The sequence below is a fragment of the Bacillus sp. 22446 genome (assembly GCF_052044955.1).
Taxonomy (GTDB): domain Bacteria; phylum Bacillota; class Bacilli; order Bacillales; family Bacillaceae; genus Bacillus; species Bacillus altitudinis.
The window spans coordinates 57,672-115,342 of the sequence record NZ_JBQEOD010000010.1 but is presented as its reverse complement, the minus strand read 5'-3'; the positions used below and the strand labels follow the sequence as shown (position 1 = coordinate 115,342).

Annotated in this window: 56 protein-coding genes, 2 riboswitches and 1 other annotated feature (2 of these 59 cut by a window edge); of the genes, 40 read left to right on the top strand and 16 right to left on the bottom strand. The window is 40.5% G+C overall.

All coding sequences use genetic code 11. The features are described 5' to 3' along the window. On the top strand, window positions 1-259 hold the final stretch of the coding sequence (gene guaA, locus ACTJJD_RS16635; protein ID WP_025206841.1) for a glutamine-hydrolyzing GMP synthase. It extends 1,283 nt beyond the left edge of the window; the window shows 259 of its 1,542 coding nt (coding positions 1,284-1,542); its start codon lies off the left edge, out of view; the stop codon is at window positions 257-259. Between the two features lie 73 nt (window positions 260-332). On the opposite strand, the gene ACTJJD_RS16630 is transcribed toward guaA, so the two are convergent. The 8 genes from ACTJJD_RS16630 to ACTJJD_RS16595 all read right to left on the bottom strand — a co-directional run bounded on the left by ACTJJD_RS16630 (window position 333) and on the right by ACTJJD_RS16595 (window position 9,545). Continuing rightward, window positions 333-818 carry a YbaK/EbsC family protein gene (locus ACTJJD_RS16630; protein ID WP_048002794.1) on the bottom strand — a complete coding sequence of 162 codons (486 nt, stop codon included), beginning with the start codon at window positions 816-818 and terminating at the stop codon, window positions 333-335. A gap of 15 nt (window positions 819-833) precedes the next feature. Next, window positions 834-1,916: a helix-turn-helix domain-containing protein gene (locus ACTJJD_RS16625; RefSeq protein ID WP_440608662.1), complete on the bottom strand. Its 1,083-nt coding sequence runs from the start codon at window positions 1,914-1,916 to the stop codon at window positions 834-836. After that, window positions 1,917-3,578: a 2-isopropylmalate synthase gene (locus ACTJJD_RS16620; RefSeq protein WP_440608661.1), complete on the bottom strand. Its 1,662-nt coding sequence runs from the start codon at window positions 3,576-3,578 to the stop codon at window positions 1,917-1,919. It lies immediately after the preceding gene. Window positions 3,579-3,634: 56 nt separating this feature from the next. After that, window positions 3,635-3,899, bottom strand: a binding site (T-box leader). A 385-nt stretch (window positions 3,900-4,284) separates the two neighbouring features. Then, window positions 4,285-5,361: a hypothetical protein gene (locus ACTJJD_RS16615; protein WP_144684798.1), complete on the bottom strand. Its 1,077-nt coding sequence runs from the start codon at window positions 5,359-5,361 to the stop codon at window positions 4,285-4,287. A gap of 224 nt (window positions 5,362-5,585) precedes the next feature. Beyond that, window positions 5,586-6,695 (bottom strand): SEC-C domain-containing protein, encoded by a 1,110-nt coding sequence (locus ACTJJD_RS16610; RefSeq protein WP_144684800.1) that lies wholly within the window; start codon window positions 6,693-6,695, stop codon window positions 5,586-5,588. Between the two features lie 239 nt (window positions 6,696-6,934). After that, window positions 6,935-8,338 (bottom strand): reverse transcriptase domain-containing protein, encoded by a 1,404-nt coding sequence (locus ACTJJD_RS16605; RefSeq protein WP_144684802.1) that lies wholly within the window; start codon window positions 8,336-8,338, stop codon window positions 6,935-6,937. 450 nt (window positions 8,339-8,788) lie between these two features. After that, window positions 8,789-9,355 carry a GNAT family N-acetyltransferase gene (locus ACTJJD_RS16600; protein WP_144684804.1) on the bottom strand — a complete coding sequence of 189 codons (567 nt, stop codon included), beginning with the start codon at window positions 9,353-9,355 and terminating at the stop codon, window positions 8,789-8,791. Window positions 9,356-9,359: 4 nt separating this feature from the next. Further along, window positions 9,360-9,545, bottom strand: coding sequence for a hypothetical protein (locus ACTJJD_RS16595; protein ID WP_003214201.1), 186 nt, complete (start codon window positions 9,543-9,545; stop codon window positions 9,360-9,362). A 179-nt stretch (window positions 9,546-9,724) separates the two neighbouring features. On the opposite strand from ACTJJD_RS16595, the gene ACTJJD_RS16590 reads away from it, so the two are divergent. Continuing rightward, window positions 9,725-10,270 (top strand): sigma-70 family RNA polymerase sigma factor, encoded by a 546-nt coding sequence (locus ACTJJD_RS16590; protein WP_148780521.1) that lies wholly within the window; start codon window positions 9,725-9,727, stop codon window positions 10,268-10,270. Further along, a complete protein-coding gene (locus tag ACTJJD_RS16585; RefSeq protein ID WP_202734674.1) occupies window positions 10,239-11,687 on the top strand; it encodes a DUF4179 domain-containing protein in 1,449 nt (482 codons plus the stop codon). The genes ACTJJD_RS16590 and ACTJJD_RS16585 overlap by 32 nt, the downstream gene beginning before the upstream one ends. Before the next feature lie 18 nt (window positions 11,688-11,705). Here the strand turns inward: ACTJJD_RS16585 and ACTJJD_RS16580 are convergent, their stop codons facing one another. Beyond that, complete coding sequence (locus ACTJJD_RS16580; RefSeq protein ID WP_440608660.1) at window positions 11,706-12,893, bottom strand: MFS transporter; 1,188 nt, start codon at window positions 12,891-12,893, stop codon at window positions 11,706-11,708. A 100-nt stretch (window positions 12,894-12,993) separates the two neighbouring features. On the opposite strand from ACTJJD_RS16580, the gene ACTJJD_RS16575 reads away from it, so the two are divergent. From ACTJJD_RS16575 to ablB, 25 genes are all read left to right on the top strand, one after another. After that, on the top strand, window positions 12,994-13,872 hold the full coding sequence (locus ACTJJD_RS16575) for a LysR family transcriptional regulator (RefSeq protein ID WP_079919694.1): 879 nt from the start codon (window positions 12,994-12,996) through the stop codon (window positions 13,870-13,872). 685 nt (window positions 13,873-14,557) lie between these two features. Continuing rightward, window positions 14,558-15,418 carry a hypothetical protein gene (locus ACTJJD_RS16570; protein ID WP_139761156.1) on the top strand — a complete coding sequence of 287 codons (861 nt, stop codon included), beginning with the start codon at window positions 14,558-14,560 and terminating at the stop codon, window positions 15,416-15,418. 70 nt (window positions 15,419-15,488) lie between these two features. After that, the gene (locus ACTJJD_RS16565) at window positions 15,489-16,241 is read left to right on the top strand and encodes a S8/S53 family peptidase (RefSeq protein WP_079919698.1); all 753 of its coding nucleotides are present in this window, start codon (window positions 15,489-15,491) and stop codon (window positions 16,239-16,241) included. Window positions 16,242-16,248: 7 nt separating this feature from the next. Beyond that, on the top strand, window positions 16,249-17,052 hold the full coding sequence (locus tag ACTJJD_RS16560) for a hypothetical protein (RefSeq protein ID WP_079919699.1): 804 nt from the start codon (window positions 16,249-16,251) through the stop codon (window positions 17,050-17,052). Between the two features lie 20 nt (window positions 17,053-17,072). Beyond that, on the top strand, window positions 17,073-17,624 hold the full coding sequence (locus ACTJJD_RS16555) for a hypothetical protein (RefSeq protein WP_079919701.1): 552 nt from the start codon (window positions 17,073-17,075) through the stop codon (window positions 17,622-17,624). Window positions 17,625-17,756: 132 nt separating this feature from the next. Continuing rightward, window positions 17,757-17,858: riboswitch (purine riboswitch) on the top strand. A 145-nt stretch (window positions 17,859-18,003) separates the two neighbouring features. Next, window positions 18,004-19,329 carry an NCS2 family permease gene (locus ACTJJD_RS16550; protein ID WP_035703624.1) on the top strand — a complete coding sequence of 442 codons (1,326 nt, stop codon included), beginning with the start codon at window positions 18,004-18,006 and terminating at the stop codon, window positions 19,327-19,329. Window positions 19,330-19,535: 206 nt separating this feature from the next. Then, window positions 19,536-19,697 carry a hypothetical protein gene (locus ACTJJD_RS16545; RefSeq protein WP_008344307.1) on the top strand — a complete coding sequence of 54 codons (162 nt, stop codon included), beginning with the start codon at window positions 19,536-19,538 and terminating at the stop codon, window positions 19,695-19,697. Between the two features lie 18 nt (window positions 19,698-19,715). Further along, window positions 19,716-19,898 carry a YezD family protein gene (locus ACTJJD_RS16540; RefSeq protein WP_008344304.1) on the top strand — a complete coding sequence of 61 codons (183 nt, stop codon included), beginning with the start codon at window positions 19,716-19,718 and terminating at the stop codon, window positions 19,896-19,898. Between the two features lie 217 nt (window positions 19,899-20,115). Beyond that, window positions 20,116-20,913 carry a hypothetical protein gene (locus ACTJJD_RS16535; protein WP_440608659.1) on the top strand — a complete coding sequence of 266 codons (798 nt, stop codon included), beginning with the start codon at window positions 20,116-20,118 and terminating at the stop codon, window positions 20,911-20,913. A gap of 305 nt (window positions 20,914-21,218) precedes the next feature. After that, entirely contained in the window at window positions 21,219-21,773 is a 555-nt protein-coding gene (locus ACTJJD_RS16530; protein ID WP_008344300.1) for a DUF2179 domain-containing protein, read from the top strand. After that, on the top strand, window positions 21,770-21,970 hold the full coding sequence (locus ACTJJD_RS16525) for an NETI motif-containing protein (protein ID WP_008344299.1): 201 nt from the start codon (window positions 21,770-21,772) through the stop codon (window positions 21,968-21,970). Before ACTJJD_RS16530 ends, ACTJJD_RS16525 begins: the two co-directional genes overlap by 4 nt. A gap of 79 nt (window positions 21,971-22,049) precedes the next feature. Next, window positions 22,050-22,151, top strand: a riboswitch (purine riboswitch). Window positions 22,152-22,320: 169 nt separating this feature from the next. Next, window positions 22,321-22,809, top strand: a complete 489-nt coding sequence (purE, locus tag ACTJJD_RS16520; RefSeq protein WP_017359824.1) for a 5-(carboxyamino)imidazole ribonucleotide mutase — start codon at window positions 22,321-22,323, stop codon at window positions 22,807-22,809. Continuing rightward, a complete protein-coding gene (purK, locus tag ACTJJD_RS16515) occupies window positions 22,802-23,944 on the top strand; it encodes a 5-(carboxyamino)imidazole ribonucleotide synthase (protein WP_035391450.1) in 1,143 nt (380 codons plus the stop codon). Before purE ends, purK begins: the two co-directional genes overlap by 8 nt. After that, window positions 23,941-25,236: an adenylosuccinate lyase gene (purB, locus tag ACTJJD_RS16510; RefSeq protein WP_035703533.1), complete on the top strand. Its 1,296-nt coding sequence runs from the start codon at window positions 23,941-23,943 to the stop codon at window positions 25,234-25,236. The genes purK and purB overlap by 4 nt, the downstream gene beginning before the upstream one ends. 72 nt (window positions 25,237-25,308) lie before the next feature. Beyond that, window positions 25,309-26,031 (top strand): phosphoribosylaminoimidazolesuccinocarboxamide synthase, encoded by a 723-nt coding sequence (gene purC, locus ACTJJD_RS16505; protein ID WP_007496901.1) that lies wholly within the window; start codon window positions 25,309-25,311, stop codon window positions 26,029-26,031. Continuing rightward, window positions 26,024-26,278: a phosphoribosylformylglycinamidine synthase subunit PurS gene (gene purS / locus ACTJJD_RS16500; RefSeq protein WP_003214349.1), complete on the top strand. Its 255-nt coding sequence runs from the start codon at window positions 26,024-26,026 to the stop codon at window positions 26,276-26,278. Before purC ends, purS begins: the two co-directional genes overlap by 8 nt. Then, complete coding sequence (gene purQ / locus ACTJJD_RS16495; protein WP_017359821.1) at window positions 26,275-26,958, top strand: phosphoribosylformylglycinamidine synthase subunit PurQ; 684 nt, start codon at window positions 26,275-26,277, stop codon at window positions 26,956-26,958. Before purS ends, purQ begins: the two co-directional genes overlap by 4 nt. Next, window positions 26,942-29,173 carry a phosphoribosylformylglycinamidine synthase subunit PurL gene (gene purL, locus ACTJJD_RS16490; RefSeq protein WP_440608658.1) on the top strand — a complete coding sequence of 744 codons (2,232 nt, stop codon included), beginning with the start codon at window positions 26,942-26,944 and terminating at the stop codon, window positions 29,171-29,173. The genes purQ and purL overlap by 17 nt, the downstream gene beginning before the upstream one ends. Further along, window positions 29,149-30,579, top strand: a complete 1,431-nt coding sequence (purF, locus tag ACTJJD_RS16485; RefSeq protein WP_138278177.1) for an amidophosphoribosyltransferase — start codon at window positions 29,149-29,151, stop codon at window positions 30,577-30,579. Before purL ends, purF begins: the two co-directional genes overlap by 25 nt. A gap of 96 nt (window positions 30,580-30,675) precedes the next feature. Continuing rightward, the gene (gene purM / locus ACTJJD_RS16480) at window positions 30,676-31,716 is read left to right on the top strand and encodes a phosphoribosylformylglycinamidine cyclo-ligase (protein ID WP_017366751.1); all 1,041 of its coding nucleotides are present in this window, start codon (window positions 30,676-30,678) and stop codon (window positions 31,714-31,716) included. Further along, on the top strand, window positions 31,713-32,282 hold the full coding sequence (gene purN / locus ACTJJD_RS16475; RefSeq protein ID WP_251211088.1) for a phosphoribosylglycinamide formyltransferase: 570 nt from the start codon (window positions 31,713-31,715) through the stop codon (window positions 32,280-32,282). Before purM ends, purN begins: the two co-directional genes overlap by 4 nt. A gap of 15 nt (window positions 32,283-32,297) precedes the next feature. Continuing rightward, on the top strand, window positions 32,298-33,836 hold the full coding sequence (gene purH / locus ACTJJD_RS16470) for a bifunctional phosphoribosylaminoimidazolecarboxamide formyltransferase/IMP cyclohydrolase (RefSeq protein ID WP_008344287.1): 1,539 nt from the start codon (window positions 32,298-32,300) through the stop codon (window positions 33,834-33,836). A 12-nt stretch (window positions 33,837-33,848) separates the two neighbouring features. Then, window positions 33,849-35,123: a phosphoribosylamine--glycine ligase gene (gene purD, locus ACTJJD_RS16465; protein ID WP_019743755.1), complete on the top strand. Its 1,275-nt coding sequence runs from the start codon at window positions 33,849-33,851 to the stop codon at window positions 35,121-35,123. 121 nt (window positions 35,124-35,244) lie between these two features. Then, window positions 35,245-35,439: a hypothetical protein gene (locus ACTJJD_RS16460; RefSeq protein WP_046526925.1), complete on the top strand. Its 195-nt coding sequence runs from the start codon at window positions 35,245-35,247 to the stop codon at window positions 35,437-35,439. A 15-nt stretch (window positions 35,440-35,454) separates the two neighbouring features. Further along, entirely contained in the window at window positions 35,455-36,300 is an 846-nt protein-coding gene (gene ablB, locus ACTJJD_RS16455) for a putative beta-lysine N-acetyltransferase (protein WP_440608657.1), read from the top strand. Here the strand turns inward: ablB and ACTJJD_RS16450 are convergent. After that, window positions 36,295-37,953, bottom strand: a complete 1,659-nt coding sequence (locus ACTJJD_RS16450) for a PucR family transcriptional regulator (RefSeq protein ID WP_046526923.1) — start codon at window positions 37,951-37,953, stop codon at window positions 36,295-36,297. The two genes, ablB and ACTJJD_RS16450, sit on opposite strands and share 6 nt — an antisense overlap. 191 nt (window positions 37,954-38,144) lie before the next feature. Between ACTJJD_RS16450 and ACTJJD_RS16445 the strand changes: the two genes are divergently transcribed. The 4 genes from ACTJJD_RS16445 to ACTJJD_RS16430 are packed head-to-tail and all read left to right on the top strand — an operon-like array spanning window position 38,145 to window position 42,129. Further along, a complete protein-coding gene (locus ACTJJD_RS16445; protein ID WP_243824958.1) occupies window positions 38,145-39,509 on the top strand; it encodes an aspartate aminotransferase family protein in 1,365 nt (454 codons plus the stop codon). 12 nt (window positions 39,510-39,521) lie between these two features. Beyond that, on the top strand, window positions 39,522-40,208 hold the full coding sequence (locus ACTJJD_RS16440) for a CoA transferase subunit A (RefSeq protein ID WP_440608656.1): 687 nt from the start codon (window positions 39,522-39,524) through the stop codon (window positions 40,206-40,208). Further along, on the top strand, window positions 40,184-40,849 hold the full coding sequence (locus ACTJJD_RS16435) for a 3-oxoacid CoA-transferase subunit B (RefSeq protein WP_440608655.1): 666 nt from the start codon (window positions 40,184-40,186) through the stop codon (window positions 40,847-40,849). The genes ACTJJD_RS16440 and ACTJJD_RS16435 overlap by 25 nt, the downstream gene beginning before the upstream one ends. A 14-nt stretch (window positions 40,850-40,863) precedes the next feature. Then, on the top strand, window positions 40,864-42,129 hold the full coding sequence (locus ACTJJD_RS16430; RefSeq protein ID WP_440608654.1) for a peptidase: 1,266 nt from the start codon (window positions 40,864-40,866) through the stop codon (window positions 42,127-42,129). 25 nt (window positions 42,130-42,154) lie between these two features. Here ACTJJD_RS16430 and ACTJJD_RS16425 read toward each other — a convergent pair whose 3' ends face one another. Continuing rightward, window positions 42,155-42,376, bottom strand: coding sequence for a YgaP family membrane protein (locus tag ACTJJD_RS16425; RefSeq protein WP_008344274.1), 222 nt, complete (start codon window positions 42,374-42,376; stop codon window positions 42,155-42,157). A 125-nt stretch (window positions 42,377-42,501) separates the two neighbouring features. Here ACTJJD_RS16425 and ACTJJD_RS16420 point away from each other — a divergent pair, with 125 nt between their 5' ends. Further along, complete coding sequence (locus tag ACTJJD_RS16420; protein ID WP_007496880.1) at window positions 42,502-44,244, top strand: adenine deaminase C-terminal domain-containing protein; 1,743 nt, start codon at window positions 42,502-42,504, stop codon at window positions 44,242-44,244. Window positions 44,245-44,775: 531 nt separating this feature from the next. Continuing rightward, window positions 44,776-45,090 carry a YerC/YecD family TrpR-related protein gene (locus ACTJJD_RS16415; RefSeq protein WP_007496879.1) on the top strand — a complete coding sequence of 105 codons (315 nt, stop codon included), beginning with the start codon at window positions 44,776-44,778 and terminating at the stop codon, window positions 45,088-45,090. A gap of 79 nt (window positions 45,091-45,169) precedes the next feature. Here ACTJJD_RS16415 and ACTJJD_RS16410 read toward each other — a convergent pair whose 3' ends face one another. Continuing rightward, complete coding sequence (locus tag ACTJJD_RS16410) at window positions 45,170-45,685, bottom strand: DUF3916 domain-containing protein (protein WP_242731691.1); 516 nt, start codon at window positions 45,683-45,685, stop codon at window positions 45,170-45,172. Between the two features lie 93 nt (window positions 45,686-45,778). Further along, window positions 45,779-47,359, bottom strand: a complete 1,581-nt coding sequence (locus ACTJJD_RS16405) for an FMN-binding glutamate synthase family protein (RefSeq protein WP_035391436.1) — start codon at window positions 47,357-47,359, stop codon at window positions 45,779-45,781. A gap of 139 nt (window positions 47,360-47,498) precedes the next feature. Here ACTJJD_RS16405 and ACTJJD_RS16400 point away from each other — a divergent pair, with 139 nt between their 5' ends. Beyond that, complete coding sequence (locus ACTJJD_RS16400; RefSeq protein WP_017366762.1) at window positions 47,499-47,729, top strand: hypothetical protein; 231 nt, start codon at window positions 47,499-47,501, stop codon at window positions 47,727-47,729. Between the two features lies 1 nt (window position 47,730). On the opposite strand, the gene ACTJJD_RS16395 is transcribed toward ACTJJD_RS16400, so the two are convergent. Beyond that, on the bottom strand, window positions 47,731-48,123 hold the full coding sequence (locus ACTJJD_RS16395) for a DUF2283 domain-containing protein (protein WP_035703557.1): 393 nt from the start codon (window positions 48,121-48,123) through the stop codon (window positions 47,731-47,733). A gap of 282 nt (window positions 48,124-48,405) precedes the next feature. Between ACTJJD_RS16395 and ACTJJD_RS16390 the strand changes: the two genes are divergently transcribed. From ACTJJD_RS16390 to ACTJJD_RS16370, 5 genes are all read left to right on the top strand, one after another. Then, a complete protein-coding gene (locus tag ACTJJD_RS16390; protein WP_008344257.1) occupies window positions 48,406-49,098 on the top strand; it encodes a heptaprenylglyceryl phosphate synthase in 693 nt (230 codons plus the stop codon). A gap of 57 nt (window positions 49,099-49,155) precedes the next feature. Then, on the top strand, window positions 49,156-51,378 hold the full coding sequence (gene pcrA, locus ACTJJD_RS16385) for a DNA helicase PcrA (RefSeq protein ID WP_224559850.1): 2,223 nt from the start codon (window positions 49,156-49,158) through the stop codon (window positions 51,376-51,378). A gap of 44 nt (window positions 51,379-51,422) precedes the next feature. Further along, entirely contained in the window at window positions 51,423-53,429 is a 2,007-nt protein-coding gene (gene ligA / locus ACTJJD_RS16380) for an NAD-dependent DNA ligase LigA (protein WP_242731693.1), read from the top strand. Window positions 53,430-53,444: 15 nt separating this feature from the next. Next, window positions 53,445-54,632, top strand: a complete 1,188-nt coding sequence (locus ACTJJD_RS16375) for a CamS family sex pheromone protein (RefSeq protein ID WP_008344253.1) — start codon at window positions 53,445-53,447, stop codon at window positions 54,630-54,632. Between the two features lie 360 nt (window positions 54,633-54,992). After that, window positions 54,993-56,000 (top strand): phosphotransferase enzyme family protein, encoded by a 1,008-nt coding sequence (locus ACTJJD_RS16370; protein ID WP_046527516.1) that lies wholly within the window; start codon window positions 54,993-54,995, stop codon window positions 55,998-56,000. A 44-nt stretch (window positions 56,001-56,044) separates the two neighbouring features. Here ACTJJD_RS16370 and ACTJJD_RS16365 read toward each other — a convergent pair whose 3' ends face one another. Then, on the bottom strand, window positions 56,045-56,737 hold the full coding sequence (locus ACTJJD_RS16365; RefSeq protein WP_008344247.1) for an MgtC/SapB family protein: 693 nt from the start codon (window positions 56,735-56,737) through the stop codon (window positions 56,045-56,047). A 168-nt stretch (window positions 56,738-56,905) separates the two neighbouring features. Continuing rightward, window positions 56,906-57,671: the 3' portion of a sodium/proline symporter PutP gene (putP, locus tag ACTJJD_RS16360; RefSeq protein ID WP_039168534.1), read on the bottom strand. It continues 716 nt past the right edge of the window; only the last 766 of its 1,482 coding nucleotides appear in the window; its start codon lies beyond the right edge, outside the window; it ends in the stop codon at window positions 56,906-56,908.

The window sequence follows — 57,671 nt, the reverse complement described above, 5'->3', positions numbered from 1 at the left end:
TGAGCGCGACATCTGGCAATACTTCACGGTTCTCCCAGACATCCGCAGCGTAGGTGTCATGGGTGACGCAAGAACATACGACTACACAATCGGTATCCGTGCTGTTACATCTATTGATGGTATGACGAGTGACTGGGCAAGAATCCCTTGGGACGTGCTAGAAAAGATCTCAACTCGTATCGTCAATGAAGTGAAGCATATTAACCGCGTGGTGTATGATATTACGAGTAAGCCGCCTGCTACGATTGAGTGGGAATAGTTATAATAGAGCTAGAAACCTTGTGTATCAAGGGTTTCTAGCTCTTTTTTATTTTTAATTCTTTCCTTTCGTTTTAATGTGTGAATTCATCATTCCATCCCTTACACACATCAATCCATTGTGTATAACCGGAGTGTTTTTCTAATTGTTTGATTGTTAGTTCAATAGCACTGTTACTGCTGCCGCAGGCTGGATAGACTGTCTCAAAACGTTTGAGTGACATATCTAAATAAACAGAAACGTCATTCTTTATAGCAAAAGGACATACTCCGCCAATTTCATGACCGACCAAGTCAACGACCTCATGAGGAGGCAGCATTTTCGCTTTTGTTTTAAAATATTCTTTGAATTTTTTGTTATCAACTTTTGCATCACCAGAGGTCACAACTAAAATAGCTTGTCCATTTACTAGAAAGGAGAGTGTTTTTGCGATTCTTTCAGGTTCGCAGCCCAATGCAGAAGCAGCCAAGTCTACGGTTGCACTAGATACTGAAAATTCCTGAATTCGAGTATCCATCTCATATTGTTTAAAATAATCTTTTACTTTCTTGATTGACATGATGATGTCTCCTTTTTATTCGTATTGATTTGAAGTTTGCTCGACTTTATTATTTAAACGATATTGATGTGGTGTTAGATGATACTTTTTCTTAAATAAACGAATGAAATGCTCTACATTTTGATAACCAACGGCTCCCGAAATATGATCCACTTGTAAATTACTACCGTTTAGCATTTCGCAGGCTTTTTCTAATCTTATTTCTTGTCGAATTTCACGAAATGATTTGCCGAGTTTACGAGCTATATATTTAGACAGGTAAGATTGTGAAAGGTTAAATTCCTCTGCCATCTTCTGGAGTGTTATATGCTCACAACATTGCTGAATATATTGAAGCATTTGAATCATACGTATATCACTATATGGTTTGACCTGAATGACGTTCATATGACTTGGTTTGAATCTTAATAAGAGACATAATAATATCTCAAACAAATTATTCATAATCAACTGGTAACTAGGAAATCGATTGTGATTTTCTGTAAATAGATGCAGAGAGCAGTCTAGCAAATTTTTATCCATGTGACTATGGAAAATAAGAATATGTTTATTTTCTTTTATATACAATGCATTCAAAAAGAACTCTGAAATGACATGATTTCCTTTTAACATTTTAAAAAACACTTTTTGAAAAGTACTTTTGCGGATCATGATTTGGATTGCGATTGTATTCTCCATTACAATTGGCTTGTGTATTGTGTCAGGTGGAATAAAGGCAATATCTCCTGATTTTAAAGCGATTTTTTTATCTTCCACTTCTACATACATCTCATTTTCTAGAACATAAATCATCTCAAAGAAATCATGGATAGCCGACAATTGAGGCATAAAACGGCTATACTTTCTCACTTCGATATCTTTCTCCTGACCTAACCACATGGTATCCTCTTTTTCAAATTCGTTCTGCCCTTTTAGCAAAAATTCTTCTATATATATTTGCTTTTGCATGAAATTGTTTTGATCATAATCCTTCAAAAATAATTGCAATGATTGATTGTCATGCTTTTTCTGTTGGTATTGTTGATAAAAGATTTCTTGTTCGTTATATTCTCTTAAAAATTGCATCGCTTCATGTTTTTCAAGTGTATCTGTTTCCATCTACATCCAAACCTCTAGTTTATTTACTGCAACCACCAGGGCCTTTACTGTTGCTTCTATAATATCTTTATCGATTCCAGCACCCCAATGCATTTTTCCTTGATATGAAATACCAATCTGTGCACAGGCTTTTGCTTGAGAATCGTTGCCCAAAGAATTCTGTTTATAGACTTCCAAATCATACTCGAGATGAAAATGTGCTTTTAACGCATTACTGATTGCATCTAAACTTCCAGTGCCAGTTCCTTGTATGTCAATTTGTTGATGATCTCTCAGCAAAGTTAAGGTGACTTCTTGCTTCTCTCCTTTATGAAATTGATAATCGATCAGCTGGAAATGAGGGTGAAAATCAACATACTGCTCTTTAAAAACATGATATATTTCTTCGACAGACAATTCCCTATTTGTCTGATCAGATACTTTCTTCGCTGCATATCCCATGGCTTCATTCATTTGATAAGGAAGTTGAATGCCATAATTTGTTTCTAGGACATAGCCTATGCCGCCTTTGCCAGACTGGCTATTGATTCGAATCACATCCGTTTGATAATTCCTCCCTAGGTCAACTGGATCTACTGGGATATACGGAACGTCCCATTTATCAACATGATGTTCCTTTCTATATTTCATCCCTTTAGATATCGCATCTTGATGTGACCCAGAGAATGCGGTGAAAACCATCTCCCCAGAATATGGCTGTCTCTCATGAACAGTAATGTTGGCTAGTTTTTCATATTTTTTACGAATCGCTTCTAGGTTATTGAAATTCAATTGTGGATCATAACCTTGTGAGTACATATTCATCGCCAAGGTAATCAAGTCTACGTTCCCTGTACGTTCACCGATACCAAATAATGTACCTTCGACTCTTTCGGCGCCAGCTAGCACACCAAATTCTGCATCACTCACCCCAGACCCGCGGTCATTATGAGGGTGAACAGACAATGTCACACTGTCTCGGTAAGACAGATTTTTGTGTATATACTCAATCTGACTTGCAAAGATATGAGGCATTGAATATTCAACTGTTGTCGGAATATTGATGATCGCTTTGTGATGTGGTGTCGGTTTCCAAATATCTAAAACACTATTACAAATATCTAACGCGTAATCCACTTCTGTTCCTGGAAAGCTTTCAGGACTATATTGAAAATAAATATCACTTTCTGTTTTTTCGGCCAGTTCTTTTACTAAAATAGCGCCATCAATGGCAATTTGTTTAATTTCATCTTTTGTTTTCTTAAATACTTGTCTGCGCTGCGCTTCTGAAGTTGAATTATATAAATGAACAATCGCTTTCGGTACCCCCTTAATGGCTTCGAAGGTTCGGCGGATAATATGCTCTCTCGCTTGCGTGATCACCATAATCGTGACATCGTCTGGAATCATATGACGATCAATCAGTGTCCGTAATAGCTTAAACTCCGTATCATTAGCAGCTGGAAATGCGATTTCAATTTCTTTAAAACCGATCTCTACTAGTAACTGAAACATGTCCAATTTTTCTTCTAAGTTCATAGGAATAGGTAATGCTTGATTTCCATCCCGTAAGTCCACACTGCACCATATCGGAGCACGTTCTAATGTTTCTTTCTTCACCCAATCATAAGTAAGGTTCGGTGGCAAAAAGTATTTCTTTTCGTATTTTTTGTGGTTAAACATCATCGATTCCTCCTGTAATTGGAATATAAAAAAAGCCTATCATCTCCAAGATTGAACTTGGAGACGAAAGACTTCTTCTTACGCGGTACCACCCCTGTTTCATGATAACGTTACATTATCATGCCCTTATTCGAATACAGATTGTTATATCTTATATCCTTCCCATATAACGGTGGGGTGCCGACCTTAACTACATCAATCCTTTTCATTTCACTAAGGCTACTCTAAGGTGAGTTCCCTGCCTTTTTGTTATTGCTTCTCATCAACCAGCAACTTTCTGAAAACATTTCGGCAAGTACTATTCCTTATCATCGCATTCTCATTTTTCTGATTTTTTCTATTATACCAAGATGACAGAAAAGAGATAGTGGTAGGGATGTCTTTTTCAATTGATTTTTTTTGTCCTGTGGGTGCTTATCTTTATTTTCATTGAGCCTCTAACCAATCTATATTTGTCATTTTGTTATTATGAGGCATTAAAATAAACAATCTTGTATTTATTTTTATTCAACTCTAATAATCATGGAGTGGGAATAATTTTAATAAGGATAAAAACTCTTTTTCAATAAGAAAACCGAACTATTTAGGAACCACTTCAAAGTGTTCCCAATAGTTCGGATTCTTTTTTACATTTCTATGCTCATTTCAAATTTCTTTGATTTTATAATTTATAAATTAGTAAAGAATTATGATTTTGGATTAAAGGTTATTTAAAAATTTTCCTCTTGATCCATTTCAAAAATGATTCGTCATGAAGTTTATTTAAATTGTTCTTGAGGATATCATTTTCTTTTTTAAGATTTTCAATTTGTTGCTCTTTTTGTTTCAATTTTAATACCAAATCATTATTTCTTTGAGAAGCCAATAGTAATTCTTGATTAACTTCAACTTTTTCTTTGAGAGAGTATAAGTCTTTGTTTAGCTTATGAATAATTTTAGATAAATGTAACTTATATTCTTCAGATTTTTGTATTTCTTCAGATAATTCTCTTTTCTTTTTTTTGTATTTATCTAGTTCAATTTCAGCTTGGGATAACAATAGATAATTCTCCTTATTTTCATCTTCTACTTTAGAGTTTACAATAAAGTCTCCAAATAAAGTCCAACTGTTTTTGCTATAAATTTTAGTTAGTTTGTCAATTTCTCTTTGTCTAAGCATTTTATTCTTTAATATTTCGTGAGCCTTTGGAATCAATTTTTTAATAACATTAGGAACAGGTGCTTCGTAAGTTGAAATATTATTATCGCGTAATATGCGCCTTTTCTTTGGATCAACAGCGTGGGTTACTTTAACTTCAATTGCCAACTTTTTATTCCATAGATACTTATAAGAGTATGGATCCGTTTGTTTGATGTGCAATAAGATATCAATTAATATACCTTTTTTATCATTATATTTAATATAAGATTCTATTTCTGCTGATTCAATAGCTACTCTAATTTCCTTTTTTTCTTTGTCTTCAATTTTGAATTGATTAAGTTGTGAAAACATCATTTGAAAAAGGAAATGAGCAGTTGTCATTTTTTTTGAATAAAGAATCTGTTTCATGTCTTCTTTATGATAATATCGGTAAAATGCGTCTTTAATCTTTTTTTCTCCACTGAAAGTAGGGGAAACTGGTAATACTCCGCTTCGAATAGAGGGGTTCTTGAAATCAAAAAAGGCAGGGTTTTCTCGATTCATTTCAATTATACCTTGATTTCTCAGCCAAAGTGCTTCCAAGACATGTATTTGTCTATCCTGTACTGGGAAATAAGCAAACTTTTTTGTTTGTTCATTCATATGCAACCACCTAATAATCAATATTCTTATTTATTTTTTTTAAAAGTAAAGTAGCGCTCTTTTATTGTTACTCTTAGACAAGGCAAAAAGTCTATTCATACAGTCACCTTCTTCTCTTTAATATGAATTTAGCAAAAATCACTAAATGAAATTTACAAATGGACTTAATCAATTTTTAAATCCTGTTTTTCGTTTCGCCTACTAATGTTAGTGTTTTTTATAGTCTATAAATGATATTGAAATAAATTCAATTTAAACATACTCTTCATGCTTCTATATCTAATTTCAAGAGTTGGGCTCGCTACTCCTAAAAAAGCGCTTAATATTAGTTTTTTATCTACCTCAGCTAATTGATTATCAACTAAATCAGGTGAGAAATAGATATTTTCGCTATATTCAGCTAAGCAATGAGTTAGGTAAGAAAATAGAAGGTCATCATTTGTACAAGCATCTAAAGAACTAATGAGATTTTTATAACATTTGTCCTCTTTAAATCTTGAAACGATAATAATTGATTCATTATCTTTCGGAAGCACAGATATATAGATACTTGGAACAAATAGTTTTTCATCATAGTTATAAATATCGATAGTAGGGTTACCTTGAATATCTACATTTACTGCAACAGCTGTCGTAGCAGTGAATCCAATTTTAAAAGGGAGTATCTTAACGAAACTTTCTAATCTGTTAAATTGTCCTTTTTCATAAATTTCTCTAAATCTAGAATAATCAGTTTCCGTATCTCTTATTGATAACTCATTAACTCTATAATTAGCCGCAATTTGTTTATTTCTTGTTGCATGAGGACGTTGTTTAAAAAGATTAGAATAACTTTTCTTTAAACGATATTTTCTATGCGCCTCAAAACAATGTGCTCTAAATGCAAGCCAATAATTTTGTTCAGGAGTATTATTGTATGGCTTATCTTCGATGATATTGAAATATACTTCATCATGATGTTTGCAAAAGCCTTTAAATGTGCTTGCTTGATTTTTTCCGATTTTTTTGAATTGTAGTTTTGGGAGTAACGATTTTTCGTGAAAGACCATATCTAATGAATAGACATGATTCTCATGGGCAATTAAACTTAATACACCATTATTTTGTAGAGAATGTGCCTCGATAAAGCCATTCTCACATTTTTCATCGAAGCCGAAACAAACCTTAAAGTCAGTTTCCCTAAAAAGTTTGTGAGATTCAAAATACAATCTTTTAGCATTAAAGTGAGTGGCACCACTATAGACTTCCTTGCTTTTTTTATAGCAACAAAATTTATAATTAGCATTACTACCACAAGGGCAAGGTTTATATGGTTCAAAGACATAGGATATCATTCTGAAAGCTTCTTCCTTTTCTTTTTGTTGTGTGATCGCCTATTATAAGGTTTTTTTAATTCTCTTGATTAGATTCTATTGAATTTAATAATTAATTTCACCGTTTAATAAAAAATATAAGAAAATGCTACGGTTGTTTTTTGAACGTTGTATACGTGCCACGACGTGTGTGAGCTGCTTTTGGTTGATTTGACATGAAATAAAAGTTACTTTTTCTTTAGGTAATGAATCTATTAACATTAATCCATTAGAGTATTTAAAGACTTCTGGATTTTTTTGTTGATTTTCTTTTGGTGGTTTTTAATTTGTTCTTTCATTAAATTTGTAGTAAGTGGCGAAATCTCATTAAATATTTTATTACACTTATTTGCGTATGTGATAAATGTTCCGAATTCTCTTTTCCTATAGTTATATTTTATGTCAGTTCTTTCTCCTAACTGATGATAATGTTGATATATTTTTCTTTTATAAGTTAAGCGTATTCGTTCTTTAGTAAAGCCCTTTTTTCTTGAAACAATTTCTCCTTTCTTTATTAACTTATAAACAGTTCTATAGTATTTATAAATGCTTTTTTCTCTTATTCTAACTTCATTACCATCAAAAATGAATCCTAGATAATCAATTTTAGAAAGGCTTTGAGATTTAATATCGAAAATTTTTCTTCCGTCAAAAGTTAAGGTTTGCGTTTTTTGGGGATGAATTAATAATTTGTATTTTTTGATTTGATTCTCTATTTGATTTTTAATAGTGTGAAATTTTTTTTCGTTTATATTAGTTAAAACCAATATGAAATCATCAGAATATCTTCTATATAAACCTCCTATGCTATCTAATAAATTAGTAATATATTCATCGATCTTTATCATATATATATTAGAATAAATAGCACTCATAGCTGTTCCTTGAGGAATACCTTTTATATCCGTATTTACTTTTAGAATTTTGCTGTTATCATTTGTAATTGAGCTTCTCCCATTTTTGAATTTTCTAAACTCTTTAAATGAAGTGAAATAACAGGTTTGGTTCGTTCTAAATATTTCTTTATCTTCACCCAATCTTAAATTTATCTCTTTTTTATTAATGTATGAATATTTAGTGAGACTCTTGAAGATTTTATATTGATGTGTTGGCATTTTACTTCCGTAAATCAAGTTAATCATTTCTTTAAGTAATTTATGATCTAAAGTGTCGAAAAAATTTTGGTAATCTCCTATGTATATATAGCAATCTGGATTCTTCGCAATGAAGTTAATTACTTCAGCTGCGAAATGTATATTGTTTTGTCTTTTTTTGTTGTTTCTATAGGCAGTAACAGATTCATCAATTTGTTTATCTTTAGCATACCTATTATATAAGTCATTTAACTCTAGACTGTAATGTTTGTATATAAAGTTATCAATATGAGCAGCATACATAATCGGTCTTTTTTTTTCTTTAATAGGTACTAATTGACCGTTTCTCTTCATAGCAGTTTCATCTTTAATATCGTTAAACTTCTCAAAGGTTAACTCACTAAAAATTAAAGGTAGAAAACTATGTGATGAGTTTTGTTTAAAACCCAGGACGTAGTTTTCTACCTTTTTATTAAAAGATGCAATTTTATCAAAATGCAAGTAAGGTTTAGATGGATATTTATGTACCATTTAAAACTCACATCCCTTTTTTATTGTTGGAGCAAGTACAGACCTAGTCCCGCTACTATATTTCTTCTGACTTGCACTCTGCCTAAAGCGCCGCGATCCTTAGGCTCTACTATACCACGCGGCATATTATATGGTATGGCGGGGTGAGTTTAATACTCACAAATACAAATAATGTATAATATAACAAGAAGACAAGTTCTGATGGTGAGGTGTTCTATGATGATAGATATAACTTTGGTAAGCTACTTATCTAGTATGCTGATCTTAAGATTAGCATACGGTATACAAGTTTCAGCTTTCACAGTAATATCTCTTGACATTGTTATACAACATACCTAGTACTCTAATAAATGATAATAGTACTAGCGATTTAATATTAACATAAATTACTTCGGAAGGAAAACAATAACTTTTTTGGTCCATTAACTTGTAATTAAAAAAAGTAATAGTCTATTTTTTCTCGTAATCCCTCTTCAAAATCGCATACATAAACACATCATCAAACCCGTTCTGACCAAGATCATACTCCCTCAATAAACCCTCTCGCACAAAATCAAAGTTCTCCAATAATTGAACAGAGGACGTATTTGCTGGATCAATGATCGCTTCAATTCGATTCACGTTCATTTCCTGAAATCCATATCGTAACACCGCAGCAATCGCTTCACTCATAATGCCTTTTCTCCAATGGTGGTGATGTAATTCATAGCCAATTTCCGTGCGGCAGTGCTGTTTTTCCAAGTTAAGAAATCCACAGCTGCCGATGATCGCAGGATCATCTTTTAAAGAAATGCCCCACCGGATGCCTGTTTGTTCTTTGAAGATGTTGTCATACCACTTGATTTCTCCTTTTGTGTCTTCGATGGATTCATGAGCATCAATTCCCATGTAGCGGCACACAATTTCATTGGATAAATAGATGTGCATATCCTCAGCGTCTTCGATCGTCGCTTGTTTTAAGATTAGTCTTTCGGTATGTATGGTTGGAAATGTTTGTGGAAAGTTGATTTTTTTCATTTGATTATCCTCCATGCGATGTCTTTTGTTCTGTACATGCCTGACAATAAAAAACCCCTTCATTCCTTAGCCAAGCCTTCACTTCTGTCATTCCTCGTCTTTTTGGATAGACCAGCTTGACGTACACTTCTTCGTTTCCTTCTATTTTTTTCTGACAGCTAGCACACGTGGGTTCTTCGAATCGAAACAATTGACATACTCCTTTTTGAAGATATTTCTTCCATTATATCAAATATTCAACTTGTTCTTTCGACTCTATTCTTCACTTTCTCTATTTTTATCCGACATATGCTAAGTAAAAGAAATTTCCATTTGTTGAAACCGTTTGAGAGAAAGCTTGCTCTAACAGGTGTAGGAGGTGTGGATGAGATGAAGCAAGTGCGTCTAATTAAAAAAGCACAAAAAGGGAATGTCCCGGCATTTGAGACATTAATGCTGATGTATCAGGAGCGTTTATATAAAACGGCTTTTCTCTACACAAGAAATAAAGAGGATTCGTTAGATGCTGTTCAAGAGACGGTCATTAAAGCGTTTAAGCATCTATCTGGATTAAAAGAACCGGCTTATTTTTCTAGCTGGCTGACGAGAATTTTGATTCATACAATTTTTGCGATGAAGAAAAAGCAGCAAGATGTTGTTCCGTTTGAACAGCATCATGAGAGCGTTGAGCGCCATGATTTTTTGGAAGACAAGCTCGATTTAAAAAATGCACTTGATGTGTTAGATGAGCAATATCAGCTCGTGATTCAGCTATTTTATTTTCAAGATTATTCGATTTCAATGATTTCTGAACAGATGGGTGTGCCCGAAGGAACTGTCAAAACTCATTTGTATCGAGCAAGAAAGTTATTAAAGCAAACATTGGAGAAGGAGGAGAGTGTCGATGGAACGAAAAGAAATGAAGAAGCTTTATGATGAGATTGATGTACCAAAGGTTGAAGTGACCTCTGCGGTTCGCCAAGCAATAGGAGATGTGAAAGCGGAACAGAAAAGACGTTGGTTCACATGGAATTGGAGAACGCCAATCTATTCAGTTATCGCCCTTGTTGTCCTTTACTTTTCATCAGGCTTCATTTTTCCTTCTCTTAATACAGCGATGGCTCGAGTACCGTTTGTTGGACAGTTATATATGATGTTTCACGATAAAGTAGGAATGTCTCTTTTTCAGAGTGAGTTGGTGAAGCATGTCAATGAGGGGGCTGAATCAAGAGGGGTTACTGTGAAAGTGAACAGTGTGTACTATGATGCCGGGCGGCTTGTTTATACGTTTACTGTGGAGAATTTGAATACAAAGGAAGATTCTGTACCATTCATAGTCAACAACTTCGATCGTATAAATGACACTTTCCAACCGAGTTACGACAATCAGGGATTGAAAAAAATGAAAGATGGCCGCTATGTTGGGCAGACGGAAGTCTATACAAATGGACAAACGATCAAACAAGGTCAGCAAGTACCGCTTGTTATTTCGAAGATTGGGGATATTGTAGGGAATTGGCGCTTCAAGTTACCTGTGGTCAAGCAAAAAACCACTTTATTAGCGGGACAAAAAGACGTGTCTATTTTAAATGGACGTTATCAAATAAGAAATGTAAAGGTAGAAAACGGAGTGAATGGCTCTGCAATTCAATATGCCATTGATTACAATGGTTTTGCCAAAGATGATAAAGTCAGTATAGATGGAATGAAGGATAATTTAGGGAATGAGTATCAGCTTGAGATTGGAACCGTTTTAAGAAAAAAACAAATGTCTTCTGACAAAACTAGAAAAGATCATTTAACGATTTTGAATCAGCCGATCAATCCAAAGGCGACTGAATTGACATTTGACACATATGTGAATATCGAACGGGAAGAAAGCAAAATCATTCCTCTTCAGACAAAGCTGCCTGTTCAGTTTAAAACAAAACACCATGGCATCGGAATCAAAATCAATAAGATAGAGCAAAAAGACCGTTCTGTGATTGTTGATTATCAATTTACTGGAATAGATCAAAAAGAATTAGATCAGGATGTGATGGAGAATATAGGTGAATTCATTGGATTAGGTGATGTTGAAAAGATGAAATCATGGCAGGATCCACAAGCAGACTATGAAAGCGGGTATTACTTGAAAGGGAACCATGCGAAGATAACGAATTTAAAGACAGCTTCCATGCAATCCACCTTTGAATTTGATGATAAGGAGTTAGATACTTTATCATTAAACCATTTTTCATTTAAAGAATATGGGCTTTATCTTGATTTATCAGAACTGAATATGTTGGCACCACAAAAAGAAATAACGGTAACCATTCCAGTCAAAAAAGAAACATCAAAAGCTAGTCGATAAATAAGCAAGCGAACATGATTACACATGTCCGCTTTTTATCTGTTGATGCGCCAGTCGATTGCGATGGAACGAGTACCGAATCAACATCAATGCAACAAAACTGGCTAGCCCGCCGATCCAACTTAAATTCGTTACATTTGTATATTGAATAATCAGACCACCCATTGACGAGCCGAGCATCATGCCGATATTCATAATCGCTGTATTAAAGCTCAGCACGGTTTCCGATGTTTCGGGTTTTAGGGAGATGAGATAAAATTGCTTCGCTGGTGTTGTTGTCCATGTGGCGGTGCCCCAAATGGCGAGCGTGATGAAGACGCCAACTACAGAAAATTGTGTGAAGGATAATGCAAAGAGCATGAGCATCTGAACCGTGATGCTGATTGAAATGGTTCGGTTTGGTCCCCATTGATCGACAGCGTATCCACCAAAGCGCGAGCCAATAAAAGCGGAGATGCCTAAGACAAGCAAGGCAATGCTTGTCAGTTCAAGCGTAAATCCGGATGTCTGTCGCAATAATGGCGAAATGTAAGCAAATACCATCGTGTACCCTAAAATCCAAAAGGCTGTCGTGGCTAAGCCGCTTAACACCCTACGGTCTTGAAGAATTTGAATTTGCTGTTTGAATGGTACATGGGAATGTCCCTCCATAGGCGGTAATAATCGATACAGAAGAAACAAGAGACAAGCGGTTCCTATTGCAATGATGAGAAAAATGGCATGCCAATCTACATATCCTGCTAAAAATGTTCCAATCGGTACACCGAGTACTAGTGAAACTGTAAATCCAGTGATTACTGTTGCCATCGCACTCCCCTTTTTTTCTGGCGGGGCGAGCTGCGCTGCGTAATTTGTTGCGAGCACAATATATAAGCCGCCACTCATGGCCATGATGACCCGCGAGAGCATGAGCAGCATAAAGTGATGGCTAAAAAAGGCGAGCACATTCCCTGCTATAAACATGGAAATCGCCGATAAAAGAACCTTTTTTCGATTCAATTTCGATGTGGCCATGACTAAAAAGAGGGCACCCACGGCATAAAAAAGAGAATAGATGGTGATGAGCTGTCCCGCAACCGGGATGGAGATGCGCAGATCGTCAGAAATGATGTCCAGTATGCCTGATACGACGAATTCTGAAGTGCCTGTGACGAAAGAACCGACGGCTAAAAGAAATATGAGCAATGGATAAGATGTACTTTTCATTTTGAACCCTTCCTTTATGTTGAAACGTTGTATTCATTTTAAATTCCGTGCTAACATAAGTAAAATTGATGTTTTTCATGAAAGGGATGAGTGAATACTCATGAGCTTTGTTCGATTCGAGACGATGGCTAAGGTGGTTGAGCTAGGCAGTTTTACAGCTGCAGCTGAAGCATTAAATATGACACAGTCTGCCGTGAGTCATGCGGTGGCAAGTTTAGAGACGGAGTGGGGCGTGTCTTTATTCGTGCGTGACCGAAAAAAGGGCATTACGCTGACAGATACCGGTGAAACCCTTCTTCCGCATATAAGAGAAGTGCTAAATCGAGTAGAGAAAATTCAGCAGGAAATTGCGCTCACCAAAAATATTGAATCTGGCTTGATTCGGATTGGAACATTTGCCAGTGCATCCGCTTGTTTATTGCCAAAACTGCTTGTGAGCTATCAGAAAAAGCACCCAAAGATTGAATTTAAATTCTATGAGGGGACATATGAAGAAATATTGGAGTGGCTCGATTCTGGCATTATTGATGTTGGGTTTGTTGTAAAAGGTAAAGCGGATGAAGCGTTTGATCTATTGCCACTTATGAAAGATAAAATGGTGGTTGCCTATCACGAAAATCATCGTTTTAAGCAGCAGCCAATTGTAGACATAGAAGAATTAGCGGACGAACCGTTTATTATGCCAACTGGTATGTATCAGTCCCATGTAGAGGATATTTTTTCAGAGGCGCAAATCAAGCCGTCTATTTTATTTGAAGTGCATGATTGTACGACCATTGCCCGCATGGTTGGGGAAGGACTTGGTGTGACGATAGGTCCTGAGTTATTCCTAAAAACGCAGCAACTTGTGCAGATCAGTCATCTGAATGTATCGCATCATCGTGAGGTGGCGCTTGCCTGTCCATCGCTCGCGCAAGCTTCTCCTGCTGTGAAGGCATTTTTCGATGTAGCAGAAACGGTTTTTGCCAGAATTCAGTGATGGGTGTATAAAGAACTAGATGTGATTTTCCAAATTCGTGTAATAAGACGAATGAAGCGGACATTTCTTTGAAAAATGTTCGCTTTTTGTATTGTGTTTTAAAAATGAAGTTGGTATTTGAAAACATGACATAGAATTAAAAAGAAGAAGGAAACATTTTTCGAGGAACTTTTTCTAGAAGCATAGGGATTGAAAGAATTCAAAGAATTCAAATCGTAACACCTCAATAAACATGAGAAAATAAATAACGACCTAAACTCAACTAATGTGGAAATAGTGTAATTCAAATACATTGGGGGACAGTAGTGTATTATTCAAATTTATGGCTGATATGGATATCAGAAGTTTGTTTTTTAGAATAATTGAATATAATAAATGAATTCATTGTTTTTCCACATTGCAAGTTTTAACGATCGAGATAAAGCTGCGGGTTAGGAATTGGTTCATAATCAGTACATAAAAGTAATGGCTGATATGAAAAAGGTTTTTTATTACAATCAGCTTTTTTGTAATATTACAGATTCCAATTTATTTAAGTTTAAGACTTTTATAATCATTAAAGTATACGTGATAATATATATGGTAATCAAAGTGAGATAATACAGATTTTATTTAAAATTCACCCAAATAATGTTGTTTTTTCAAAAAAATGATGATATTGTAGATTTAAAAATGTGAGGTTAGTATGAGTAAAAAAATTCATTATGTAATTGAAATTTGTTTATTAGTAGTTATTCTAATTTTAGGAGGGATGATACTCAAAAATTATAAAAAAGAAAATCAAGTGGTTGCTAAAATAGGTGAGGAAGAATTAACTATGAAGGATGTTCAAAAAAAATTGCTAGGCAAACCCTATGATACAGCAGTTGATAATCTTATCAACTCTAGTTTAATTCATCAGCAGTTCATAAAAGAAAAAGGCGAAATAGCGGATAAAGATAGAATTCTTCAGTTTCCTTATATAAAATTAGCTGACTCTACAAAAAAAAACCTATCTGACAAAGATACAAAAGAATATGTAGATGAATATCTCAAGGTTAAATTCTTAGCTCAAAAATTTCAGTTAATAACAGAAGAAGAAATCGAGAATTTTTTGGAAGAGGAAAAACAATCATTTGGGACAAAAATCTCTAAAATAAAGGTTTTTGAAGGAGAACATAATCAACTTTCGGAGTTTGAAAGTGAATTAGAGAAAGGGAAACAAATAAACAAAGTAGCTAAAGATTTAGATATAAATGGAGAAAATGAAGAAGTTTTTTCTAGTTATAATGAATATGGAATAGATTTCACCGAAATGAAGCAAGGTGAATACAAACATAATATGAATGATTCGAATATTAGTCATGAATCATCGCATAACCACGGTAGCCACGGTAGTAAACATCAAATTATATATTTATATAAAACTCAAAGTGTAAATAAAAATCTATATAACGTGAAAAAAAACAAATCAATGATATTAAATGTTTACTTTAGTAAAAACTATAATAATGTTCGTGCTAAACTTTTAAATAATTTAATGAATAATTATGACATCAAAAAGTAAAATATTATTTTTTATATTTATATTATTTGTAGGTAGTTTCGTCTATTTAAGCTTTAATGAAAGAGATTTAGTGAAGTTAAAAAAAACTCAAAAAGTTGGTGGGATTGAAAGTCTTGAAATGCCTAGTTGTAAAAATGAGAAATATATCAAAGTTGCAATTCTAGATACACTTAATAGTAAAGAAGGAATTAATTATGCTGATGAAATAAATATAGATACATCTCTAAAAAGCAAGACTCATTCTGATGAGATATTGTCTATTGTAAGTTCTCTCACATCAAAAAATACTAAAATTGATTTGTTTGTTATATCAGATGAAAAAGGGAGAATTTCAAAAGATTTAGTTTTGGAAAATTTAAAAACAATTCTTGGTCAAGACTATGATATTGTGAATATGAGTTTTTATTTAAAATCTGGAGATTTAAAAATTGATAAATTATTAGAACAGCTGTATAACAAAAATGTCGCACTTGTAAGCTCTTCTGGAAATCAAGGTCTAAAAAAAAATAACTACCCCTCATCTAATACAAAAGTTTTAAGTGTTGGAGGTATAAAAGATACAGGAGAAAAGTGGATTAATTCAAATTATGGTTATATAGATTTTGTTATGCCTGTTCAAATTAAAAGTTATATAGACGGAGAGCAAATAGAGGGAACTTCTGTTTCAGCTGCCATTTTAACAGCATTTATAGCTAATACGAAGAATTGTTTTTTTATTAAAAATAATACTGAATTATATAAAAAATTGGTAGTTCTAGCAGGAAAAACAGAAAGAGATTCACAGATTGGTTATGGTCAACCGAATTATAAAAATATGAGGTGAAGTATGTATGTCTAAACTTAAGTTTTTAATATTAATTATATTTTTATCAGGATTGTTTTTACCGCTAAATGTAAACGCAGAAGAAGTAAATGGAGTAGAATTAAAAGTAAAAAAAGTTGTTAAGCAAATTCTTCCTATTGAAGAAAGTATGCCAGAGTCTGTTATTAAAACTTATACTGATGGAGGATGGAGCTTAAATGAAGATTTAAAACAATTAGAAAGAGTAGTGACTTATCAAGGTGAGGAAATTGAAGTTGATGGTGAAAAAGCAAAAACTGATTCTAATGGAGAAGCTGTTTTTGAACTAGATGATTCAGAAGATGTTGATGTGTCTGTTAAAAATATCCTTACAAGTGATGTAAAGACCAAGTCAATTGAAATTAATAAACAAAAAAACGAAACAGTTATTTATGAAAATGTTGACTTAACTGGTATCATAAAGAATATGGGAGGCGAAGAAGAGTCAATAGAAGAGCAGGTAGAAGGAGACGGTGAAGTACAAATTGGTGGACTGAAAAACGGACAAAAACCTAAGCATGGAGCATATGTACATTGTAATAGGTTTAATGGATTTACAGGAGATGGTAGATATTACAGTAAAACGAAGCATCCTGTTAAAGCAAACATCAATTTTTTTCAAAGTGATTGTGATGTAGCATTAGCTAGAAGTTTTAAATGTTTAAAAGATTATACCAATAGCCCTTACTGCTCGACTAAGAATAAAAGTACAGCTGGGAAATGTTCTCCTAATATCGCTAAGCATTCAAGACTCTATCATAAACATACAGGTTGGTTCTCACCTAGTAAATAAAAAGGAGGAAGATCAGAATTTTGGGAGTTTTTATTATTACAGGTGTAGTATTAATATTTTTAATTTCTTTTATGTTTTTTAAGAATTTTCTAAGTTTGAAATCAATTTCAATAATAAGTGTTTTGTTTTTAACAATAATAATTGTTCTTTATGTATTATTTTTTGTGAATTTTCATTCAGTATCTCTTAAAGACGAATCATTAGGTGGTTTTAAAATTGGTCAAGAGATTGATAACCACATGCTTAAGAAAAGTGATCAATTTTCGTCTGATAATGAAGTCGTATATTCAAAAAAGGGAGATGGGGATTTTTTAGTAACATCTAATAAAGATGATCAAATAATCTCCATTACTAACCAATCACAAGACCAAAAAATTAAAACCTCAAAAGGTATTAAGATTTTTGATACGTTTCAGGATGTAATAAAAACGTATGGGGAAGAATACAAAAATCTTTGGTTTGTAGAAGGGTATGAGACAGGAATTCAATATCAAGATAAAGATGAACAACTTCTCCTAGAATTTTTCTTTAATGAAGATAAATTATACCGTATTGAATTAATTAAAAAATAATGCGCTAAATTTTTGAGATTTTATACCTTTATTTTCCAAATTCGTGTAATAAGACGAATGAAGCGGACATTTCTTTGAAAAATGTTCGCTTTTTGTATTGTGTTTTAAAAATGAAGTTGGTACAATAGACACAGAAATCAAATAGATAGAAGTCGTATAATGGCGGGGATATGGCCCGCAAGTTTCTACCAAGCTACCGTAAATGGCTTGACTACGTCAATTCACACTCGTTTGATATAAATCATGCATTGTTCTTGTTTGATGTCACGGTCTGAATTCACATTGTAGTCAAGCGTCCCAAAAACTGTTGGGGCGTTTTTTATTTGACTTGTGAATGGGGCAGACTAAAGCAAAAGGACATGAAGGGAGTCAGTTGGCTTTGAAACAGTTTTTTCAGTTTGATGAGTTAGGTACGAATTATCGCAGAGAGATCATCGGCGGTTTAACGACATTTTTGTCGATGGCTTACATCTTGTTTGTCAATCCGATCACACTTGCTTTAGTAGCAGTACCGGATTTTCCAGATAAATTACGAATTGATCAGGGGGCTGTCTTTACAGCTACAGCGTTAGCTTCTGCGGCAGGTTGTTTCCTGATGGGATTGATCGCCAGGTACCCGATTGCAATTGCACCAGGTATGGGACTGAATGCGTTCTTCGCTTTCTCAGTTGTTCTTGGTATGGGAATCTCCTGGCAGGCAGCACTTTCCGGGGTGTTTGTTTCAGGATTGATTTTCGTTGCTCTTTCTTTAACAGGTTTTCGTGAAAAAATTATCAATGCTATTCCGAGTGAGCTGAAGCTGGCGGTTGGTGCAGGGATTGGTTTGTTTATTACATTTGTAGGGCTTCAAGGCTCTGGCATTATTGCCAATAACGATAATACGCTCGTTTCGATTGGAAACATTCATAGTGGTCCTGTATTGTTGACGGTATTTGGAATCGTTGTGACTGTCATTTTAATGGTTCTTCGTGTGAATGCAGGTGTCTTCATTGGGATGCTTGTGACAGCTATTGCTGGGATGATCCTTGGTCTTGTGCCAGTTCCATCTCAAATTGTAGATAGCATTCCAAGTTTGTCTCCAACTTTTGGTCAAGCCTTGATTCACTTGCCAGACATCTTCTCCATTCAAATGCTTGTGGTTATTTTAACGTTCCTATTCGTTGGATTCTTTGATACAGCTGGTACACTTGTGGCTGTGGCGACACAAGCTGGTTTAATGAAAAATAATGAGCTGCCGCGTGCAGGAAAAGCGCTTCTGGCGGATTCTTCTTCTATCGTCGTCGGTTCTGTTCTTGGTACATCAACGACGACGTCTTATGTTGAATCAAGTTCAGGTGTTGCTGCGGGTGCCCGCTCTGGTTTTGCAGCTGTCGTGACAGGTATTTTCTTCTTACTTGCGATGTTCTTCTCGCCGCTTTTATCTGTCGTGACACCGAATGTAACAGCACCTGCTTTAATCATTGTCGGTGCACTGATGGTAGCACCTCTTGCAAAGATCGCATGGGATCGTTTTGAAATTGCGGTACCGGCCTTCTTAACCATGATTATGATGCCACTCACATATAGTATTGCGACAGGGATTGCAATTGGTTTCATTTTCTACCCGATCACCATGATCTTTAAAGGAAAAGCAAAAGAAGTGCATCCAATTATGTACGGCCTGTTTGTCATCTTTATTCTATATTTTGCTTTCTTAAATCATTAATGGTTTGTCTGAAACAGCAGCTCATGGAGGCTGCTGTTTTTTGTAGGGAAATTTTAAAAACATAGTTGACTTATAGGAATTATGTGTTTATGATAAAAAGACATAATTCGCTGATTGGATCACCAAAGGCGCTTTGATTTCCTTTTTTCTATAGAAGGGTTCAGAGTGCCTTTTTTCTTGCATTCATCATAACGGGAGGGGATGACTTGTCACGCTGGCTTAGGCAGGTGATTGAGCGGAAAAAGCAGGTATTGATTGAGCAGCTCCTTTTATGGGGGCATGAAGAAAAACATGAAGCGCTCATGCATTATACGATTCATGAGCTGGAAAATGAGGTTCTCTATTTAAAAGAGCGCAAGCAAAATTAGTGGGATGGGGGATGAGCGATGGATGAACAAAAGCTGAATTTTATTTTATCTGCCTTAAAAGGGATTGAATACGGGTCGGTGGTGATCACCATTCATAATGGACAAATTACACAAGTCGATACGACAGAAAAGACTCGTTTCCCAGCACACCAGGAGAATCTTCGGATTCAGAAAGCAAAGCAGGGGCGCTATCGTTCATGAAAAGTGATGAAAGATGATGAAAAGCTGATCCACTCATCAGCTTTTTTGTTTTGTCTTATTTTCTCTCCATTTAAAACCTCTTCATTCTTTTATCCGTCTATTCGTATGAACGTCAAGGAATCTTGACTGAATAGAGAGACTCCGCTACTTTAATAGGAGTCATCTGGACAGGTCACCTGAGCCTGTGCGGATTGTCTGAGATAGGAGTTGATATGGGATGTTAGAGAAAGATCAAGAGCAAGTCACATCTGAAACAAAAAACGAAAACGAAGAGCCATCAATAGATCAAGAAACGAGGCAGTCCCGCCTCAGCCGCAGTGCTGCAAAACGAGGAAGAACGGCTAAGCCAGCTGATGAAGAGGGTTCAGCCATTCAGCGCATTGCAAGAGGTGTAGGAGGTGCGTTTAAGCGCTATGGCTCATATGGGCTCGCAATGTTAAAATCACCGAGTCGTGCGATCCATCAAGCGGACACTTTACGCATGAAGTACGCCTGGATTTCAATTGTGTTATTCAGTGTGTTTTTTGCTTTAGGCAACTACGTTCAATTAAAGGCGTCAAAGACCCGTTTATTAGGTTTTGGTATTCATTATTCTTTTGGTGACGCCTTTTTGAAGGTAGCGGTCTTTACACTCATTCTGTTGACACTGATGATGCTGACGGTTTGGGTGCTCGGTAAGTACATGCTGAAAGGGAACATATCGCTGAAAGAAGTGATCATGAAGTTCGGTGCCGTGCTTGTGCCGGTTTTGGTTTTATCTATCCTTTGGCTTGTATTTGCCATGCTGAATATTCCATTTGTAACGGTGATTTTATCCGTCATGATGTTTTTTGGTCTTCAGCTGATTGCCATTGTGCTATTCCGCTCCATTCAATCAGAGCAAGATGCTGTGCGGGGAGACTTGATGTATGCCGGCTGGGTCTTTTTGTTGATTGAGCTCGTCATCATTGCCCTTTTATGGGGCATTGTCGGAGAGTATTTGATCCCATCACTTGTTCCAGTTCGGTTTGGATAAAACACGTTTCAGCGTGTACTCGGTCTTTTTAAAATTCAAAGGTTTTCTATCACGCTGAAAAGAAGACAAAGGGTTAAAATAAAGTATATTTTAGCCCTTTATCAACCATCTAAAGCCTCCTTTTGAAAAAGGAGGTTTTTCATGTTGAGAAGAGGAAAAAACGGGTAAACTCTTGGTAACAAAGACCACCCCTTGTTGTCGAAAGATATATGTGTTTTTCTCGCGCAAATTTGATTGTATCAAGGTTTGTTCTCTAGTAGAATATGGGGTGCTTTATTTGATTTTTAGTGCAGGGGGTTCGAATCGTGCTTCAACAACTTTTATCCAATGCGTTCACCATGGTTTTGATTATTTTAGTGATTAACATTGTTTATGTCTCTTTTTCCACTATGCGTTTAATTTTAACAATGAAAGGCAGAAGGTATGCAGCCGCTTTTGCTGGTACTGTCGAGATGCTGATTTATGTCATTGGTTTGAGTATCGTGTTAGATAACTTAGATCAAGTACAAAATGTCATTGCGTATGCGCTAGGTTATGGAATTGGAATCATTGTCGGGATGAAAATTGAAGAGAAGCTGGCACTTGGCTACATTACTGTGAACGTGATTACAAAAGAAATCGATCTAGATCTCCCAAAACAATTGAGAGAAAAAGGATATGGCGTCACCAACTGGGTAGTAGGAGGTCTTGAAGGAGACCGGTCAGCGATGCAAATTTTAACACCGAGAAAATATGAACTGCAATTATATGAAACGATTAAAACGCTTGATTCAAAGGCGTTTATCATTTCGTATGAGCCCAAAACGATTCATGGCGGCTTCTGGGTGAAGGCTGTGAAGAAAAGGAGAATTAAAGAATGACCGCAAAACCAAAGAAAAAGAAATTCTACGTGGAAGACAACATGACGATTGATCAAGTGTTGTCCCAGATGGCGGAGGAAGGCTACTCACCTGTCCGACGAATGGAGGAACCGATCTTTCAGGAAAAGAAGGAAAATGGGTCGATTCAGATCATTCCGATTGGGAAAAAAATCGTATTTGAGGGAAAAATACTCTAAATCCGAACATTAAAACGACGACTTCATAGATTGTTCGATAAATCCGTTGACATCATGAACATCCGTTGTTAAGATAAACATGAAATCAAAACACGAGCCTCATATAATCTTGGGAATATGGCCCATAAGTTTCTACCCAGTTACCGTAAATGACTGGACTATGCAGGATAGTGAACAAAACTGACATGGCGTTTTAAAAGCGAACAGCGCTTACCATGGCCCGGTTTGTGTTGCTTCCTAACAATGCAATACAAACCGGGTCTTTTTGTTCGGCGTTTGACAAGCTACTTAGGTTTGGGAAGCGTGTCAAACGATACAAAATCGAATAATAGCTTAAAGGTGGGGACAAAATGAAGCCGCTTGTAGGTGTCATCATGGGAAGTACATCTGATTGGGAAACAATGAAACATGCGTGCGATATCTTAGAGGAATTGAACATTCCGTATGAAAAACAGGTTGTATCCGCACATCGGACACCTGATTTGATGTTTGAATATGCGACTGAAGCAAGAGGTAAAGGACTCAAGGTCATTATTGCCGGTGCTGGAGGCGCAGCACATTTACCGGGGATGGTCGCAGCAAAAACGACACTGCCGGTCATTGGTGTGCCCGTACAATCAAAAGCATTAAACGGACTGGATTCCTTATTATCCATCGTTCAAATGCCAGGCGGTGTACCTGTTGCTACAGTGGCAATCGGCAAAGCCGGTGCAACAAATGCAGGGCTTCTAGCCGCACAAATGATTTCAGCATTCGATGAAGCCGTTGCAGCACGCCTTGAAGAAAGAAGAGAGCAAACAAAACAAACTGTATTAGAAAGCAGTGATCAGCTTGGCTAAGCAGACCATTTTTCCAAACGCAACCATTGGTATCATCGGCGGCGGACAGCTTGGCAGATACATGGCCGTCAGTGCAAAGCAAATGGGCTACCGTGCAGCAGTTCTTGACCCAGTCACACTTTCTCCTTGCGGACAGGTTGCTGATACAGAAATTACAGCCGCATACAGTGACCTTGAAGCAATAAGGCAGCTGGCGGACATCAGTGATGTGGTCACATATGAATTTGAAAACATTGATTATGATGCACTCAATCAACTGAAGGAAGAGGCGTATTTACCGCAAGGAAGCGAACTCCTTCTTTTAACCCAAAACCGTGAAACGGAGAAAAAAGGGATTGTAGATGCAGGCTGTGAAGTCGCCCCTTATCGCATCGTTCATGATGAGAAGGAGCTGGAAGACGCAGTAAATGCGCTTGGTTTGCCAGCTGTGCTGAAAACATGCAGAGGCGGTTACGACGGTAAAGGACAGTACGTGATCAAAGAGAAGGATCAGCTTCATGAAGCGGCTGCACTTCTCACTCATGGGACATGTATTTTAGAAAGCTGGGTTCCTTTCCAAATGGAACTGTCTGTGATTGTGACGCGGTCTGTTCATGGGGAAATTGCGACATTCCCAGTCGCTGAGAACATTCATAAGCACAATATTTTATTCCAAAGCATCGTGCCTGCACGGGTAGATGGCAGCATTCAGGAGAAAGCAAAAGAACTGGCAACAACGCTTGCTGAAAAGCTAGGGCTGGTCGGTACGCTTGCTGTTGAACTGTTCCTGACAAATGAAGGGAAGCTGCTCGTCAATGAACTGGCACCGCGCCCGCATAACTCTGGACATTACACATTGGATTTATGTGAGACGAGTCAGTTTGAACAGCACATTCGCGCCATATGCGGTTTGCCGCTTGGCGGAACAGCTCTTTTATCAGAGGGCATGATGGTGAATTTGCTGGGCGATGAAGTGGACATCCCAAAAGAACATCCTGAGCTTTTAAAGGAAGCGAAGCTTTATCTATATGGCAAACATGAAGTAAAAGCCGGCCGCAAAATGGGTCATATGACATTTATGAAACAGCTTGATGATGAATGGATGGCAAACATCACAAAGATATGGACTGAAAGAGATGGAGGAAACGGGAAATGATCGAACGTTACGCACGACCAGAAATGTCAGCAATCTGGACAGAGGAAAACAAATTTAATGCATGGCTTGAAGTAGAAATTCTCGCTTGTGAAGCTTGGGCAGAACTTGGCATCATTCCGAAAGAAGACGTTGTGACTATGCGCAAGAATGCAAGCTTTGATATTGGACGTATTTTGGAGATTGAACAAGACACGCGCCACGACGTGGTTGCCTTTACGCGTGCTGTATCTGAATCTCTAGGAGAAGAAAGAAAGTGGGTTCATTACGGGTTAACATCTACAGACGTAGTGGATACGGCGCTTTCATATCTATTAAAACAGGCGAACGATATTTTGCTCAAGGACATTGAGAGATTTGTTGACATACTAAAAGAAAAAGCAAAAGAGCACAAATATACCGTCATGATGGGTCGTACGCACGGTGTACACGCTGAACCGACAACATTTGGCCTAAAGCTTGGTCTTTGGTACGAGGAAATGAAGCGTAACTTAGAACGTTTTAAACAAGCAAAAGCCGGCATCGAATACGGCAAAATCTCTGGTGCTGTTGGCACATATGCGAACATTGACCCGTTTGTTGAGCAATATGTATGTGAGAAACTTGGCATCAAAGCTGCACCAATTTCAACCCAAACCTTGCAGCGTGACCGTCATGCAGATTACATGGCAACCCTTGCTTTAGTTGCAACAAGCATTGAGAAATTTGCTGTTGAAATTCGTGGTCTTCAAAAGAGTGAAACGCGTGAAGTAGAAGAATTCTTTGCAAAAGGACAAAAGGGATCATCAGCGATGCCGCATAAACGAAACCCAATCGGTTCTGAAAATATGACGGGAATTGCCCGCGTCATCCGTGGTTATATGCTGACTGCTTATGAAAATGTACCGCTTTGGCATGAACGTGATATTTCTCATTCATCTGCTGAACGCATCATTTTACCAGATGCAACGATTGCACTGAACTATATGCTGAACCGTTTCTCTAATATTGTGAAGAACTTGACGGTGTTCCCTGAGAATATGAAACGCAACATGGACCGCACACTTGGCTTAATTTACTCACAGCGTGTTCTTCTTGCATTAATTGATACAGGTATGGCACGTGAAGAAGCATATGACACAGTTCAGCCAAAGGCGATGGAAGCTTGGGAAAAACAAGTACCATTCCGTTCATTAGTAGAAGCAGAAGAGAAAATCACTTCACGCTTAACACCTGAACAAATCGCTGACTGCTTCGATTACAACTATCACTTGAAAAATGTCGATATGATTTTCGAACGTCTAGGTCTTGCGTAAGAAATGGGCCGCCTGCTAGTCAGGCGCCTAATCCTGAAAATTGCCAACATTCAAATTAGGAGGCCAATCTGAATGACTGTGAAACAAGAACTTCTCTACGAAGGCAAAGCGAAAAGAATCTATCAGACCGATGACGAGCATATTTTATATGTTGAATATAAAGACTCAGCTACAGCATTTAACGGTGAAAAGAAAGCGGAAATTGAAGGCAAAGGCAGACTGAATAACGAAATTTCCAGCTTGATTTTTCAAATGCTACATGAGAAAGGAATCAACAATCACTTTGTGAAACGCCTATCTGAAACAGAACAGCTCATTCAAAAGGTAGACATCGTACCGCTTGAAGTCGTTGTGCGAAACGTGGTGGCAGGCAGTATGTCAAAACGTCTTGGGATTCCAGAGGGAACGAAACTGGACACACCTTTGATCGAGTTTTACTACAAAGATGATGCACTTGGCGATCCGCTCATTACAGAAGATCATATTCGCATTTTACATGCAGCGACACCTGAGCAGGTCGAGGAAATGAAACAGATCACAAGACAAGTGAATGAAGAATTGAAGCAAATCTTTTCAGATTGCCATGTGAATTTAATTGATTTCAAGCTTGAATTCGGAATAGATCACGAGAATCGTATTTTGCTAGCTGATGAGATTTCACCTGATACGTGCAGGCTTTGGGACAAAGACACAAACGAAAAGCTTGATAAAGACGTGTTCAGACGAAACCTGGGCGGCTTAACAAATGCATACGAAGAAATTTTCAAAAGACTTGGAGGCCATAAACATGTATAAAGTGAAAATTTTTGTCAGCTTAAAAGAGAGCGTTCTTGATCCACAAGGAAGTGCCGTGCAGCACGCTTTGCACAGTATGTCTTATCAGGAAGTAAAGGATGTCCGTATCGGGAAATATATGGAGCTAGTCATTGAGAAATCAGATCGTGACTTAGACACAGTGGTCAAAGAAATGTGTGAAAAATTGCTTGCCAACACGGTGATTGAAGATTACCGCTATGAGGTGGAGGAGGTTGTCGCACAGTGAAGTTTGCAGTGATCGTCTTGCCTGGCTCTAACTGTGATATCGATATGTACCATGCGATTCAAGATGAGTTAGGTGAACAAGTTGAATATGTATGGCACGACGAAACGAGTCTTGATGGTTTTGACGGTGTACTCGTACCAGGCGGTTTCTCTTATGGGGATTACTTAAGATGCGGTGCGATTGCTCGTTTTTCTAACATCATGCCGGCTGTGAAAAAAGCAGCTGCGGAAGGAAAACCTGTTCTTGGTGTTTGTAACGGGTTCCAAATTCTTCAAGAGCTTGGCATTCTGCCAGGCGCAATGAGACGAAATAAAGATCTAAAATTTATCTGTCGTCCAGTTGAACTCATTGTAGAGAACAACGAAACGCAATTTACAAGCGGTTATCAAAAAGGTGAATCGATTACGATTCCTGTAGCACACGGAGAAGGCAACTTCTACTGTGACGAAGACACGTTAGCGAAGCTGATTGAACAAGGCCAAATCGCTTTCACTTACGGTGACGATATTAACGGCAGTGTCAATCGAATTGCAGGTGTAACGAATGAACAGGGCAATGTACTCGGCATGATGCCGCACCCTGAGCGCGCGGTTGACTCATTACTAGGCAGCGCAGACGGACTTAAATTGTTTCAATCTATCGTGAAAAATTGGAGGGACACTCATGTCACTACTGCTTGAACCAAGTCACAAGCAAATTAAAGAAGAGAAATTGTATCAGCAAATGGGATTGAGTGATGAAGAATTCGCTTTAATCGAATCCATTATTGGCAGGCTGCCAAACTACACAGAAACGGGTATCTTTTCTGTCATGTGGTCAGAGCATTGCAGTTATAAAAACTCAAAGCCTGTTTTAAGCAAATTCCCGACAAAAGGAGAGCATGTTCTTCAAGGTCCTGGGGAAGGCGCTGGAATCGTTGATATTGGAGACAACCAAGCGGTTGTATTTAAAATCGAATCACATAACCATCCATCTGCAATTGAACCGTATCAAGGAGCGGCAACAGGTGTCGGCGGAATCATCCGTGATGTATTCTCCATGGGTGCTCGTCCAATTGCGGTATTAAACTCTCTTCGTTTTGGTGAACTGACTTCACCGCGCGTGAAGTACTTGTTTGAAGAAGTAGTGGCAGGGATTGCAGGCTATGGAAACTGTATCGGTATTCCAACAGTCGGCGGAGAAGTTCATTTTGATCAAAGTTATGAAGGCAATCCGCTCGTTAACGCGATGTGTGTAGGGTTAATCAACCATGAAGACATCAAGAAAGGGCAGGCAAAAGGTGTTGGCAATACGGTCATGTACGTTGGTGCTAAAACGGGACGTGACGGGATTCACGGTGCAACATTTGCGTCTGAAGAATTTTCTGATGAATCAGAAGAAAAACGTTCAGCGGTTCAAGTCGGCGATCCGTTCATGGAAAAGCTTTTGCTTGAAGCATGTCTTGAAGTCATCAAAAATGATGCGCTTGTGGGCATTCAAGATATGGGAGCGGCTGGCTTAACTAGCTCAAGTGCAGAGATGGCAAGTAAAGCCGGTTCAGGTATCGAAATGAACCTAGACCTGATCCCTCAGCGTGAAACAGGCATGTCAGCGTATGAAATGATGCTGTCTGAATCCCAAGAGAGAATGCTGTTGGTCATTGAAAAAGGCCGTGAGCAAGAAATCATTGATATTTTTGAAAAATACGATCTTGAAGCAGTCTCAGTCGGTCATGTGACAGATGATAAAATGCTTCGTTTACTCCATCAAGGAGAAGTAGTGTGTGAGCTTCCAGTTGATGCACTTGCAGAAGAAGCACCGGTTTATCACAAGCCGTCAAGTGAGCCTGCATACTATCGTGAGTTTTTAGAAACAAAAGTGGAAGCTCCAGCGATCACAGATGCAGCAGATACATTGAAACAGCTGTTAAAACAGCCAACGATTGCGAGTAAAGAATGGGTTTACGATCAATACGACTATATGGTTCGTACAAACACAGTCGTTGCACCTGGCTCTGATGCGGGCGTGCTCAGAATCCGTGGGACGAAAAAAGCTCTTGCGATGACAACAGATTGTAACGCACGTTATCTCTATCTTGATCCAGAGGTTGGCGGGAAGATCGCCGTTGCAGAAGCCGCACGTAACATTGTCTGCTCAGGCGCTCGTCCGCTTGCAGTAACAGATAACTTGAACTTCGGTAACCCGGAGAAACCAGAAATCTTCTGGCAGATTGAAAAGTCTGCTGACGGCATTAGCGAAGCTTGCCGTACATTAAGCACACCGGTCATCGGCGGTAACGTCTCTTTATATAACGAGTCAAATGGAACAGCCATTTACCCAACGCCAGTTATTGGCATGGTTGGTTTGATTGAAGATACAGCTCATATTACGACTCAATCGTTCCAGCAGGCAGGCGATGTGATTTTCGTCATTGGTGAAACGAAGGAAGAATTCGCAGGCAGTGAGCTTCAAAAAATGGCAGAAGGCCGTATCTACGGAAAAGCACCAGAAATTGATTTGGATGTAGAACTGGCGCGTCAAGAAGCCCTATTAGCAGCAATTCAAAACGGACTTGTTCAGTCAGCACATGATGTGTCTGAAGGCGGTCTTGGTGTAGCTCTAGCTGAAAGTACATTTGGAACAGATGGTCTTGGCGCTGATATCCAGATCGATCTAAACAGCGCTGCATCACTATTTAGTGAATCACAGTCACGTTTTGTCGTCACAGTGAAACCAGAAAACCGCGAAGCATTTGCTGCGGCTGTGCAAGATGCAAAAGAAGTTGGAACGGTCACAAATGATGGTGTATTCACTGTCAAAAATCAAGAAGGACAACAATGGATTCATGCGGCAGTCAACGAGCTTGAACGCGCATGGAAAGGAGCGATCCCATGCTTGCTGAAATCAGAGGCTTAAACGAAGAATGTGGCGTCTTTGGGGTTTGGGGACACGAAGAAGCCCCGCAAATCACCTATTACGGATTGCATAGCCTTCAGCACCGAGGACAAGAAGGTGCAGGAATTATTGCAACAGACGGTGAAAACCTGACGTCACACAAAGGCCTTGGACTGATTACGGAAGTGTTCCAAAATGGTGAGCTTAAGGATTTAAAGGGAAAAGGTGCGATCGGACACGTTCGGTATGCGACAGCAGGCGGAGGCGGCTTTGAGAATGTGCAACCCCTCTTCTTCCGCTCACAAAACAATGGCAGCCTTGCCCTTGCTCATAATGGAAACTTGGTCAATGCAACGCAATTAAAACAGCAGCTAGAGAACCAAGGAAGTATTTTTCAAACGTCTTCTGATACCGAAGTGCTCGCTCACTTAATTAAGCGTAGCGGATATATGGATTTGAAGGATCAAATCAAAAATGCTCTGTCCATGCTAAAAGGAGCTTATGCTTTCTTAATTATGACGGAAACAGAAATGATCGTAGCGCTTGATCCGAACGGATTACGCCCACTTTCACTTGGTATGCTTGGGGATGCTTATGTTGTCGCTTCTGAAACATGTGCCTTTGATGTCGTTGGTGCTACCTATTTACGTGATGTGGAGCCTGGCGAAATGCTGATCATTAATGATGAAGGCTTAAAATCTGAGCGCTTCTCGATGAACATTAACCGCAGCATGTGCAGCATGGAATACATTTATTTCTCAAGACCTGACAGCAATATCAATGGCATCAACGTGCATAGTGCGAGAAAGAATCTTGGCAAGAAGCTTGCAGAAGAAGCTCATGTCGAAGCAGATGTCGTGACAGGTGTGCCAGACTCCAGTATTTCTGCAGCGATTGGCTATGCCGAAGCAACAGGTATTCCATATGAGCTAGGTTTAATTAAAAACCGTTATGTCGGCCGGACATTTATTCAGCCGTCTCAAGCATTGCGTGAGCAGGGCGTGCGAATGAAGCTGTCTGCTGTGCGTGGGGTGGTCGAAGGCAAACGTGTCGTCATGGTGGATGATTCCATCGTACGAGGAACAACAAGCCGCCGGATTGTGACGATGCTAAGAGAAGCAGGTGCGACGGAAGTGCATGTACGCATTAGTTCACCGCCAATCGCTCATCCGTGTTTTTATGGAATTGATACGTCTACACACGAAGAGCTGATTGCGTCATCTCATTCAGTGGAAGAAATTAGACAGGAAATCGGTGCAGACACCATTGCATTTTTATCTGTAGACGGTTTAATGGACGGGATTGGCAGAAATTATGATGATCCGCAGCGCGGTCAGTGTTTAGCATGCTTTACTGGAAAATACCCGACCGAAATTTATGAAGATACTGTCCTTCCTCATGTGAAGGAAACAGTCCTGACGAAATAATCGAATAATGGAGCAGCAGTCAACGTGATTTGATATGCTGCTCTTTCATTCTGCCGAAAATACATGGAAGACAAGCAGATAAAAGGAGTGAATGGGATGTCAGAAGCATATAAAAACGCCGGTGTCGACATCGAAGCAGGATACGAAGCCGTCAAACGAATGAAAACACACGTAGAACGTACAAAAAGAGCAGGTGTCATGGGTGCTCTAGGCGGATTTGGTGGGATGTTTGATTTATCTGAACTGCCATATAAAAAGCCCGTACTTGTCTCAGGAACAGATGGTGTTGGTACGAAATTAAAGCTGGCATTTTTAATGGATCAACACGATACGATCGGTGTAGATGCTGTTGCTATGTGTGTGAACGATGTACTTGCACAAGGGGCAGAGCCGCTCTTTTTCTTAGATTACTTAGCAGTTGGAAAAGCAGATCCTTTGAAAATTGAATCCATCGTCAAAGGTGTAGCTGACGGATGCGAGCAGTCTGGTTCAGCGCTTGTCGGCGGAGAGACAGCAGAAATGCCGGGTCTTTACACAGAAGAGGAATATGATATTGCTGGATTTTCTGTAGGTGTCGTTGAAAAGGATGAAATCGTCACAGGAGAGAACATCAAGGAAGGTCATTTGCTGATTGGACTCAGCTCTAGCGGAATTCATAGCAATGGCTATTCTCTTGTACGAAAAGTATTGCTGGAAGACGCAGGTCTAGACCTTCACCAAACGTATGAACCTTTTACAAGACCTCTTGGAGAAGAGCTGCTTGAACCGACGAAGATTTATGTCAAGCCTGTTCTTAAACAAGTGAAAGCTGGCAAGGTTGACGGTATGGCACATGTGACAGGCGGTGGCTTTATTGAGAACTTACCACGTATGCTGCCTGAAGGACTTGGTGTTGAGATTGATAACGGCTCATGGCCGGTCCCGCCTATTTTCTCCTTTATTCAAGAAAAAGGGCAATTGAAAGCAGAAGAGATGTTCAATGTATTTAATATGGGCATCGGCTTTGTCCTAGCCGTCAAAGAGGATGATCTCGTCGATGTGATCAGCGGACTTGAACAAGACGGAGAGAAAGCCTTTCTTATCGGACGAGTTCAAAAAGGAGAAGGCGTCACTTTCGGTGGTGGAAGCCTCTCATGAAAAAGTTTGCGATCTTCGCCTCTGGAAGCGGGACAAATTTTCAAGCCATTATTGATACGTTAAAAGAAGAACAGTGGCCGGCAAAAGCCGCCATTGTGATCTGTGATAAACCGGGTGCGAAGGTGCTGGAGCGGGCAGAGAAAGAGGGCATTCCGTCCTTTTCTTTTACGCCGAAGGCTTTCCCGAGTAAAGCCGTTTTTGAGCAAACCATCATTGAACAGCTGAAGCTGCATGAAGTGGAATGGATTTTCCTCGCTGGGTATATGCGACTGATCGGTCCGACATTACTTGACGCATTCAGAGGGAAAATCGTGAATATCCACCCTTCTTTACTGCCAGCATTTCCTGGACTCGATGCGATTGGACAAGCCTATCAAGCAGGAGTCAAAGTGGCAGGCATTACGGTTCATTATGTCGACGAAGGCATGGATACCGGCCCGATTATTGATCAAGCAGCCATTCATATTGAACAAGGGGAAGACCTTGAATCCATTGAAAGAAGAATGCATGAATTAGAACACACACTATATCCAAAAGTGATCAAATCACTTTTAGAATTATCTTAATGAGGTGACAAAGGCATGACGATCAAACGCGCATTAATCAGTGTTTCCGATAAAACAAATCTTGTACCTTTTGTGAAAGAACTAACAGAACTTGGCGTTGAAGTGATTTCAACTGGTGGTACACACAAACTTCTTCAAGAGAACGGCATTGATGTCATTGGTATTTCTGAAGTGACTGGCTTCCCAGAAATCATGGACGGACGTCTCAAAACGCTTCATCCGAACATTCACGGTGGACTGTTAGCAGTGAGAGAAAACGATGAGCATATGGCACAGATCGAAAAGCACGGCATTCAGCCGATTGATCTTGTCGTTGTGAATCTATATCCATTCAAAGAGACCATTTCCAAAGACGATGTCACGTATGAAGAAGCGATTGAAAACATTGATATTGGCGGACCGGGTATGCTTCGTGCTGCTTCTAAAAACCATCAGGACGTCACTGTGATTGTAGACCCGCGTGATTATGATTCTGTCGTTCAACAAATCAAAGAAGGCGGCGTCTCACTAGAGAAAAAACGTGAGCTTGCAGCAAAAGTATTCCGTCATACAGCTGCTTACGATGCCCTGATTGCGGATTACTTAACGAACTTTGTTGGCGAAACAGAGCCAGAACAGTTCACAGTCACATTTGAGAAAAAACAATCTCTTCGTTATGGAGAAAACCCGCACCAAGCGGCGACGTTCTATGAAAATGCACTTCCAAGCAAAGGCTCTTTAGCTACTGCAACGCAATTACATGGAAAAGAACTTTCCTATAACAACATCAAAGATGCAGATGCAGCTCTTCAAATTGTACGTGAATTTACGGAGCCTGCGGCTGTGGCTGTAAAGCATATGAACCCATGTGGTGTTGGGACAGGGGAAACGATTGCAGAAGCATTTGATCGTGCATTTAAAGCAGATGAAACATCTATTTTCGGCGGCATTGTGGCGCTTAATCGTGAAGTAGACAAGCAAACGGCTGAGGTGCTCCATACGATTTTCTTAGAAATCGTCATCGCTCCATCGTTTAGCCAAGAAGCACTTGACGTGTTAACAGCGAAAAAGAACCTTCGTCTACTAACATTAGATGTAGAAGCAGATCTTGGGAAAAAAGAAAAGCAGCTCACAAGTGTTCATGGTGGATTGCTCGTTCAGGATATCGACACATACGGCTTAGAGGAAGCAACGATCTCTATTCCAACGAAAAGAGAACCGACTGAAGACGAATGGAAAGACTTAAAGCTCGCTTGGAAAGTCGTCAAGCATGTGAAATCAAATGCCATCGTTCTAGCGAAGGATCAAATGACAGCAGGTATTGGTGCTGGTCAAATGAACCGTGTTGGCTCGGCTAACATTGCGATTGAGCAAGCAGGTGAAAAGGCAAAAGGCAGTGCACTAGGTTCTGATGCATTTTTCCCAATGGGCGATACAGTGGAAGCTGCTGCAAAGGCAGGCGTCACAGCGATCATCCAGCCAGGTGGTTCCATTCGTGATGAAGAATCAATCCAAAAAGCAGATGAATACGGCATCGCCATGGTCTTCACTGGCGTTAGACATTTCAAACATTAAGGGGATGACAGTGTGAACGTATTAATTATCGGCAGAGGCGGAAGAGAGCATACCATCGCATGGAAAGTGAATCAAAGCGAACTTGTCAGCCAAGTATTTGTCGCACCCGGCAATGATGGAATGACAGACGCAGCAAAGCTTGTACCGATCGACGAGGGAGATCATGAGGCGTTAATTCGTTTTGCAAAAGACAATAACATCGGTTTAACAATTGTCGGTCCAGAGGTTCCTTTAATTGCAGGTGTCGTCGATGCATTTGAAGAAGCAGGTCTAAAGGTATTTGGACCGAATGCAAAAGCCGCAGTCATTGAAGGCTCAAAAGAATTTGCAAAAGACTTAATGAAAAATTATGATATCCCGACAGCCGCTTACGCCACTTTTACATCATTTGAAGAAGCGAAGGCATATGTGGAAGAAAAGGGTGCCCCAATTGTCATTAAAGCAGATGGGCTTGCCGCAGGAAAAGGCGTGACAGTTGCAATGACGCTTGAAGAGGCAATCAACTGCCTACATGACTTTTTAGAGGATGAAAAGTTTGGCGATGCGAGTGCATCGGTTGTCATTGAAGAATTTTTAACGGGTGAAGAGTTTTCTCTGATGGCCTTTGTCAATGGAGAAAAAGTGTATCCGATGGTGATCGCACAGGATCATAAACGGGCATTTGAAGATGACAAAGGACCAAACACCGGCGGGATGGGCGCTTATTCACCGGTTCCGCAAATTTCTGATGAAGTGGTACAAAAAGCGGTGGAAGACGTCGTCAAACCAGCAGCTCGCGCGATGGTGCAGGAAGAGCGTTCGTTTACAGGCATTTTATATGCGGGCTTAATGCTAACACCAGAAGGCTCAAAAGTCATTGAGTTCAATGCACGCTTTGGCGACCCTGAAACGCAAGTAGTGCTCCCTCGCCTTGAATCAGATCTAGTCCAAGTCTTCCTAGATATTCTAGATGGAAAAGATGTGGACTTGCAGTGGAAAGACACAGCCGCTGTCAGTGTGGTTCTTGCATCAGAAGGATACCCGGAAGACTATGCAAAAGGCACGCCAATCGGTGCTTTGCAAACAACGGTCTCTGATGTCGTCACCTTCCACGCAGGAACAAAAAAGGAAAACGATCAATTCGTCACAAATGGCGGCCGTGTAGCAAATGTGACCGCATTTGACGACACATTTGAAGCGGCAAGATCAAGAGTGTATGAAGCGGTTGAAGAAATCATTCAGCCAGGTTTATTTTATCGCCGTGACATTGGCGCCCGTGCGCTGAAGGCTGCGGGGAAAAACGTTTAATCAAAACACCTTTCTATCTGACGAGATGGAAAGGTGTTTTTTTCTTCTTCTGTTCATAGGAGGGATGCGGGCAGATGATGAAGAAGTAGTATGGGATCACGAATAGATTTAGGGAGGCAACATGGAAATCAAAGCATTTATCATCTTTGCAAACGTCATGCTTGTTTTATATCTCATAACTATAAATAACATCATGGTGACTGCCATTAAGCAGAATAAATTGAAAAAAGGCTTTGCCATTAGTTATATGATCCTATCCATTTTTTCTGGCGTTGCTATTTCTTCATTTTTAATTTGGAAGTTTTTCATTAGCTAAGAGGGGAATGAGTGTATGGTGCAATTGAAGAAACTTGCAAACGAGCGTTTTTCTGCTTTGATCTGTATGGATCCATTCAATGAGCGAATTCGTTTGGATGACTATAGCGGCAGGGTGCAGGATGTGATTCAGTCCGTGCTTCAGGAAGCGGGGGACTGCAAGGTGTCTAAGGTCATTGTAAAAGTAAGGCGTGAGCATATGCCGCTTTTTTTAGAAAAAGGCTTTCGGCTTGAAGGGGTGTTTTCTCATTATTTCCTCGGAAGTGATGCATACGGCATGTCGCTCTTTCTGACCGAAGATCGAATGAACAGCCCGTTTTGGCTGAAGGAAGATGAAATCGTTACGTCTATTCAAGAAAAGCCGATTAAAAAAAATCAAGGCGTGTGGCAGGATGAGTATGTGATGAGGAAAGCCGGTCCAGAGGATGTGCACAAGCTGGCAGCGCTCTATGATACGGTCTTTGAAACGTACCCCACACCAATGAATGAGCCAGATTACATCCGAAAGGTAATGGAGGAAGGGACGGTTTTTTATGCCGTTGAACATGACGGTCAACTTGTAAGTGCCGCTTCTGCTGAAATCAATGTACCGTATGGTCATGCAGAATTAACAGATTGTGCAACCCTTCCCACATACAGAAAACTAGGATTCATGCATCATTTGATTCTAGCCCTCGAACAAGAGCTTCAATCCATGCACATTTATGTCTTTTATTCTCTCGCCCGTGCACTGTCCTATGGAATGAATCAAGTATTTTATCAGCTCGGGTATACATACACCGGACGCTTTCAAAACAATTGCTATATTTTTGACAAAATTGAAGATATGAATCTATGGGTCAAAACGCCAAATGAATCATGAAATGGTTCTCATCTGATCAAGCAGACCAGATAGGCGGTACGCCATGATACTGAGCTGCAGCTTCATCCGATCATCAGTGGATTTGAGGCTGCAGCCTGTTCTCGTTTCAATTTGTTTCAACCGGTAGCTTAACGTATGTCGGTGAATAAACAATTCCCCCGCTGACTTTTGAATATTTTCATTGTGTGCCAAATACACTTCGAGTGTATGAATGAGGTCAGCCCCTTGTTTTTTTGTATAAAGCAGCGGGCTTAACAGCTCCACATAAAAGTCATGCAAATTCATTCCGGCTTCGTTCATTTCAAGCAGCATCCCATATAGACCGAGCTTCTGATAATGAATGATGCTGTCATCTGTTTTCAAAAGAGGAAGAAGCCTTGCTGCATACTGGGCTTCTTTTGCACTTTTAGCAAAGAGACTGATCTGGTCGTAGGCTCTTCCAATGCCAATCACAATGGGATGGACGGGGAAAAAATAAGACCAAGTACTGCGGCATTCTTCTGATGCGCGATACCAATTTGTTTCTTGATACGTGTTTTTTCCTGCGGGTGTCAGAACGAAAATGGAATCAAGCCTTGCTTTTAATAAAAAAGGAATTTGTCTGCGTTCAAAAATGGATGTGAGCAATTGGGATAGGCGCTGCACCATTTGATGATCGAGCTGTGTGTGCTGATGCTGAAATTGAAAGTAGATGACGACTTGTTCTTCGCTCATATCATATTGCAGCTTTCTTGCTTGTTCGATGACATAACTTTCTTCTGTGTATTGCTGTTGCAGCATATCATCCAATAAATGCCCCTGCATTTGGTTTTCTGTATCTTGAATGGCTTTTTGTTTCAACCATTCAATCGCATACACCGCACCGGCATGCTCAATGGCGATGGCATCGAGATGGTGCCACGTCTCTTTTTTCTTTAACGCCACAATGAACCCAAAAATATCCCCCATTGCAATCACAGGGCATGCAGCTAGAACAAACGCACCATATGTGTCATAGACGAGCCGGCCTTTTTCCTCTGCCTGCTTGAGTAGAGAAGAGGTTTCAATCGGTTCGTCATCTGTTAGAAAGCCAAAAGCAGGAGAATAGGTCACTTCGTCTGTTTCGAGATGAGCTGCTGTTTGGTGCAAAAACACATCCAGTACGACGATATTTGCCGCTGTGAGATGTGCCAGTTCATCTGTAATTTGCGTGACATTTTTATTGCTCACATTTAAATGGGTCAGTCTTTGATGAATCGCAGAAGAATATTTGAGCTGATGGAGCTGACTGCTGACGATTTGTTCTAGAACGGCTTTTGTGATGTCTGAAAAATTGACATGGGGCGGAATCTCAATGAGTGGAATACCGCTATTTTCGGCGGCTTCAATGAGTGATGCGGGAATTTCCGTTAAGTACACGCCTTTATAAATGGCAATGGCTGAAAGACGATGAGATTGAATTAATTTTTCAAGCCGGATGCGTCTTTCTTTATTTTCTGTCAGCCCAAATCCAGTTGTAACAAGTAATTCTCCTTCGGAAAGTCTAGACGTGTCCTCAATAATTTCCACAATGGTCACCCACTGGATAAGACGATCCAGTCCATTTTCTCCAGCAAGCAGTTTGGTTTCTTTCATCATATCGAGCGAGAGTGCATCTTTGACGAGAATCGCCATAGACTCATGACCTCCTTTTGAACACTCTTATACACCATGTATAAAAAACACATGTGAAATTCGGGCATATGGCGAATGGAGGATGACTGCCCTCTTGATTAAGCTAATCTTATACCAAGTATACAAAATTTTCTTGCGATTCATGTAAAAAGAAAAGTGCAGCTGCTGACAAGAGAGGGAGGAATGACAAAGTGGAGACCCGGGATTACTTAATCAAACCGATGTTAAATCAGCAATATCCTGTGGCTGTGAGAGGAGAGGGGATTTATTTATATGATCGGGACGGAAAAAAATATATAGATGGCTCATCAGGGGCAGTCACGGCAAGTATTGGACATGGCATACAAGAGATTATTGATGCGATGACGGAGCAAGCGAAAAAGGTGAGCTTTACGTACAGGTCACAATTTACGAATGAACCAGCGGAAGAACTAGCTTATGAATTGAGTACAATTTGCCCAGGTGATCTGAACTGGTCTTTTTTTGTAGGGAGCGGTTCAGAGGCAACGGAGACTGCTATGAAAATGGCGATTCAGCATTGGCAGGAGCAGGGGAAGACGGAAAAAAATCATATCATCTCAAGATGGATGAGTTACCACGGCATTACATTAGGGGCGCTGTCAATGTCAGGTCATATTGCAAGGAGGGAGCGCTTTGAACCACTGCTTGAAAAGCACCCAGTGCTGTCACCGCCCTATAGCTACCGGTCATGGCTGCCAAAGGAAGACAGCAAGCAGGTCGAGTGGTATGTTCAGGAATTTAAGACCGTCATCCAGCGTATAGGAAAAGAGAGGATCGCCGCATTGATTGCTGAACCGATTGTTGGCGCAGCGGGAGCGGCGCTCCTGCCGCCAGACGGATATTTCGAAGCGATGAAGCGTGTCTGTGAAGAAAACGACATTTTAATGATCGCAGATGAAGTCATGACGGGCTTTGGACGAACTGGGAAAATGTTTGCGATGGAACACTGGGGCACGGTACCAGATATCATGGTTCTCGGAAAGGGCATGAGCGCAGGTTATTCTCCAATCGCAGCAGTTGTCTCAACGGATCGTGTGATGGCACCGATTATCAGCGGCTCCGGCTCTGTCATGGCAGGGCACACATATAGTGCCAATCCGCTTTCAGCAGCTGTTTCATTAGCTGTCATTCGATATATGAAAAAACATCAGCTTCCCGACCGGGCTGACCTTTCTGGGCGATATCTTATGAATGCTTTAAAAGATCTGCAAGTAAATCATTCCATCATAGGAGATGTGAGAGGGAAGGGATTGCTTATTGGCATTGAGTTTGTCGCAGATCGTTTATCCAAAACGCCATTTCCTGCACATGCTCAGATAACCAATCTCGTCGTTGAAACGGCAAAACAAAATGGACTGCTGGTGTATCCAGCAAGCGCTGGAGAGGACGGGGTTGGAGGCGCAGCGGTTATGATCGCACCGCCGCTTTCCATCACACAGCAGGAAATGGATGAACTCATTGATTTATTCGGGCAGACCATCACACAAGTCGAACAAGAAGTGATCAATCGAGGGTTTTTCCCATCTGCTATGTAAGGAGGAACGAACATGAACAAAACTGTGGGTTTGGATGAAGTGATGACGCGATTAAAAGATGGCATGACCATCATGTTTGGCGGATTTGGCGGCGTGGGTTCACCACCATCGTTGATTGATGCCATTTTGGAAGCAAATATTCAAGATCTGACATTGATCGGAAATGATGCAGGTTTCCCGCAAATTGGTGTGGGCAGGCTCATCACAGAAGGAAGAGTGAAAAAAATCATCGCCTCCCATATCGGCTCAAATCCCATTGCAGGACAGAAAATGCAGGCTGGTACATTAGACGTTCATTTTTATCCGCAGGGCATTCTTGCAGAAAAAATCAGAGCAGGCGGAATGGGGCTGACGGGCATTGTGACAGATGTTGGGATGGATAGCCTGAATCTCGATGAGAAACAATTGGTTCAACTGAATGGGAAGAATTATATGTTAGAGCCTGCGCTTACAGCGGATATTGCCATCGTCAATGCCTACAAAGCAGATGAAGTGGGAAACCTGATTTTTGATAAAAGCGCACGGAATACAAACCCGATTGTGGCGATGGCAGGAGACTGGACCATAGCGGAGGCAGAAGAAATTGTGGCAGCAGGGCAGCTCGATCCAGAGGAAATCGTGACGCCAGGCGTATTTGTGAATCAAATCGTGCAATCAAAAGGAGTGAACTGGACATGGGCATGGGAGACATCGATTTAAGACACCGCATTGCCAAAAGAGCAGCACAAGAAATTGAAAATGGCATGATTGTGAATCTTGGGATCGGCATTCCGACCCTAGCGGCAGATTACATTCCATCACATTACGAGGTGTGGCTGCATGCAGAAAACGGCATTATGGGGGCAGGAGCCTCGCCTCTGCAAGGGAAAGAAGATCCGAATTTGTGCAATGCCGGTGGTTTTCCCATTACGTTGACAAAGGGCGGCTCGTACATGGACAGTACGACTGCTTTTGGCATCATCCGAAAAGGCATGCTGGATATGACGATTTTGGGTGCACTTGAAGTAAGCAGCCAAGGGGATCTTGCCAATTGGATTGTACCGGGGAAAAGAGTACCGGGTATGGGCGGAGCGATTGAGCTGGCGCAAAAAGCGAAAAAAGTGGTGGTGGTGATGAGCCATCTTGATAAACACGGTCGATCTAAAGTGAAATCGGCTTGTACATTGCCGTTAACCGCTAAAGCGTGTGTCGATTTGATTATTACGGATATGGCGGTCATTGAGGTCAAGTCTCAGCTGCTCATTTTACGTGAAGTCATGCCGCCATTTCAGCCGGAAGATGTCATAAGGGCGACTGAAGCGCCATTAATTTTAGCGCCTGATGTCAAATCTGTTGTGTAGAAAGGATGAACGACTTGCAGCCAATAACACGTATCAGAAACTGGATGAAAGAGCATCAGGATGAAGCCATTACGCTTCTTCAGCAAATGGTGCAATGTGACAGCACCCAAGGAAATGAAGAAGATGTGCAGCAGATCGTGGCCAATAAACTGTCCGCCATTGGCTTTGATGTAGACGTTTGGGAAATTGGCGGCGATGAATTACTAGAGCATCCTTATTTTTATTCCCCGCGCCGATCTTTTCAAGGGAGTCCCAACGTTGCTGGACGATTGAAAGGGAAAGGTGGTGGCAAATCGATTTTATTAAACGGGCATGTAGATGTGGTCCCGGCAGGAGATAAGAATCAATGGACATATCCGCCTTACAGCGGGCATATCATAAACGGGAGACTTTATGGACGCGGGGCAACAGATATGAAAGGTGGAAACGTTTCTTTACTCTTTGCGCTTGAGGCACTGCATGCGCTTCAGATTCCCCTGAAAGGAGATGTGGTGTTTCATAGTGTTGTCGAAGAGGAAAGCGGCGGGGCAGGCACACTTGCAGCAATATTGAAAGGGTACACAGCGGATGCTGCCATCATTCCGGAGCCAAGTCATATGAACATTTTTCCGATTCAGCAAGGATCAAAGTGGTTCAGGCTGCATATTAAAGGAAGGGCAGCTCATGGCGGAACAAGGTATCACGGTGTTTCTGCTATTGAAAAGAGCACGGTGGTCCTTTCTCATATAGCGGCACTAGAAAAAGAAAGAAATCAGCGAGTGACGGAGCCTCTGTTTCAGCATATCCCGATTCCAATTCCAATCAACATTGGGAAAATTCAAGGCGGTGATTGGCCGTCCTCTGTCGCAGATCTTGTCACAATGGAAGGCAGGCTTGGTGTGATGCCAGGTGAGACAGTTGAGCAGGCAGAGAAGGAATTAGAAAATTGGATGACTGGACTCGCTGAAAAGGATGATTGGTTTCAAGAACATCCTGTGGAGGTGGAGTGGTTTGGTGCAAGATGGCTTCCAGGGTCAATCGACTCTGATCACCCGCTTTTAGGTCTATTGAAGGAACAATACGAAGAGGTCATGCAGCACCCGCCAAAGGTGGAAGCCGCCCCTTGGGGGACAGACGGCGGATTACTGTCACAAGCAGCGGATATCCCAATCATTGTGTTTGGACCTGGAACGACAGAGCTTGCCCATTTCCCGAATGAATCCATTGAGATCAAACATGTGATTGAAGCAGCAGAAATCATTGCTGGTACGTTGGTCAAATGGTGCGAAGCAGCGGAATGATTCACATACAAAAAAAGAAGGCTGTCTACTCAGCCTTCTCTTTATGTGTATTCTGCTGTTCACACATATAGGTCACTGGACAAAAACGAAGAATACCAGAGCCCAATTTTAATCCGCCGAGCATGATGCCAAAAAGCAGCATTTTACTCCATGGTTTTCGAGCATATAAGGATCCAGCTACAGTACATATCGTCATTCCGCAGGCAATTCTCATGAGCGCTTCCATTAAGCCAAGATTAGGTTTCATTGCAAGTGATTCTCCTTTTTTAAATTATTTTAAGTGTGATTTCAAGAAATTGTAACGTTTCATTAATGCGTAACGTGGTTCGTTATGTTACGATAGGGCTAATACAAATGAAGGAGAGTATGTGAATGTCCGAACGTACTTTTAATTGGAGAAACAATGACATCCGCACACAAATCGATGTAGTCGACTCAAAAATAGTTCCAACACTCCTTTTAACGAATGGACTCGTGCTAAACCCGTTTTTGAAGCAATGGGTGAAGGCAAATATTTGGATACATGATGATCGAATTGTTTATGTCGGAGCAGAGCTTCCTCAAAATAAATCAGCTAAACGTGTGATTGATTGTGAAGGTAAATACATTGTGCCGGGGTATATTGAACCTCACGCGCATCCGTTCCATATTTATAATCCCCAATCACTTGCAGAATATGTGTCTCAATTTGGCACAACAACAATGGTCAGCGATAACTTATTTCTTCTTTTGCAAAGCAATGAAAAGAAAGCGCTTTCTACTCTATGTGAATTAAAAAAGCAGCCATTTCAGTATTTCTGGTGGTCCAGATACGATCTTCAAACCGAGGTCAGGTATGAAGATGAGATGCTTCCTATTAACTATCGGAAAGAATGGATTGATCATCCCGACGTCCTTCAAGGCGGCGAATTAACGAGCTGGCCAAGATTAATGGACGGTGATGATCTCATTTTATATTGCATGCAAGAAACGAAGAAGCAGAGAAAACGAATTGAAGGGCATTTCCCTGGGGCTTCTGAGAAAACGCTAACAAAAATGAAGCTGTTTGGAGCGGACAGTGATCATGAAGCAATGAACGCAGACGATGTGCTCAAACGCTTGTCTCTTGGCTATCATGTGTCCTTGCGTCATTCTTCCATCCGCCCAGATTTAGTGAACATTTTAAGAGAGTTGCATGAGCGTGACTTTAGGCACTACGATCACTTTTTCTATACAACAGATGGATCAGCGCCTCACTTTTATGAAGAAGGCATGATCAATCGTCTCATTTCCATTGCCCTTGAAGAAGGCGTGCCTACTATTGATGCGTACAATATGGCGACTTTTAACATTGCGAAATACTATCAAATTGATGACTTATTAGGGGTGGTCGGTCCTGGCCGATTGGCTTCTTTGAATATTTTAGATGATCCGATGAATCCAAATCCAGAAACGGTGATTTCTAAAGGGGTAATCCTTAAATTAGAGGGGGAGAACCAGCATCAATTCCAAGAGACAAAATGGGAAAATGGCGGGCTTGAACCATTAGATTTAAGCTATGACCTGACAATGAGTGACTTGCAATTCTCAATGCCGCTTGGTGTCAAAATGCGAAATGCTGTTATTATGGAGCCTTATACAGTGGAGATTGATAACTCTGTCAACCAGCTGTCCTGTGACCATGATCAAAGCTTCTTCAGTCTGATTGATCGAAAAGGCGAGTGGCGCGTGAACACAATGTTAAAAGGATTTGCAAACAAGGTGCAAGGATTTGTCAGCTCATTTTCAACCACTGGTGACATTTTAGTGATTGGGAAAAATAAAGATGATATGATGCTTGCTCATAAGCGAATGAAAGAAATTGGCGGGGGAATTGTGCTCGCAGAAAACGGAAAGATTTTGCATGAAATCCCGTTGCAATTATCAGGCTGTGCATCAGCTGAATCGTTTGAAACGGTTCTTCAGCAGGAGCAAACGTTACGCGAGCTACTCATTGAGCGCGGGTATCCATTTGACTGCCCAATTGATACACTTGTCTTTTTCCAAAGCACACACTTGCCGTATATTCGAGTGACACCAAGAGGAATATTTGATGTCATGAAAAAAACTGTACTCTTTCCGTCTATAATGCGTTAAAATATAACAGAGTGGAGCTGTATCATATTTGCTAGATTTCTGACCGCTGTTATAGGGCAGGAGTGAGCAATGGATCTCTTCGCTGCTAGATATGGTGACAAAGCATAGGGCTTTGACATGACGAATGAAGTGCCCAATTGTAAAATGAATCTGTCGGTTACGCTGGCCGACCAACATATTTTGAATAATTAAGCAAGGCGGGGCGCAGGTTTGTCGTCTCGCCAAGCTTTCTACACATACTGTTTTTTAGGGAAAGACTTAACAGAGCAGAAGTGTTCTAGATATCGGAGGCAAACAAGTTTGTCAGATTGTCGCACAAGGAATATGACAAAACTTGTCGAATTTGTTTACGATAAAGAAGCTTCGGCTTACGAAAGAACCTGATGGCATTTTCAGCGTAGAACCAAACCTGTCATGATTCGTTCAAAGCTCATTGCTGAGGTTGAAAAAAATGAGTCAGGAAAGATACCGCTTTCTCGGAAAAGTCAGTGCGGAGCGGTGTGCCAATAGTAAAGGAGAAGATGTATAAAGATGCAAATTGATAAATTAAGGGGCAAAAGCTTAGATCAGCTATTCAACTCCATCTTATCCCTTAAAGACCTGGAAGAATGTTATCGATTTTTTGATGATTTGTGCACCATCAATGAAATCCAATCTTTATCACAGCGTCTTGAAGTAGCACGTATGCTTCGCGAGGGAAACACGTATCATAAAATTGAGACGGAGACAGGTGCAAGCACTGCAACTATCTCACGTGTCAAACGCTGCTTGAACTACGGAAATGATGCCTATACGATGGCACTTGACCGCGTAGCAGAGCAACAAGCAACGGACGAAACAAAATAAAGCAGCTTTCACTGCAAACATTCTTTATGATTTGTCGTTTTGAAGTTGAACAAATAGAGCCATTTCATTTGAAATGGCTCTATTTGATGTCATCAAGTTCCCCCATAAACCATCGTTCACCTTCATAGGACACTTCATCGTCATCAGTGATTACTTCTTTAAAACCGATGGTTCGCATATTTTGTGCAACAGATAAATCCCATTCTTTTTGAATATTTCTCTGATCAGAAAGAGGAAGCCATGTCTGATACTTATCTTGTCTGTTGAAGAAATTTTTCACATAAGAATCCCCTTTAAACACAATGATTTGTGAATGCCATAATCCAGGCAGATCGACTGCGACCACGACACGATATATTTCTCCGTCGTTTGGTTTCAAATCAATGAGATGCTCAGCTCTATTCAATAGAGTTTGAATGCATAGACGTTTGATCTTTTTCGGTGTTCTGTTGGACGTCATAAAATCATAAGCCGCTGGTAAAGGCAGGTGCCAGTAGTCGGAAACATTCGCCGGAAACGACTGCGTATTTGCGTTCATTTCTTTTATGATCTGTTGAGTCTTTCGTTTCATACCGCGGACCTTTTTTTCACGCATACTCTTTCTCCTTATCAAAGATCTATTAAGTTCTTTATACGTGATTGAGCAAGAATGTCAACGAAAAAAGGTGCGGAAACGCACCTTTTTAAACTAGACAGACTGCTCTGTGCCTGAGAACATAGGGACTTCACTTGTCTGACCGTTTTCTTGTCTAAAAATAATATGTTTTTCGTTAAAATGAATAGGTGATTCAATTCCAGCTGCTGCGCATAAATTAAACAAACCTTCTCTAAGGGACAGGATATAATTGCAGACGCGGTATTTCTTTTCTTCAATGGATAAACCTTTTTGCAGCTTTGGATCTGTGGTGGCAACCCCAACAGGGCATTTATTCGTGTGGCATACTTGCGCCCGAATACAGCCAACCGAGAACATCAATCCTCGTGCGATATTCACAAAATCCGCTCCCATGGAAAGGGCAATGGCGATTTTATCAGGTGAGAGAAGTTTGCCAGAAGCAAAGAGTTTTACCTGATCTCTGACACCGTATTCTTTCAATATTTGATGAACCATTGGGAGTGCCGTGAAAATCGGCAGCCCTGCGGAATCTGCCAATTCATGAAAGGATGCACCAGTGCCGCCTTCTCCGCCATCTACTGTAATGAAATCAGGATGCTTTCCGCTTTTTTTCATGTACGCTGCAAGTTCCTCAATGTTTTCTTTATGTCCGACCACAAGCTTGATGCCGACAGGCTTTCCGCCTATACTTCGCAACTGTTCAATGAAATCAAACATATCAGGAATGGAGTGGAACATCTCAAATCGATTTGGACTGTCAATGGATTGGTGGGGTGGCAATTTACGGATGCTTGCAATTTCTTCGGTGACCTTTTCACCGTCAATATGTCCGCCTCGTGTTTTAGCTCCTTGAGCCAGCTTCAGCTCAAAGGCTTTGACTTCCTCGTGCTCGCTTTTTTTCTTAAACTCTTCAAAGGAAAAAGCGCCATCCTCTGTTCTCACGCCAAATAGACCAGGCCCAATCTGGCATATAATATCGGCTCCGCCTTTGAGGTGATAGGGAGAAAGCCCGCCTTCACCTGTGTTCATCCACGTACCGCCAGCCATCTTTAATCCTGAGGATAATGCTGTAATGGCCCTGTCGCCTAAAGATCCGTAGCTCATGGCTGACTGACCAATCAGGCCTTTTACACGGAAAGGCTTTTGACATGTGTGCTCGCCTATCACTTGTACATCGTCTTGATGGAGATAGTAAGGTTTTGCTTCGATCTCTTTGGTATGTTCACTTCTTCTCAGTAAATTGTCTTGATCGATCTGATACACTTTTGTTTGGATTTTTTCAGATTGATCGATGCGTAACTCATCTCGCTGCTTTGGAAATAGGACGTTGCGAATATAGTAACCAGGCTTGTCAAAATCACGTTTTGATCCAAAGCCCATTGTCCGGCTTTTGTACTTCCCAGACATGACAGCTTGCTCGTATTCTCTTCTTGAGAAAGGAAGCTCCTCTCGATCATTTAGAAACAGATATTGACGAAGCTCAGGTCCTATTTTTTCAAAAATAAACCGTAGCTTTCCAATGACCGGATAATTTCGTAGGACAGAATGCTCTTCCTGTTTTTCATCTCGCATCCAAATCCAGATGAATAAAATGATTGGTATGATGAAAAAAATCACTAATAATGCGCCAATGACAATGAAAGTTGTTGTCACGAAAATCCCCTCTTTTCTCTATCATTACTGTTGTTATTCCACTTTTCATTGAAAGAGAAACCACTTCAACAGATTGTGACGTTTAGAAATGAAAAGGCGGGGTAACTTACAAATAAGATCATAAGGGGAGGGAACATACATGAATAAGCGTCCGAATGCGTATGTACTTGCAGGATTAGGGGTTGGTGGTGCAGTGTTATTAGCAGTGAAAAATAAACAGCATCTCAAAAAATGGGCAAGCATGTTCCGCTCAGATGAAAAGGTTCCTGAAAAAGCTGGTCACCCTGATCCGTTAGATATTCAAGACAACAAGATGGTCGATGAAGGGGCCATGACATCTGTTCATTATTTTAATGAAGTGAGACAATAGTTTAGAAAAACCGTTTTGACCATTCAAAACGGTTTTTTCTTGTCTTTTTTTTGATGTGATATCGAAGAGGATCTACAATCGTAAAACCGATCAACCCTTCGTGATCAGGCGTCGAGAAAAGAAATTCAATGCCCGATAAATGATAGGTTGAGAGAACTTCCTGATCCGTAAAACGTAACGAAAGCTCGTCCTCATAAACGGGTGTGTGCTTCAACACCTTGGCTTCTTCTGCAAATAACTCCAGCCCAGCCACTCGGCCCTCTTTGTCGATGTCTACGTTCACACATTCATTCACGTCTAATTCAATGGTTTCTTTGATTGTCCCGATTCGAGGCGGGATGAGATAGATGTATCCGATGTCGATCGTTTGATCATATGTGATGGTTCTTTTCAAATCATTCACCTGCTTGGTCGATAGTAAAATGTTCCTTTCATGTATAATATCATGTGATGAGATGAAGTAGCTCTCATTTCAGTTCAGCATCCATCTATTGATCTCCCTCAGCTCCTCTTGAAGTGGAGCTTTTCATATAGTCTCCATTCACCTCGCCTAAAGTGAAAATCGACTATTTTCAAAAGAATGAAACTTTTAGCTGAAGGAGGTTACCCATTTTTTGCGGTGTCTGATTTTGTTATAATATTTAAATGGAATGAAACGAATGGAGGAACGTTTTTCATGTATGATGTTACCGAGTGGAAGCATGTCTTTAAACTCGATCCAAATAAAGAGATTTCCGATGAACAACTTGAAGCGATTTGTGAATCTGGTACGGATGCCATTTTAATTGGCGGCAGTGACAACGTGACAGAAGACAACGTGCTGCAACTGATGTCAAAGGTGCGCCGCTTTCTTGTGCCATGTGTCCTTGAAATCTCGACACATGAGATGATTGTGCCTGGCTTTGACTTGTATTTTATCCCCACTGTGTTAAACAGCGCTCATCCTGATTGGATTGTTGGTCTGCATAAGGATGCGATGAAGGAATACGGTGATTTGATGTCAATGGAAGAGATTGTGCCGGAAGGATATGTCATCTTAAACGAAGAGTGTAAAGCGGCTAAGCTGACAGAGGCAAATACGGCACTGGATATAGATGACGTAAGGGCATATGCGAGAGTGGCAGAGCACTTGATGAAACTGCCCATCTTTTACTTAGAATACAGCGGGACGCTTGGAGACATAGAGCTTGTGAAAGAAACCAAAGCAGTGCTACATGAAACGGTTCTATTTTATGGCGGCGGTATTGAAAGCGAAGAGCAGGCGAAAGACTTTGCACAGCACGCAGACGTTGTCGTAGTGGGAAACGTCATTTATGACAATTTTAAAGAAGCGTTAAAGACAGTCGACGCAGTGAAAAAGTCATCATAGTCAAACAAGACGAAACGGGTTAAAATAGAACATAAGTTCGAATTGGCGGTGAATGAAATGAATGAAATATCGAATCATCTATTAGAAGGGCTGAATGACGCGCAGAAAGAAGCGGTCAAAGCAACAGACGGGCCGCTGCTACTGATGGCAGGAGCAGGTAGTGGAAAAACACGAGTGCTCACGCATCGAATTGCGTATTTAATGGCAGAAAAGCATGTGGCACCGTGGAATATTTTAGCGATTACCTTTACAAATAAAGCAGCAAGAGAAATGCGTGAGCGTGTACAAGCCATTTTAGGGCCTGGTGCGGATGACATTTGGATCTCTACGTTCCACAGCATGTGTGTGCGCATTTTACGACGCGATATTGACCGTATTGGTGTGAATCGCAACTTTTCTATATTAGACACATCTGATCAGCTTTCAGTCATTAAAAACATTTTAAAAGAACGAAATATCGATCCTAAAAAGTTTGATCCACGTAGCATTTTAGGTTCAATCAGTAGTGCAAAAAACGAACTCATTGACGCAGAGGAATACGCAAAAACAGCCGGTGACTTTTACGATCAAGTGGTCAGCGACGTCTACACAGATTATCAAAAACGATTACTCAAAAACCAATCACTCGATTTTGATGATCTTATTATGATGACGATTCGTCTGTTTGAGCGGATCCCTGAAGTATTAGAACACTATCAGCGAAAATTCCAATACATTCATGTCGATGAGTATCAGGATACAAACAGAGCGCAGTACATGCTTGTGAAATTGCTCGCTCAGCGTTTTCAAAATATATGTGTGGTCGGTGACTCGGATCAGTCCATCTACCGCTGGCGTGGAGCGGATATTACAAACATTCTTTCCTTTGAAAAAGATTATCCGTCCAGTGAAGTGATTTTGCTTGAGCAAAATTACAGATCGACTAAACGTATTCTGAATGCTGCAAACACGGTCATTCAAAACAATTCAAACCGTAAGCCAAAAAACCTTTGGACAGAAAATGACGAAGGAGCGAAGATTGCCTATTACCGAGCAGATAATGAATTCGGTGAAGGTCAATTTGTCGCTGGCAAGATTCGTCAGCTTTATCAGAGCGGCAAGCGTAAGTTATCTGATTTTGCGATCCTCTATCGAACGAACGCTCAGTCACGTGTCATAGAGGAAACGTTAATGAAGGCGAACATTCAATATAACATTGTCGGCGGCACGAAGTTCTATGACAGAAAAGAGATCAAGGACATTTTGGCATACTTACGCCTTGTGGCAAATCCAGATGACGACATTAGTTTTGCGCGCATTGTCAACGTACCAAAGCGTGGAATTGGGGCGACTTCTGTTGATAAAATTGCCGCATACGCAGAAATGAATGATCTCTCTATGTTTGAAGCCCTTGGTCAGGTGGATTTCATTGGACTCAGTGCAAGAGCAGCCAATGCACTTGATGAGTTCAAACAGCTCATTGATCAAATGACAAATATGCAGGATTATTTATCTGTCACAGAATTAACGGAAGAGATCCTAGAGAAAACAGGCTATCGTGAAGCACTGAAGATCGAAAAAACGATTGAAGCACAAAGCCGTTTAGAAAATATTGACGAGTTTCTATCGGTCACTAAAAACTTTGAAGAACAAAATGAAGATAAATCACTTGTCACCTTTCTGACAGACCTCGCCCTCGTCGCAGACATTGATAAGCTGGATGAGGCTGAGGAAGAAGATCAGGATGCGGTCATTTTAATGACGCTTCACGCAGCAAAAGGGCTTGAATTCCCTGTTGTGTTCTTAATGGGAATGGAAGAAGGCGTCTTCCCGCACAGCCGATCATTAATGGAAGATGCCGAGATGGAAGAAGAGCGCCGTCTTGCTTACGTGGGGATCACTCGGGCCGAAGAAGAGCTTTATTTATCAAGTGCGAAGATGAGAACGTTATTCGGCCGGACGAACATGAATCTGGAATCACGATTTATCAGAGAAATACCAGCTGATTTATTGGACAACCTAAATGAGAAAAAAGAAACGAAAACACCGTTTGGCCAAACGAGAGAAAGACCGCAAAGACGAGGGCCTGTCTCACGTCCCCAAACGCAAACCATTCAAAACACAGGCGGCGGCAGCATTGGTTGGGCTGTCGGTGATAAAGCCGCTCATAAAAAATGGGGCGTTGGCACGGTTGTGAGTGTAAAAGGTAGTGGGGATAGTACAGAGCTTGATATTGCCTTCCCAAGCCCTACAGGCATTAAGCGTCTCCTTGCCGCATTTGCGCCAATCGAAAAGCAATAAACTGATAGGACTGACAAAACGGATGAAGTGAAAGGAAGAAGCAGATGGATAAAGAAGCAGCGAAACGCCGGATCGAGGAACTACACCAGATTTTGAATCAATACAACTACGAATATCACACACTGGATCGTCCAAGTGTTCCTGACGCTGAATATGATGCGCGGATGCGTGAGCTGATCTCTCTGGAGGAAGAATACCCTGATTTAAAAGCAGCGGATTCACCCTCGCAAAGAGTAGGAGGAGCTGTTTTAGACGCCTTCCAAAAAGTACGTCACGGTACACCGATGCTTAGTCTCGGCAATGCGTTTCATGAACAGGACCTTCTTGATTTTGACCGCCGGGTTCGTCAAGCAGTCGGTGACGACGTCGCTTACAATGTCGAGCTGAAAATTGACGGACTCGCTGTTTCTCTCCGTTATGAAAATGGCGTGTTTGTCCGGGGTGCCACGCGGGGTGATGGGACAACAGGTGAGGATATTACCGAGAACCTCAAAACCATTCGTTCCATCCCGCTCAAAATCAATCGGCCTCTGTCGATTGAAGTGAGAGGCGAGGCATTTATGCCAAAACCTTCTTTTGAAGCCCTTAACGAAAAAAGATTACAAAACGAAGAAGAGCCGTTTGCGAACCCGCGTAATGCGGCTGCTGGCTCACTTCGTCAGCTCGATACGAAAATTGCAGCGAAACGAAACCTTGATATCTTCGTCTACAGTATAGCGGAGCTTGATGAAATTGGTGTTGAAACGCAAAGCGCAGGACTTGATCTTCTCGATGAGCTTGGCTTTAAAACGAACAAAGAAAGACGGATGTGCCAAACCATTGAAGAAGTGATCGACCTCATTGAAACACTGAAAACAAAGCGTGCTGATTTCTCGTACGAAATCGATGGCATTGTTATTAAAGTCAATTCATTGGCTCAGCAAGAAGAACTAGGCTTCACAGCAAAAAGTCCACGCTGGGCTGTTGCGTACAAATTTCCGGCTGAAGAAGTCGTGACGAAGCTGATTGATATTGAACTAAGTGTGGGGCGTACTGGCGTCATCACCCCAACAGCGATTCTTGAGCCTGTAAAAGTGGCAGGGACGACAGTGCAGCGCGCTTCTCTTCATAATGAAGATTTGATCAAAGAGAAGGATATCCGCCTTTTTGATCAAGTGATTGTCAAAAAAGCGGGCGATATTATCCCAGAGGTTGCAGGGGTTCTTGTTGATCAGCGAACAGGAGAAGAAAAGCCGTTTCACATGCCGACTGAATGTCCAGAGTGTCATAGTGAGCTGGTCAGAATTGAAGGAGAAGTGGCGCTTCGGTGCATCAATCCACAATGCCCCGCTCAAATACGTGAAGGACTCATTCACTTTGTGTCTCGTAATGCGATGAATATTGATGGGCTAGGCGAGCGAGTCATTACACAACTTTTCAAAGAACAGCTTGTCTCTCGTGTATCAGATCTTTACCGCTTAACAAAAGAAGAGTTGATTCAGCTAGAACGAATGGGCGAAAAATCAGTCGATAACTTACTGCGTTCGATCGAGCAATCGAAAGAAAACTCTCTTGAACGTTTATTATTTGGACTTGGTATTCGATTTATTGGTTCTAAAGCAGCGAAGACGTTGACCATGCACTTTGAGGATATCGATCAGTTAAAACAAGCAACGAAAGAACAATTACTTGAAGTAGATGAAATTGGTGAAAAAATGGCCGATGCAGTCGTCACGTACTTTGAGAAAGAAGAAATTCTAGATTTGCTAAATGAACTAAAAGAACTTGGGGTCAATATGACCTACACTGGGCCAAAACCGGTGAAAGTAGAAGAAAGTGATTCCTACTTTGCAGGAAAAACGATTGTGCTGACGGGGAAATTAGAAGAAATGTCGCGAAATGATGCAAAGGCAGCGATCGAAGCATTAGGTGGCAAGTTAGCAGGTAGTGTAAGTAAAAAAACAGACTTAGTCATTGCCGGCGAAGCAGCTGGAAGTAAGCTGACAAAGGCAGAAGAACTCAATATTGAAATTTGGGACGAAGCCAAAATGCTCGAGGAGCTAAAGAAATAAGAGGAGTGTTTTCTATTGAAAAAGTTGCTATTGCTGCTGACAATGCTCACACTGGTATTGTCAGCGTGTGCACCTTTTGGGGGAAAGGATGAGGAAGAGGTCACACAAAAAACGGATGAAACGAAAGAAACAGCGATCATCCCAATGTACAACATTTCTGATTCCTATTACAAAATGGTGCTGCCGTTTAAACAAGGAGCGGCAAGAGGACTAACAGCAGAGCGTCTCAATACACGCTTAGACATTGATGAATTTGAAACAGGGCTCATGCGCCTGGCAACAGAATCATTCAATACAAACGACTATCTGTTCCAAGAAGGACAGCATTTAGATGAAGATACTGTTCTCAGCTGGCTTGCCCGCAAAAAAACAGGCAGTGATCTGAAAAAAGCTGAAAAAGAAGACAAAGACTTTAAGAACTTAGGCTTAAACCCTGCTCTTCCAAACTCAGGTTCAACAAAGTCAAAAAATGAAAATAGTCCAATCTACTTAGCTTCCATGCTAGAACATAATTACTTAATCAGAAAAGATAAAAATAGCTTACAGCTTGGCGGGGTTGTCATCGGTCTTGCGCTTAACTCTGTCTATTATTATCGCGAAAATATCGGGGATCCTCAGCAAGAGGTGACCATCGATTCATCGAAAAATTCAAAGAAACTTTTAGCAGAGGGCGAAAAAATTGCGGAACAAGTCATTAAACGCCTTCGTCAAATGGACGGACTGCAAAAAGTCCCAGTCATGATTGCTCTTTATAAACAAGCACCAAAATCATCTATTGTTCCAGGAAACTTCATCGCTAAAACCGATGTAAAAGCAGGATCAGCTGATATTGGTAGTTGGGATACGATTAAAGAAGAGAATGTCTTCTTCCCTTCAGATAATGCCAAGAGCAGCTACAAAGATGATTCAGAGCGATTTGACCGCTTCAAGACAAAGGTAGAAGACTACTTCCCGAATTACACAGGTGTGGTAGGCAAAGGTTTCTATAAAAACGGGAACTTGCAAAAAATGAAAGTAGAAATTCCAATGCAATTCTACGGAAAAACAGAAGTCGTGGCATTTACGCAATACTTAACAGGTGAAGTCATGGATTACTATAAGAGCACCAATATAGAAATCAACATCACCTCTTCTGATCAGCAAGAAGCCCTCATCACAAAAAATGCTGAAGATAAAGAACCAACAGTCCATATATATGACTAAATAAAAACCGCCTTTTGGCGGTTTTTAGCGTGTAGACAAACCCTCGCATTCTTTGTCAGTCCTGCGTGCTGGTGCTCACGAATGTGAAATTCGCTCCGCGCCAGTACTTGTCCTTCCTAGGGCTGCAAAGGTTTTCTATCACGCTGAAAAGAAGACAAAGGGCTAAAATCAAGTTCATTTTGGCCCTTTGTCAACATTCTGAAAACCGCCTTTTGCGGTTTTTTATTTTTAATTAGAGGAATTTTTCAACTTTTGTCAAAGTATGTGAAGAAACCAAAAGGAAAGGCAGGTATGTTGATGCTCGTATAAATGCTGATTACCGTCATGTATAAGTAAAAAGACGATAAAAGGAGAATCAGCATGCATAAAGAAGTAAAAGCACGATACGATGAACAAATGGTCTTAAAGAAAGCGGCTCTACTCTATCATTTTCAGCCAGAACAGGTCACATTTCTAGCCGATGCAGAAAATTATGTGTATGAATATACGGATGAAAAAGGGTCGAGTTATATATTGAAAATTACCCATACCATTCGCCGCTCCCGCACATATATTCTAGGAGAAATGGACTGGATTCGGTATTTATCTCAACATGGAATCTCAGTAGCTAAACCGGTTTTATCCGCAAGAGGAAAAGATGTTGAAGCGATTCCCGATCAAGCAGGAGGCGCTTTTTTGCTGAGAGTGTACGAAAAGGCGCCCGGCAGAAAAGTGACCGAAGCAGATTGGAATGGACAGTTGTTTCAAGCGTTAGGAGCCTATACTGGGCGTATGCATCAAACGACTAAACAATATCAAGTGAAAGATCCTCGCTATAAGCGTCAAGAGTGGTATGAGGAGGAGCAATTAAAGCTTGAAACGTATATTCCTTCTGATCAAACGGTTGTGTTGCAGAGAAAAGATGAACTGATGCAAAAGCTTCACCAGCTCCGAATATCCAAGGATGTCTATGGACTGGTGCATGCGGATTTACATCACGGGAACTTCCATTATCATCAGGGAGAAATCATTGCATTTGATTTTGATGATTGTGGGTATCACTGGTTTATCAATGATATAAGCATTTTGCTATACAACGTTCTTTGGTATCCGGTGATTCCGTATGAGGATAAAGCTGAATTTACGGGTGAATTTATGAGCCATTTTCTCAAAGGCTATCGACAGGAGAATGAGCTTGATGACGCATGGCTGGCGACAATACCAGATTTCCTTATGCTGCGTCATATGCTTATTTATGGGCTTTTACATCAAGCATTTGATCTCCGAACACTAAGTGCTGACGAAAGTGCCATGCTGGCGCGTTTTCGAAAGGAGATTGAGGACAAAACCCCAATTACGCCTTTTGACTTTCATCAGCTAACAACATAAATAGAAAGCCCCTTGCTGTTTCACATAGCAAGGGGCTTTTTATCCTACACCGTATCACACTTCACACCAACAACGCCTTCTAAATCTTTAATATCAAAGTACACATCGGTTGTATAGCGGTCTTTATGTACGCGAACACGTACTTCCATGATCGGATAGTCTTTTTCCTTTAAATCATCAATACGTACAGAATGAATACGAATATTGAGTGCTTTCATTTCTTTTAAAATCTCTGTCATGCGGTTTCGATCAGAAAGTGACATTCTGATGCGGATTTCTTTTTCCTGTAAGCGAATGGGTCCAATCCGCTGGAAGAGCCAAGGTAAAAATTCCACACTGACAAGAATAAAGAAAAGACTGAGGAAGGCTTCTTTATAAAAACCTGCACCTGTTGCAACCCCAAGTCCTGCTGCTCCCCAAATCATCGCAGATGTCGTAAGTCCTGAGATGACGTCATTGCTTTTGCGAAGAATCACACCTGCTCCAATAAAACCAACACCAGATATAATTTGCGCCGGTAACCTGAGTGGGTCCATTTGAAGCTTAGAGACTCGAGGGAAATTGTAGGCTGCATCAATGCTGATGATGGTTAATACGCAGGAGCTGACAGCAATGACAATACACGTTTTCAGCCCAAGCGGCTTTTTCTTAAGTTCGCGTTCAAGACCGATGATCAAACCGATTAAGGTGGCAACGGCTAATTTTAAGACCGTATCCCATTCAATTGTCCAAAACATGCGTATCGCTCCTTTCACTTCATGTACGTTTCACATCATGTATATGATCTTCTCACAGCCCATATGGCTGCACAACTTCTATTTTATTCAGAAACGGGAGAAAGAAAAGCATTTTATTTAAAAATAAAGAGAGTCATCCGCATAATGCAGATGACTCCTCATGTCTAGTTATTTTGTTTCTTCTTCGAGATGGTCTTCCATTTTGCTAAATAGCTTTTTAGAAGCTTTAGACGGTTTATTTGTTAAGAGGCTGACAATAATAGCAGTCAAACCACTTAAAATAAATCCAGGAACCATTTCGTACAATCCAGTCGTGTTGTTTAAGCCTGTTGAAATCCAAACGAGAACGACAACAGCCCCAACAATCATTCCGGCTAAAGCGCCATGATGATTCATTCGTTTCCAGTATAGACATAACAAGATGACTGGACCGAATGAAGATCCAAATCCAGCCCAAGCATAACCGACAAGGTCAAGAATAGTATCACTTGGGTTTAGAGAGAGACCAATGGCAACAATCGCTACGACTAGTACAGAGATACGTCCAATCATCACCAGTTCTTTGTCAGAGGCTTTTCTTCTAAAGAATGTACGGTATAAATCCTCTGTCATCGCACTTGCAGTGACAAGCAGCTGAGAAGAAATTGAACTCATAATTGCAGCTAAAATGGCAGAAAGTAAAAATCCAGTAATATATGGATGGAATAACACTTTAGAAAACACAATAAAGATGGTTTCTGGGTCTGCCAAAGTGGTGCTTGTTTCATGAACATACGCCACGCCGACTAAACCGACAGATAGTGAACCAATGACAGACACAATCATCCAGCTCATACCGATACGACGTGCTGGCTTTAAATCTTTTACAGTCGTAATCGCCATAAAGCGAACAATAATGTGCGGCTGTCCAAAGTAACCGAGTCCCCAAGCGAGG

Coding starts and splice junctions, on each gene's coding strand:
- ACTJJD_RS16630 (WP_048002794.1), bottom strand. CDS start 818: ATGTCAATCAAGAAAGTAAAAGATTATTTTAAACAATATGAGATGGAT.
- ACTJJD_RS16625 (WP_440608662.1), bottom strand. CDS start 1,916: ATGGAAACAGATACACTTGAAAAACATGAAGCGATGCAATTTTTAAGA.
- ACTJJD_RS16620 (WP_440608661.1), bottom strand. CDS start 3,578: ATGTTTAACCACAAAAAATACGAAAAGAAATACTTTTTGCCACCGAAC.
- ACTJJD_RS16615 (WP_144684798.1), bottom strand. CDS start 5,361: ATGAATGAACAAACAAAAAAGTTTGCTTATTTCCCAGTACAGGATAGA.
- ACTJJD_RS16610 (WP_144684800.1), bottom strand. CDS start 6,695: ATGATATCCTATGTCTTTGAACCATATAAACCTTGCCCTTGTGGTAGT.
- ACTJJD_RS16605 (WP_144684802.1), bottom strand. CDS start 8,338: ATGGTACATAAATATCCATCTAAACCTTACTTGCATTTTGATAAAATT.
- ACTJJD_RS16600 (WP_144684804.1), bottom strand. CDS start 9,355: ATGAAAAAAATCAACTTTCCACAAACATTTCCAACCATACATACCGAA.
- ACTJJD_RS16590 (WP_148780521.1), top strand. CDS start 9,725: ATGAAGCAAGTGCGTCTAATTAAAAAAGCACAAAAAGGGAATGTCCCG.
- ACTJJD_RS16585 (WP_202734674.1), top strand. CDS start 10,239: ATGGAACGAAAAGAAATGAAGAAGCTTTATGATGAGATTGATGTACCA.
- ACTJJD_RS16580 (WP_440608660.1), bottom strand. CDS start 12,893: ATGAAAAGTACATCTTATCCATTGCTCATATTTCTTTTAGCCGTCGGT.
- ACTJJD_RS16575 (WP_079919694.1), top strand. CDS start 12,994: ATGAGCTTTGTTCGATTCGAGACGATGGCTAAGGTGGTTGAGCTAGGC.
- ACTJJD_RS16570 (WP_139761156.1), top strand. CDS start 14,558: ATGAGTAAAAAAATTCATTATGTAATTGAAATTTGTTTATTAGTAGTT.
- ACTJJD_RS16560 (WP_079919699.1), top strand. CDS start 16,249: ATGTCTAAACTTAAGTTTTTAATATTAATTATATTTTTATCAGGATTG.
- ACTJJD_RS16540 (WP_008344304.1), top strand. CDS start 19,716: ATGGATGAACAAAAGCTGAATTTTATTTTATCTGCCTTAAAAGGGATT.
- ACTJJD_RS16535 (WP_440608659.1), top strand. CDS start 20,116: ATGTTAGAGAAAGATCAAGAGCAAGTCACATCTGAAACAAAAAACGAA.
- ACTJJD_RS16525 (WP_008344299.1), top strand. CDS start 21,770: ATGACCGCAAAACCAAAGAAAAAGAAATTCTACGTGGAAGACAACATG.
- purE (WP_017359824.1), top strand. CDS start 22,321: ATGAAGCCGCTTGTAGGTGTCATCATGGGAAGTACATCTGATTGGGAA.
- purB (WP_035703533.1), top strand. CDS start 23,941: ATGATCGAACGTTACGCACGACCAGAAATGTCAGCAATCTGGACAGAG.
- purC (WP_007496901.1), top strand. CDS start 25,309: ATGACTGTGAAACAAGAACTTCTCTACGAAGGCAAAGCGAAAAGAATC.
- purS (WP_003214349.1), top strand. CDS start 26,024: ATGTATAAAGTGAAAATTTTTGTCAGCTTAAAAGAGAGCGTTCTTGAT.
- purL (WP_440608658.1), top strand. CDS start 26,942: ATGTCACTACTGCTTGAACCAAGTCACAAGCAAATTAAAGAAGAGAAA.
- purF (WP_138278177.1), top strand. CDS start 29,149: ATGCTTGCTGAAATCAGAGGCTTAAACGAAGAATGTGGCGTCTTTGGG.
- purM (WP_017366751.1), top strand. CDS start 30,676: ATGTCAGAAGCATATAAAAACGCCGGTGTCGACATCGAAGCAGGATAC.
- purN (WP_251211088.1), top strand. CDS start 31,713: ATGAAAAAGTTTGCGATCTTCGCCTCTGGAAGCGGGACAAATTTTCAA.
- purH (WP_008344287.1), top strand. CDS start 32,298: ATGACGATCAAACGCGCATTAATCAGTGTTTCCGATAAAACAAATCTT.
- ACTJJD_RS16460 (WP_046526925.1), top strand. CDS start 35,245: ATGGAAATCAAAGCATTTATCATCTTTGCAAACGTCATGCTTGTTTTA.
- ablB (WP_440608657.1), top strand. CDS start 35,455: ATGGTGCAATTGAAGAAACTTGCAAACGAGCGTTTTTCTGCTTTGATC.
- ACTJJD_RS16450 (WP_046526923.1), bottom strand. CDS start 37,953: ATGGCGATTCTCGTCAAAGATGCACTCTCGCTCGATATGATGAAAGAA.
- ACTJJD_RS16440 (WP_440608656.1), top strand. CDS start 39,522: ATGAACAAAACTGTGGGTTTGGATGAAGTGATGACGCGATTAAAAGAT.
- ACTJJD_RS16435 (WP_440608655.1), top strand. CDS start 40,184: ATGGGCATGGGAGACATCGATTTAAGACACCGCATTGCCAAAAGAGCA.
- ACTJJD_RS16425 (WP_008344274.1), bottom strand. CDS start 42,376: ATGAAACCTAATCTTGGCTTAATGGAAGCGCTCATGAGAATTGCCTGC.
- ACTJJD_RS16420 (WP_007496880.1), top strand. CDS start 42,502: ATGTCCGAACGTACTTTTAATTGGAGAAACAATGACATCCGCACACAA.
- ACTJJD_RS16415 (WP_007496879.1), top strand. CDS start 44,776: ATGCAAATTGATAAATTAAGGGGCAAAAGCTTAGATCAGCTATTCAAC.
- ACTJJD_RS16410 (WP_242731691.1), bottom strand. CDS start 45,685: ATGCGTGAAAAAAAGGTCCGCGGTATGAAACGAAAGACTCAACAGATC.
- ACTJJD_RS16400 (WP_017366762.1), top strand. CDS start 47,499: ATGAATAAGCGTCCGAATGCGTATGTACTTGCAGGATTAGGGGTTGGT.
- ACTJJD_RS16390 (WP_008344257.1), top strand. CDS start 48,406: ATGTATGATGTTACCGAGTGGAAGCATGTCTTTAAACTCGATCCAAAT.
- pcrA (WP_224559850.1), top strand. CDS start 49,156: ATGAATGAAATATCGAATCATCTATTAGAAGGGCTGAATGACGCGCAG.
- ligA (WP_242731693.1), top strand. CDS start 51,423: ATGGATAAAGAAGCAGCGAAACGCCGGATCGAGGAACTACACCAGATT.
- ACTJJD_RS16370 (WP_046527516.1), top strand. CDS start 54,993: ATGCATAAAGAAGTAAAAGCACGATACGATGAACAAATGGTCTTAAAG.
- ACTJJD_RS16365 (WP_008344247.1), bottom strand. CDS start 56,737: ATGTTTTGGACAATTGAATGGGATACGGTCTTAAAATTAGCCGTTGCC.